50 protein-coding genes and 1 riboswitch (2 of these 51 cut by a window edge) are annotated in these 57,671 nt (G+C 45.7%); of the genes, 40 read left to right on the top strand and 10 right to left on the bottom strand.

Translation table 11 applies throughout. The annotated features are described in order from the left end of the window. On the top strand, positions 1 to 863 hold the 3' portion of the coding sequence (locus AC58QT_RS11870) for an AI-2E family transporter (protein ID WP_497409156.1). The gene continues 208 nt to the left of window position 1, outside the view; only the last 863 of its 1,071 coding nucleotides appear in the window; the start codon falls outside the window, past its left edge; it ends in the stop codon at positions 861 to 863. A gap of 275 nt (positions 864 to 1,138) precedes the next feature. On the opposite strand, the gene AC58QT_RS11865 is transcribed toward AC58QT_RS11870, so the two are convergent. Continuing rightward, positions 1,139 to 1,360 (bottom strand): DUF3951 domain-containing protein, encoded by a 222-nt coding sequence (locus tag AC58QT_RS11865; protein WP_497285644.1) that lies wholly within the window; start codon positions 1,358 to 1,360, stop codon positions 1,139 to 1,141. Between the two features lie 414 nt (positions 1,361 to 1,774). On the opposite strand from AC58QT_RS11865, the gene alaS reads away from it, so the two are divergent. The 11 genes from alaS to AC58QT_RS11810 all read left to right on the top strand — a co-directional run bounded on the left by alaS (position 1,775) and on the right by AC58QT_RS11810 (position 14,646). Next, complete coding sequence (gene alaS / locus AC58QT_RS11860) at positions 1,775 to 4,402, top strand: alanine--tRNA ligase (protein WP_497409155.1); 2,628 nt, start codon at positions 1,775 to 1,777, stop codon at positions 4,400 to 4,402. A gap of 111 nt (positions 4,403 to 4,513) precedes the next feature. Continuing rightward, positions 4,514 to 4,774 carry an IreB family regulatory phosphoprotein gene (locus AC58QT_RS11855; RefSeq protein WP_028555746.1) on the top strand — a complete coding sequence of 87 codons (261 nt, stop codon included), beginning with the start codon at positions 4,514 to 4,516 and terminating at the stop codon, positions 4,772 to 4,774. A 17-nt stretch (positions 4,775 to 4,791) separates the two neighbouring features. Beyond that, the gene (gene ruvX, locus AC58QT_RS11850; protein ID WP_068665576.1) at positions 4,792 to 5,208 is read left to right on the top strand and encodes a Holliday junction resolvase RuvX; all 417 of its coding nucleotides are present in this window, start codon (positions 4,792 to 4,794) and stop codon (positions 5,206 to 5,208) included. Between the two features lie 6 nt (positions 5,209 to 5,214). Beyond that, complete coding sequence (locus AC58QT_RS11845; RefSeq protein ID WP_056610485.1) at positions 5,215 to 5,523, top strand: DUF1292 domain-containing protein; 309 nt, start codon at positions 5,215 to 5,217, stop codon at positions 5,521 to 5,523. Beyond that, entirely contained in the window at positions 5,520 to 5,819 is a 300-nt protein-coding gene (locus AC58QT_RS11840) for a DUF1292 domain-containing protein (protein WP_310502734.1), read from the top strand. The genes AC58QT_RS11845 and AC58QT_RS11840 overlap by 4 nt, the downstream gene beginning before the upstream one ends. 126 nt (positions 5,820 to 5,945) lie before the next feature. Next, the gene (gene mltG / locus AC58QT_RS11835; protein WP_497409320.1) at positions 5,946 to 7,043 is read left to right on the top strand and encodes an endolytic transglycosylase MltG; all 1,098 of its coding nucleotides are present in this window, start codon (positions 5,946 to 5,948) and stop codon (positions 7,041 to 7,043) included. A gap of 26 nt (positions 7,044 to 7,069) precedes the next feature. Next, positions 7,070 to 7,996, top strand: a complete 927-nt coding sequence (locus tag AC58QT_RS11830; protein WP_497409154.1) for a peptidase U32 family protein — start codon at positions 7,070 to 7,072, stop codon at positions 7,994 to 7,996. A gap of 28 nt (positions 7,997 to 8,024) precedes the next feature. Then, complete coding sequence (locus AC58QT_RS11825; protein WP_497409153.1) at positions 8,025 to 9,308, top strand: peptidase U32 family protein; 1,284 nt, start codon at positions 8,025 to 8,027, stop codon at positions 9,306 to 9,308. Positions 9,309 to 9,609: 301 nt separating this feature from the next. Continuing rightward, positions 9,610 to 11,787 (top strand): methyl-accepting chemotaxis protein, encoded by a 2,178-nt coding sequence (locus tag AC58QT_RS11820; protein WP_497409152.1) that lies wholly within the window; start codon positions 9,610 to 9,612, stop codon positions 11,785 to 11,787. 138 nt (positions 11,788 to 11,925) lie between these two features. Next, positions 11,926 to 13,746 (top strand): peptidoglycan D,D-transpeptidase FtsI family protein, encoded by a 1,821-nt coding sequence (locus tag AC58QT_RS11815; protein WP_497409151.1) that lies wholly within the window; start codon positions 11,926 to 11,928, stop codon positions 13,744 to 13,746. Positions 13,747 to 13,824: 78 nt separating this feature from the next. Continuing rightward, complete coding sequence (locus tag AC58QT_RS11810) at positions 13,825 to 14,646, top strand: lipoate--protein ligase family protein (protein WP_497409150.1); 822 nt, start codon at positions 13,825 to 13,827, stop codon at positions 14,644 to 14,646. Here AC58QT_RS11810 and AC58QT_RS11805 read toward each other — a convergent pair. Beyond that, a complete protein-coding gene (locus AC58QT_RS11805) occupies positions 14,638 to 15,369 on the bottom strand; it encodes an alpha/beta hydrolase (protein WP_497409149.1) in 732 nt (243 codons plus the stop codon). The two genes, AC58QT_RS11810 and AC58QT_RS11805, sit on opposite strands and share 9 nt — an antisense overlap. 216 nt (positions 15,370 to 15,585) lie before the next feature. Here AC58QT_RS11805 and pdhA point away from each other — a divergent pair, with 216 nt between their 5' ends. The 6 genes from pdhA (at position 15,586) to AC58QT_RS11775 (ending at position 23,723) form a co-directional block, all read left to right on the top strand. Then, positions 15,586 to 16,668 carry a pyruvate dehydrogenase (acetyl-transferring) E1 component subunit alpha gene (gene pdhA / locus AC58QT_RS11800; protein WP_310502727.1) on the top strand — a complete coding sequence of 361 codons (1,083 nt, stop codon included), beginning with the start codon at positions 15,586 to 15,588 and terminating at the stop codon, positions 16,666 to 16,668. 56 nt (positions 16,669 to 16,724) lie between these two features. Continuing rightward, the gene (locus tag AC58QT_RS11795) at positions 16,725 to 17,705 is read left to right on the top strand and encodes an alpha-ketoacid dehydrogenase subunit beta (RefSeq protein WP_056610497.1); all 981 of its coding nucleotides are present in this window, start codon (positions 16,725 to 16,727) and stop codon (positions 17,703 to 17,705) included. Positions 17,706 to 17,738: 33 nt separating this feature from the next. Continuing rightward, positions 17,739 to 19,076: a dihydrolipoamide acetyltransferase family protein gene (locus tag AC58QT_RS11790; protein WP_497409148.1), complete on the top strand. Its 1,338-nt coding sequence runs from the start codon at positions 17,739 to 17,741 to the stop codon at positions 19,074 to 19,076. A 4-nt stretch (positions 19,077 to 19,080) separates the two neighbouring features. Beyond that, positions 19,081 to 20,496 (top strand): dihydrolipoyl dehydrogenase, encoded by a 1,416-nt coding sequence (gene lpdA, locus AC58QT_RS11785; RefSeq protein WP_310502724.1) that lies wholly within the window; start codon positions 19,081 to 19,083, stop codon positions 20,494 to 20,496. Between the two features lie 175 nt (positions 20,497 to 20,671). Continuing rightward, positions 20,672 to 21,406: a glycerophosphodiester phosphodiesterase gene (locus AC58QT_RS11780; protein ID WP_497409147.1), complete on the top strand. Its 735-nt coding sequence runs from the start codon at positions 20,672 to 20,674 to the stop codon at positions 21,404 to 21,406. A 130-nt stretch (positions 21,407 to 21,536) separates the two neighbouring features. Continuing rightward, positions 21,537 to 23,723 (top strand): AMP-binding protein, encoded by a 2,187-nt coding sequence (locus AC58QT_RS11775; RefSeq protein WP_497409146.1) that lies wholly within the window; start codon positions 21,537 to 21,539, stop codon positions 23,721 to 23,723. On the opposite strand, the gene AC58QT_RS11770 is transcribed toward AC58QT_RS11775, so the two are convergent. Beyond that, a complete protein-coding gene (locus AC58QT_RS11770; RefSeq protein WP_497409145.1) occupies positions 23,720 to 24,661 on the bottom strand; it encodes a diacylglycerol/lipid kinase family protein in 942 nt (313 codons plus the stop codon). The genes AC58QT_RS11775 and AC58QT_RS11770 overlap by 4 nt on opposite strands. A gap of 206 nt (positions 24,662 to 24,867) precedes the next feature. On the opposite strand from AC58QT_RS11770, the gene AC58QT_RS11765 reads away from it, so the two are divergent. From AC58QT_RS11765 to AC58QT_RS11725, 9 genes are all read left to right on the top strand, one after another. After that, positions 24,868 to 26,634, top strand: coding sequence for a methyl-accepting chemotaxis protein (locus AC58QT_RS11765; protein ID WP_497409144.1), 1,767 nt, complete (start codon positions 24,868 to 24,870; stop codon positions 26,632 to 26,634). Between the two features lie 1,830 nt (positions 26,635 to 28,464). Next, positions 28,465 to 28,902: an OsmC family protein gene (locus tag AC58QT_RS11760; protein ID WP_497409143.1), complete on the top strand. Its 438-nt coding sequence runs from the start codon at positions 28,465 to 28,467 to the stop codon at positions 28,900 to 28,902. 35 nt (positions 28,903 to 28,937) lie between these two features. Beyond that, positions 28,938 to 30,752, top strand: a complete 1,815-nt coding sequence (locus tag AC58QT_RS11755; RefSeq protein WP_497409142.1) for a cache domain-containing sensor histidine kinase — start codon at positions 28,938 to 28,940, stop codon at positions 30,750 to 30,752. Then, entirely contained in the window at positions 30,749 to 32,347 is a 1,599-nt protein-coding gene (locus tag AC58QT_RS11750; protein WP_497409141.1) for a response regulator, read from the top strand. The genes AC58QT_RS11755 and AC58QT_RS11750 overlap by 4 nt, the downstream gene beginning before the upstream one ends. 94 nt (positions 32,348 to 32,441) lie before the next feature. Beyond that, on the top strand, positions 32,442 to 33,788 hold the full coding sequence (locus AC58QT_RS11745) for an extracellular solute-binding protein (protein WP_497409140.1): 1,347 nt from the start codon (positions 32,442 to 32,444) through the stop codon (positions 33,786 to 33,788). 14 nt (positions 33,789 to 33,802) lie between these two features. Then, the gene (locus AC58QT_RS11740) at positions 33,803 to 34,687 is read left to right on the top strand and encodes a carbohydrate ABC transporter permease (protein ID WP_497409139.1); all 885 of its coding nucleotides are present in this window, start codon (positions 33,803 to 33,805) and stop codon (positions 34,685 to 34,687) included. Then, positions 34,684 to 35,499, top strand: coding sequence for a carbohydrate ABC transporter permease (locus tag AC58QT_RS11735; protein WP_497409138.1), 816 nt, complete (start codon positions 34,684 to 34,686; stop codon positions 35,497 to 35,499). Before AC58QT_RS11740 ends, AC58QT_RS11735 begins: the two co-directional genes overlap by 4 nt. Before the next feature lie 29 nt (positions 35,500 to 35,528). After that, positions 35,529 to 37,160 carry a beta-N-acetylhexosaminidase gene (gene nagZ / locus AC58QT_RS11730; RefSeq protein ID WP_497409137.1) on the top strand — a complete coding sequence of 544 codons (1,632 nt, stop codon included), beginning with the start codon at positions 35,529 to 35,531 and terminating at the stop codon, positions 37,158 to 37,160. Between the two features lie 159 nt (positions 37,161 to 37,319). After that, complete coding sequence (locus AC58QT_RS11725; RefSeq protein ID WP_497409136.1) at positions 37,320 to 38,582, top strand: MFS transporter; 1,263 nt, start codon at positions 37,320 to 37,322, stop codon at positions 38,580 to 38,582. Between the two features lie 54 nt (positions 38,583 to 38,636). On the opposite strand, the gene AC58QT_RS11720 is transcribed toward AC58QT_RS11725, so the two are convergent. The 4 genes from AC58QT_RS11720 to AC58QT_RS11705 form a co-directional block, all read right to left on the bottom strand. Then, positions 38,637 to 39,392 carry a DeoR/GlpR family DNA-binding transcription regulator gene (locus AC58QT_RS11720; RefSeq protein WP_310502840.1) on the bottom strand — a complete coding sequence of 252 codons (756 nt, stop codon included), beginning with the start codon at positions 39,390 to 39,392 and terminating at the stop codon, positions 38,637 to 38,639. A 251-nt stretch (positions 39,393 to 39,643) separates the two neighbouring features. Then, complete coding sequence (locus AC58QT_RS11715; RefSeq protein ID WP_497409135.1) at positions 39,644 to 40,210, bottom strand: c-type cytochrome; 567 nt, start codon at positions 40,208 to 40,210, stop codon at positions 39,644 to 39,646. A gap of 168 nt (positions 40,211 to 40,378) precedes the next feature. After that, a complete protein-coding gene (locus AC58QT_RS11710) occupies positions 40,379 to 41,317 on the bottom strand; it encodes an aldo/keto reductase (protein WP_497409134.1) in 939 nt (312 codons plus the stop codon). Positions 41,318 to 41,346: 29 nt separating this feature from the next. Continuing rightward, positions 41,347 to 42,342, bottom strand: coding sequence for a Gfo/Idh/MocA family protein (locus tag AC58QT_RS11705; protein ID WP_497409133.1), 996 nt, complete (start codon positions 42,340 to 42,342; stop codon positions 41,347 to 41,349). A 134-nt stretch (positions 42,343 to 42,476) separates the two neighbouring features. On the opposite strand from AC58QT_RS11705, the gene AC58QT_RS11700 reads away from it, so the two are divergent. The 6 genes from AC58QT_RS11700 (at position 42,477) to AC58QT_RS11675 (ending at position 47,794) form a co-directional block, all read left to right on the top strand. After that, positions 42,477 to 43,322, top strand: coding sequence for a helix-turn-helix transcriptional regulator (locus AC58QT_RS11700; protein WP_497409132.1), 846 nt, complete (start codon positions 42,477 to 42,479; stop codon positions 43,320 to 43,322). A gap of 102 nt (positions 43,323 to 43,424) precedes the next feature. Continuing rightward, the gene (locus AC58QT_RS11695; protein WP_497409131.1) at positions 43,425 to 44,084 is read left to right on the top strand and encodes a DUF2238 domain-containing protein; all 660 of its coding nucleotides are present in this window, start codon (positions 43,425 to 43,427) and stop codon (positions 44,082 to 44,084) included. Further along, positions 44,059 to 45,153 carry a lactonase family protein gene (locus tag AC58QT_RS11690; protein ID WP_497409130.1) on the top strand — a complete coding sequence of 365 codons (1,095 nt, stop codon included), beginning with the start codon at positions 44,059 to 44,061 and terminating at the stop codon, positions 45,151 to 45,153. Before AC58QT_RS11695 ends, AC58QT_RS11690 begins: the two co-directional genes overlap by 26 nt. Before the next feature lie 419 nt (positions 45,154 to 45,572). Beyond that, entirely contained in the window at positions 45,573 to 46,022 is a 450-nt protein-coding gene (locus AC58QT_RS11685) for a MarR family winged helix-turn-helix transcriptional regulator (RefSeq protein ID WP_497409129.1), read from the top strand. Beyond that, the gene (locus AC58QT_RS11680; RefSeq protein ID WP_497409128.1) at positions 46,019 to 47,284 is read left to right on the top strand and encodes an MFS transporter; all 1,266 of its coding nucleotides are present in this window, start codon (positions 46,019 to 46,021) and stop codon (positions 47,282 to 47,284) included. Before AC58QT_RS11685 ends, AC58QT_RS11680 begins: the two co-directional genes overlap by 4 nt. A gap of 111 nt (positions 47,285 to 47,395) precedes the next feature. Then, positions 47,396 to 47,794 carry a hypothetical protein gene (locus tag AC58QT_RS11675; RefSeq protein WP_497285697.1) on the top strand — a complete coding sequence of 133 codons (399 nt, stop codon included), beginning with the start codon at positions 47,396 to 47,398 and terminating at the stop codon, positions 47,792 to 47,794. 76 nt (positions 47,795 to 47,870) lie between these two features. Here the strand turns inward: AC58QT_RS11675 and AC58QT_RS11670 are convergent, their stop codons facing one another. Together AC58QT_RS11670 and AC58QT_RS11665 are read right to left on the bottom strand one after the other, a co-directional pair. After that, positions 47,871 to 48,212: a LytTR family transcriptional regulator DNA-binding domain-containing protein gene (locus tag AC58QT_RS11670; RefSeq protein WP_310502830.1), complete on the bottom strand. Its 342-nt coding sequence runs from the start codon at positions 48,210 to 48,212 to the stop codon at positions 47,871 to 47,873. A 188-nt stretch (positions 48,213 to 48,400) separates the two neighbouring features. Then, positions 48,401 to 49,825 (bottom strand): NAD(P)/FAD-dependent oxidoreductase, encoded by a 1,425-nt coding sequence (locus tag AC58QT_RS11665; protein WP_497409127.1) that lies wholly within the window; start codon positions 49,823 to 49,825, stop codon positions 48,401 to 48,403. 61 nt (positions 49,826 to 49,886) lie between these two features. Next, positions 49,887 to 49,985: riboswitch (purine riboswitch) on the bottom strand. A 182-nt stretch (positions 49,986 to 50,167) separates the two neighbouring features. On the opposite strand from AC58QT_RS11665, the gene AC58QT_RS11660 reads away from it, so the two are divergent. The 4 genes from AC58QT_RS11660 to AC58QT_RS11645 all read left to right on the top strand — a co-directional run bounded on the left by AC58QT_RS11660 (position 50,168) and on the right by AC58QT_RS11645 (position 53,239). Next, positions 50,168 to 51,181 (top strand): hypothetical protein, encoded by a 1,014-nt coding sequence (locus AC58QT_RS11660; RefSeq protein ID WP_497409126.1) that lies wholly within the window; start codon positions 50,168 to 50,170, stop codon positions 51,179 to 51,181. Positions 51,182 to 51,194: 13 nt separating this feature from the next. Beyond that, a complete protein-coding gene (locus tag AC58QT_RS11655; RefSeq protein WP_310502827.1) occupies positions 51,195 to 51,368 on the top strand; it encodes a hypothetical protein in 174 nt (57 codons plus the stop codon). A 418-nt stretch (positions 51,369 to 51,786) separates the two neighbouring features. Further along, positions 51,787 to 52,488: an RNA polymerase sporulation sigma factor SigK gene (gene sigK, locus AC58QT_RS11650; protein ID WP_310502826.1), complete on the top strand. Its 702-nt coding sequence runs from the start codon at positions 51,787 to 51,789 to the stop codon at positions 52,486 to 52,488. Positions 52,489 to 52,567: 79 nt separating this feature from the next. Next, positions 52,568 to 53,239, top strand: a complete 672-nt coding sequence (locus tag AC58QT_RS11645; RefSeq protein ID WP_497409125.1) for an ABC transporter ATP-binding protein — start codon at positions 52,568 to 52,570, stop codon at positions 53,237 to 53,239. Between the two features lie 110 nt (positions 53,240 to 53,349). Here AC58QT_RS11645 and AC58QT_RS11640 read toward each other — a convergent pair whose 3' ends face one another. Then, entirely contained in the window at positions 53,350 to 54,336 is a 987-nt protein-coding gene (locus AC58QT_RS11640; protein ID WP_497409124.1) for a zinc-binding dehydrogenase, read from the bottom strand. 165 nt (positions 54,337 to 54,501) lie between these two features. Here AC58QT_RS11640 and AC58QT_RS11635 point away from each other — a divergent pair, with 165 nt between their 5' ends. From AC58QT_RS11635 to AC58QT_RS11625, 3 genes are all read left to right on the top strand, one after another. After that, positions 54,502 to 55,395: a LysR family transcriptional regulator gene (locus tag AC58QT_RS11635; protein WP_497409123.1), complete on the top strand. Its 894-nt coding sequence runs from the start codon at positions 54,502 to 54,504 to the stop codon at positions 55,393 to 55,395. Positions 55,396 to 55,501: 106 nt separating this feature from the next. Beyond that, positions 55,502 to 55,879, top strand: coding sequence for a BlaI/MecI/CopY family transcriptional regulator (locus AC58QT_RS11630; RefSeq protein WP_497409122.1), 378 nt, complete (start codon positions 55,502 to 55,504; stop codon positions 55,877 to 55,879). 51 nt (positions 55,880 to 55,930) lie between these two features. Further along, positions 55,931 to 57,671, top strand: partial view of a M56 family metallopeptidase gene (locus tag AC58QT_RS11625; protein ID WP_497409319.1) — the 5' portion only. 29 nt of this gene lie beyond the right edge of the window; 1,741 of the gene's 1,770 nt are visible here — the first part of the coding sequence; its start codon is at positions 55,931 to 55,933; the stop codon falls past the right edge of the window.

Raw genomic sequence — 57,671 nt, 5'->3', positions numbered from 1 at the left:
CAAGAACAATTGCGGTTCTTTTGATTTATAGTGTGTTCATCACATCCGTGACAGTCATCATCATGAATATGACCCCGATGTTTATTGAGCAGGCTGCAGAATTGAATGAGCATATGCCACAAATGGCGATGCGCGCACAGTCGCTTGTTGACGGTTTTAATCAAAATCAACTACTGCCCGACAGTGTGCGAAATGGGTTTAATCACTCAATCGGTAAGCTGGAATCTAAGATTTCTATGGCTGTCGCCGATTACATGAATCAAATCGGGACGACGATCAATATGTTGTTCATTGCTTTTATCGTGCCATTCCTCGCTTTCTATATCTTGAAAGATTTCCAGATTATTGAGAAAACAGCGCTGGCTATCGTGCCAGTGAAACATCGAAAAAAAACCGTCTCTCTCCTGATGGACATAGATACGGCGTTGGGCAATTATATTCGCGGACAGCTCCTTGTATGTATCATTATTGGCATTCTGGCTTATATAGGCTACTGGCTCATAGGAATGCCATACCCGTTGCTTCTAGCCAGTGTGGTCGCCATCTTCAATATCATCCCCTATATGGGGCCTTTCTTTGGTGCAGCGCCTGCCATCATTATGGCTTCAACCGTCTCTTTGAAAATGGTACTGTTCGTCGCATTGGTCAATTTGACCGTGCAGATTCTCGAGGGGAATGTGATTTCTCCCCAGGTTGTTGGCAAAACCTTGCACATGCATCCCCTGTTTATCATCTTCGCCTTGCTAGTTGGGGGAGAAGTAGCGGGCGTAGTTGGTTTAATCTTGGCTGTACCGTTTTTCGCTGTGATGAAAGTCATTATCCAGCATGTGTTCATCCATTTTGTACATAAGCCGACTGCTTAATAGGGAATTGCCGTTACAGTCAGAAGACGCACAAAACCCCCTGAGCCATGACTTGCGGGATCATGGTCCAAGGGGTTTTGCACGAGGGTTGAGGAGTTAGAAAAGGTTGTGGCCCATACGTAAACCATGAAATGGACTACGGAATAAGTGAGTAATATGCAAGCTGTTAGTGTTTCGTGCGATAATGAAAATCATTATCAATAAACTTAGTATACTTCTATTGAGAATCATTGTCAATGGTGAATTTTTCTGTGTAAGGGATGGGATGCAAGTCCTTATTTTAGATGCTTATCTTTATCATCACCCTGGCTGTCGTCTTCCTCTTTTTGTTCTTTTTGTTCTTGAAACTCCACATGCGATTGACCTGTAATGTAGTCAAAGGGATTGTAACGACTGTCTGGAATTTGTTTTTTAATGAGTGTTTTCACCATGATATAAATGATTAATACGAAAATGGGGAAAATCAGACCGAGCAGTGTTAGGGTAGACATATCCATTTAAAGCACCTCCGTTGTTTCTATTGTAATATAGATGGCTGTCATATTGACAGGCAACATCCATAAAGTTATAATTTGCCTTATCTATATGTGAAATAAAACGTTGATGAAACTAAGTAAGTCATAGCCCATCGATCAGAGAGAAGGTTCCACTTGGCAGTTAGCGCTGCGAAGTCGGCTGGAAGAACCTTTCGGTGTTAGGATGGCCCAAAGCTCGTTTCGGAGTGTGGATGAACTCCACCGGTTGGACCCGTTACAAGTCCGCACAAGGAGATTGGATTCGCCCTTGCCTCTAAGGCAACGGGAGCACGGATACAATAACCAGGGTGGTACCGCGATGATTCGTCCCTGTTAGCTGCAGGGGCGTTTTTTGTTTGTTTGTAAACTTATCCTAAATATGGAGGCTTGACTTCGATGAAAGCAAGTGAGATTCGTTCAAAATGGTTACAGTTTTTCGCAAGTAAAGGGCATAAGGTTGAACCTAGCTCCTCTTTAGTCCCTCACAATGATCCATCCCTTTTGTGGATTAATGCGGGTATTGCTCCGTTGAAACCGTATCTAGACGGGCGTGAAATTCCTGAGAATCCGCGGATTACGAATGCTCAGAAGTGTATCCGTACGAATGATATTGAAAACGTAGGTAAAACACGTCGTCACCATACATTCTTTGAAATGCTGGGGAACTTCTCCATCGGGGACTATTTCAAAAAGGAAGTTATTCCATGGGCATGGGAGTTCCTAACAGATCCGCAATGGATCGGTTTTGATCCGAATCGGATCTCGGTTACGGTTCATGAAGATGACGAGGAAGCTTTCGACATTTGGAACAAGCAAATTGGCATTCCAGAAGAACGTATCTATAAGCTGAAAGAAGATAATTTCTGGGATATTGGTGAAGGGCCATGCGGTCCGTGTACGGAAATTTTCTACGATCGCGGCGATAAATACGGTGATTTGTCTGATCCAGAATGCTGGCCAGGCGGCGAGAATGAGCGATTCCTTGAGGTGTGGAACTTGGTGTTCACACAGTTCAACCACAATTCAGATGGCAGCTACACACCGCTTCCGAATAAGAACATTGATACAGGTGCTGGCTTAGAACGTTTTGCTTCCATTCTACAAGATGTGGATTCTAACTTCGACACCGACTTGTTCTTGCCGATTATTGAGAAAACATGTGAGCTAACAGGTGTTGCTTACCATGTCAATGAAGAGCATGATGTTGCGCTAAAAGTCATTGCTGACCATATTCGTACGGTTGCTTTTTCAGTAGGTGATGGTGTACTTCCTTCCAATGAAGGTCGCGGTTATATCATTCGTCGTTTGCTTCGTCGCGCAGTACGCTATGGAAAAGTGCTTGGGTTGGATAAACCGTTCTTGTTCAAGCTAGTGCCAACGGTTGGGGACATCATGGGAGTCTATTATCCTGAGGTTGTCGATAAGCGCGAGTTCATTGAGAAAGTTATTCGTACCGAAGAAGAGCGTTTCCATGAGACGCTGAGCGATGGCTTGATCATTCTTGCCGAAATGGTACAGAAAACGCAGCAAGCTGGCACGAATCAAATCAGCGGACCTGACGCATTCAAGCTTTATGATACGTATGGCTTCCCATTTGATTTGACGGAGGATTTCGCGTCAGAGAAAGGGCTAACTGTGGATCGTGCTGGTTTCGATGCTTCCATGCAAGAGCAGCGTGATCGCGCACGTGCAGCAAGTAACAAAGAGGGCGGTATGAAGGTTCAAGGCGGGCCGCTGTCGGAATTAACGATTAAAAGCGAATTTGTTGGATATAATGAATTGGTAGTTACTGCTAATATCGTAGCCATCGTGCATGAGAATGAGCTCGTAGAGCTTGTTGGTGTTGGTGAAACATGCCAAGTCGTTCTAGACCGTACGCCTTTCTATGCAGAGAGCGGTGGTCAAGTTAGCGACCATGGTACAATTCGCAACGATCAGGTAATTTTGCAGGTTGTTGATGTGATGAAAGCTCCACATGGTCAGCATGTCCACAAAGTCATCGTTGAGTCCGGTGTACTGCGCCAAGGTGAGGCTGTAGTCGCTACAGTTGCTTCTGCACCACGTACAGACATTATTAAGAACCATACGGCAACACACTTACTGCACAAAGCACTTAAGGAAGTGTTAGGGACGCATGTCAATCAAGCGGGTTCCCTTGTAGAGCCAGATCGCTTGCGTTTTGACTTCTCCCATTTCGGCTCCATCACGAGTGAAGAGCTGCAAGACGTGGAACACCGTGTGAATCAACAAATTTGGAATAGCACGAACGTAGATATTTCCCTCAAAGCAATCGCAGATGCGAAAGCAATGGGCGCTATGGCGTTATTCGGTGAGAAGTACGGCGATATCGTTCGTGTCGTACAAGTTGGCGACTATTCCTTAGAGCTTTGCGGTGGTTGCCACGTTCAAAATACAGGCCAAATCGGCTTGTTCAAAATTGTAAGTGAGTCGGGAATTGGTTCCGGCGTACGTCGAATTGAAGCTGTTTCTGGGCGCAGCGCGTATGAGTATTTGGATGGTCAACTGCAATTGTTAAAAGAAGCAGCTGGCTTACTGAAATCGAACATCACGGATGTTCCCAAACGTGTGGATGCTACTTTGCAGCAAATGAAAGAACTGGCACGTGAGAACGAGTCACTTCGTGGTAAGCTTGGTCGTATTGAGGCTGGTTCGCTTACGGATCAAGTGAAGCAAGTTGCTGGTGTTGCCGTTCTGGCTGCACAAGTCAATGCTGCGGATATGGATTCTCTTCGTAACATCGTTGATGAGATGAAAGGGAAACTGGGGTCGGCAGTCATCGTTCTTGGCGCTGCGACAGAAGATAAAGTGAATCTGGTAGCTGCTGTTACACCTGATCTCGTTTCTAAAGGCTTCCATGCGGGTAAAATTATTAAAGAGGTTGCACAGGCAGTCGGCGGAAGCGGCGGCGGTCGTCCAGATATGGCACAAGCTGGCGGTAAGGATGCATCGAAATTGCAAGCTGCTTTAGCTAGTGTCGAGGGGCTCCTTTCCCAATTTGTATAATTATTTTTCTAATGGACAGGAATTTTTAAAACCATAGAGAATATATCACATGTATAACGCAAGTTTTTTACCAAATATTTTACAAGGTCACAAGGAAGTGGGGTGCTCCTGATGAGTTCCATGGACAAAACAATGAAGTTCAATGTGAAGGCGGAAGAGATCGAAACTTCGCCGAAGGATGTGTTGCTGGCGGTGTATGATGCTCTTCAGGAAAAAGGGTATAATCCGATTAACCAGATTGTTGGTTACTTGCTTTCCGGGGATCCTGCCTACATTCCGCGTCATAATAATGCCAGAAGCCTCATTCGTAAACGGGAACGGGATGAACTAATTGAAGAATTAGTTCGTGCTTATCTGGGCCAACACAAATAGAAGAAAAGAGAACCAGCATGAGATGGATGGGCTTGGATTATGGGGATAAAACCATCGGTGTCGCATTAAGCGATGAGCTCGGGTGGACGGCTCAAGGACTTGAAGTCATTCGCCGTAATAAGCCGGGAGAAGACATTGAACGGCTTATACAGATTGTGAATGAATATGGCGTATCGCAGGTTGTTGTCGGGTTGCCGAAGAATATGAACAATACGATTGGGCCCCGCGGCGAGATTGCAATTGCTTTTTCAGAAGAATTAAAACAAAAGATTAGTGTACCTGTACACCTATGGGATGAGCGTTTAACTACGGTAGCCGCTACACGGACGCTTCTAGAAGCAGATGTAAGTCGGAAGAAACGGAAGTTAGTCATTGATAAAATGGCGGCACAGCTTATTCTACAAGGGTATATGGATGCCAATATGAAGAGGTGAATGAACATGTCCAAAGAAGAATTGCGTGAAGAAGAACCAGAAATCATTTACATCCCGGACGATGAAGGCAACGAAGAAGAGTTCGAGGTTATCATGAAATTCGAAGTGGACGGTTCAGATAAGAAATATATGATGGTTGTGCCTACGGATGGCGGAGATGAAGAATCCGATGAAGTGTATGCCTTCCGTTATGAAGAAGACGACGACGGCGAGGATTTGAAGCTTTTCACCATCGATGATGAAGAAGAGTGGAACATTGTTGAAGAAACGTTCAACACCTTAATGGCGGAGTTCGATGAGGAAGAAGAAGCATGAGTTTGACAACACCTTCTGATGTATTGCGCAAAACTTACGGGGATGATATCCTGTTGTCTGACGACCAAAGTGAGTCGACGGTGTATCATCTTCTAAAAGAATTCGTTTATGAGAACCAAACGTATGCCGTTATGCAGTCCGATGCACTGAAAAAGGATGAGGAAGTTGCTCTTTTTCGTGTTATCTCGAACGATGACGGAGAATACGAACTAGTGACCATTGACGATGACGATGAGTGGGAAACGGTTTCGGAGCTATACGACGAGATGGTTTTTCCTGAGCAAGACGACTTGTAAGAAGAAGATAACCGAGCGGAGATTATCCGCTCGGTTTTGTTGTGCATATGGTTAATACGAGTAAGGTAACCTACAGCCAAAGACTTAACGAGCGAAATTCTTAGGAGGAATCAAAGCGTTGTGAATATGGATGATGGACGAGAAGAATCAGTCAAGCCTAAGCGCAGTAAACTAAAGTGGGTATTGCTTATCATCAGTATCGTTGTGCTGCTAGCTCTGGGCACGGCAGCTGGCGTAGGATTGTTTATCGCAAGTGCATTGCAGCCAGTTGAAGCATCAGACCAGGAAGTCCGAGTTTCGATCCCACAGGGCTCCAGTTCCATACAGATTGCCAATGAATTAGAAACCAAAGGTCTCATTAAGAATTCTTCCATTTTCACGTACTATTTAAAGTACAAAAAGCAGGGATCCAAATTTCAGGCTGGTGAGTACGCGATGAAGCCTGGCATGACATTTGAAGATATGATTGATAAGCTCAACAAAGGTGAAGTTGTGAAGGAAGAAATGATTCGTATCACAATTCCAGAAGGATATACTATCGACCAAATTGCGGCCAAAATGAGTGAGCAGAGTACTTGGAAGAAAGAGACGTTTCTGCAAGTCGTTGATGATCCATCCCAATTCAAAGTGGATACGACAGCGTCGATTCCCGACAGTAAGAATTTAAGACATCGGTTAGAAGGCTATATTTTCCCTGAAACCTATGAATTCAAGAAAGGCTCTACGGAAAAGGAATTCGTCGAGCGTTCTTTAGAACAACTAGACAAGATGCTTGCGACGCTTCCTCCTGATTGGAAGGACAAGCTAAAGGCTCGTAATCTGTCCATACACCAAATGCTGACGATTGCTTCCTTAATCGAACGAGAGGTTGTTGTCGATACGGAACGTGCACTAGTATCAGGTGTCATCGTGAACAGAATGAAAATGAACATGCCGCTTCAAATTGATGCGACAGTCCAATATTTATTCGATAAGTCGAAGGAACGTTTACTTGAAAAAGATTTGCAAATTCAAAGTCCATACAATACGTATTTGAATACAGGATTGCCTCCTGGTCCCATTGCAAGTCCTAGTCTAGCCTCTATTAAAGCAGCGATTTATCCAGAAGAAACGAAATATGTATTCTATGTGACGAAGAAGGATGGAACCATGGGGCATTTGTTTGCGGAAACCTATGAGGAGCACAAGAAGAATATTGCCAATAGTAAGAAGACTGCAAATTAAGTTGACAGAAGGTAGGTTAGTATGACGTGAAAAGACCAGAATTAGTCATCAGCTGCGGTTCAATTGCTGAGTTGAAAAAAATGATCCTTGCAGGTGCAGATGCTGTTATTATAGGAGAAGATCGCTACGGGCTTCGGTTGCCTGGCGAAGTGAAGCTGAACGAGATTGGAGAAGCAGTTGCTTACGCACACGAACGGAATGCAAAAGTCTATGTCGCGGTTAACAATATTTTAGATAATCAAACGCTTGAAGGATTACAAGATTACTTAACTGCCCTTCAGTCACATGGCGTAGATGCTATCATTTTCGGTGACCCAGCGGTAGTCATGACGGTACGTCAACTGGCTGCACCATTGCCTCTGCACTGGAATGCCGAGATGACCTCTACGAATTATGCCACTGCGAACTATTGGGGGAAACAAGGCGCAGTACGCGTCGTATTAGCAAGAGAGCTGAATATGGAGCAAGTATTAGCTTTTAAAGAAAAGGCTGAGATTGCTGTTGAAGTACAAGTTCATGGGATTACGAATATTTATCATTCCAAGCGTGAGCTTGTCAAAAATTATATGGCCCATCAGGGGAAACAAGCCGAAGAAAATCGCTCGAAGGAGCGGGGGCTATTCCTTATTGAGCATGAACGCCGCGACCAACGTTATCCCGTCTATGAGGATCGCAATGGTACACACATTATGAGCTCGGAAGATTATTGTATGTTAGAAAATTTGCCTGAGTTCATCGATGGGAATATTGATAGCTTGAAAATTGAAGGATTGCTCAAATCCTCCCAATACAATGAAACGGTCGTGAGAAGCTATCGCGCCGCGATTGATGCGTATCTTGCGAATCCTGAAGGTTACGAATTTCAGCAAGAATGGCTGGATGCGATTGTAGCGCTGCAGGATCCAGAGCGTGAGTTGAGTTTCGGATTTTTCTATAAAGAACAGGTATATTGATTGAAAAAGAAAGAAGGTGCTCTCCCAGATGACGACAGCCGTAGAAGCACGAGCCAGGGGTAAGCGTGTAAGACTTGATAAGCCGGAGCTGTTAGCTCCAGCAGGTAATTTAGAGAAACTGAAATTTGCGATCCATTATGGCGCAGATGCGGTATATATTGGTGGACAGAAATATGGTTTACGCTCCAATGCGGATAATTTCTCCAAAGAAGAAATGCGTGAAGGCGTCGAATTTGCTAAGCAATATGGGGCTAAGGTATTCGTGGCAACGAATATCTACGCACATAATGAAGATATTGAAGGATTAGATGAGTACTTGCGTGGATTGCAGGAAGTGGGGATCTCGGCGATTATTGCTGCAGACCCTATCATCATGGAAACGTGCCGACGTGTTGCTCCTGACTTAGAAGTCCATGTGAGTACACAGCAGTCTGTCATGAACTGGCAAACGGTGCAGTTCTGGAAAGATCAAGGGATCGAACGGGTCGTATTGGCGCGTGAGGTTAGCATGCAAGAGATCGATGAAATTAAAGCGCATGTAGAAGTTGAAATTGAAGCCTTTATTCATGGGGCTATGTGCAGTTCTTACTCGGGGCGTTGTGTTTTGTCCAATCACTTTACGGATCGTGATTCGAACCGCGGCGGTTGCTCGCAATCGTGCCGTTGGAAATATGATTTATTCACAAAGGATCAGCCGCTGGATGCGCCACTCGCGACGGATTTCCCAATGTTTGCAGAAGATGACGATGCATTTACGATGGGCTCTAAGGATTTGAGTATGATTGATCACATTGCGGATATGATCGAATCGGGCGTAGACAGTTTCAAAATCGAAGGCAGAATGAAGAGTATTCATTATGTGGCTACAGTCGTGAACGCCTATCGCCAAGCGATTGATGCCTATTTCGAGGATCCAACGCATTTCGAGCTGAATCCGCTCTGGCAGGATGAAATCCATAAAGCAGCGAATCGCCCTTTAAATGATGGATTCTTTTATGAAGCGCCAGGTCATGAGGATCATATTTTTGAACCGGAAGATAAGGTTATCGGCTTCGATTTCGTAGGTTTGGTAATGGACTATAACGCAGAAACCGGAATTGCTCTTGTTCAGCAACGAAATCATTTCAAACCCGGTCAAGAAATTGAGTTCTTTGGCCCAGATGGTACACATTTCAAGCAATCCGTTGGTGTTATTCAAGATGAAACAGGCCAAGAATTAACAGCTGCAAGACACCCTTTGCAATTGATTCGACTAAAAACCGAGAATCCTGTAAAAAAGTGGGATATGATGCGGAAGAAAACAGGCAAATAGTACCATGGAAGCTTTCTCCAGTGTAGGTTATATTGGAGAAAGCTTCCTTTTTTATGCCTAACATGACGAAATAATTGTTGGTTTGTGTCGATAATTGTCGTATTGGTGGTAAAATTGCCTCAATATGCGATCACTCACCCCTGGGTAGCCGCGATGAAAGTTTTTCTCGTGCTTTTAGATCGTTTTATAGAGGATATTGGAAATACATGTCGAAATCAGTTTATGACGAAGCATGTAAACCTTTTCATGAAGAGCGTAAGAATTATAAAAGGTTAATTAGAAACTAATGGTGGTGAACGAAATGACAAAAAGACTTCAAGGTATCCGCGCTATTGTAAACAAAGTAGTTCAAGCAACTGGACAAGTTCGAAGGGGTCGAACTGATGAGACTACGAATGGTGGCTCAGCATCACCGAATGGTACATATGCATTCAAAGGTCCGAGCAACATTAAGCTCGAAAATCCAGTGAAATCAGTTGGGATGAAGTTATTTCTGATGTTTTTCGTAAGTATCCTGTTTTTCGTACTTACAGTAGGGATGATTTCCTATTCAGTCTCCAAAAGTGTCATTAAGAACAAGGTAGCAGAGTCCAGTTTACAAACGGTAACACAAGCAGGTCAGAAGTTAGATTTCCTATATCAAACTTTTGATGATGTCTCACTGCAAATTATGCTTAACAAAGAGCTGCAAGAACTGTTGGATAAGGTTCCCAAGTTAGAAGCATCCTCTTATGAAGCACTGGATGTTACACGTCAATTAACGGAAAAGTTAAACGTCGTTACGTTCTCTAACAAATCAATTAAAACTCTTCATTTGTACCGTCCAGATGGTAAATTGATCGTGATTACAGGCGCTGGCGGCGCTCCTGTGAATGACAATTCAGCATCAACGGATTGGTTTAAACGCACAGTTGAGAACGCAGGTAAAGTGACATGGTTAGATAGCCAAACCAAAGGTTACTCCAGCAGCTCTACGAATACATTTGCGATCAGCCGTCTGATGCGCAACACGTTAACGAACTCGTCAACTGCTGTACTGGTCATTGAGCTTAGTACGGATATTTTGACGAAAGAGTTAAGTGGCATGTCGTTAGGCGATGACAGTAATGTCATCATTACGAATGCGGCGAATAAGAATATTGCTGTTAAAGATTTGGCTGAAATTGCAAAAGACTCACCCGTACAACTCACGAAAGAGCAACTTGAAGAAGAGCATGGATCCTTTATTACGAAGGATGATCACTTAGTAGCTTTCTACAAATCAGCAATTTCGGGATGGAACTTGGTTGGTGATATTCCAGTTAGCGCACTTGTGAAAGATGCGAAGAAAATCTATAACTACACGCTCCTAATCGCCTTGTTGGCGGCTATTGCTGCGGTTATCATCGGTATTATCGTTGCTAGAATGATTGGAACTCCACTCATTAATCTGCGCAATCTGATGCAGCAAGGTGCCAAAGGGAAGTTAACCGTTCGCGCCAATTATAAGACGCAAGATGAGATTGGGCAGCTGGGTGCAAGCTTCGATGTGATGATGCAGCAGATTACGTCACTTGTACAACAAACAAGTTCGTCTGCTCAAGCGGTATTTGAGACAGCGCAAGAATTAACGAATTCCTCAAAGGTTACTGCTACAGCAGCTAGAGAAATTGCTGTTGCGACAGATGAGATTTCCAATGGCGCAGGCGGTTTGGCGACGGAGTCGGAGAAAGGCAACGAGCTAACGCACCATATCGGCATTCAAATGAAGCAAGTTATTGAAGCCAACCTTGAGATGGGAACTGCGGCAGCTGATGTACAAACGTCCAGTGAGCTTGGAACGAAGTATATGTCTGAGCTCATTGCCAAGACGAATCTGACGGAAGAAATGATTCGTTCTATGGTGGATAAAGTCGATCGTTTAAAAGAAAGTACACGTTCGATCCGTAAAATTTTGGATCTTTTGAATAACATTTCGAAACAAACGAATATCTTGTCTTTGAATGCTACAATTGAAGCCGCACGTGCGGGTTCAGCGGGTAAAGGCTTCATGGTCGTCGCGGATGAAATTCGTAAGCTTGCTGATCAGTCTAAACAATCCATCGATGTTGTTGGACAAATTACGGAAACGATTCAAGGCGAGATCGATGAAACGGTTAAGGTTCTTTCGACAGCAACCCCAATCTTCCAAGAGCAAATTATGGCTGTTAAAGAAGCAGATACGATTTTCAAACAAGTAACGAATCATATGGGCGGCTTTATTGTTCAGTTGAGCACAGTGAGTGATTCTATTTCTACGTTAGAACAATCACAAGTGGTTCTGTCAGATGCCATGACAAACGTCAGTGCAGTTGCCGAGGAATCACTGGCTACATCCGAGGAAGTTGCTTCCCTGAGCTCCGAACAGCTGAGCATTAGTGATGGCTTGGTGAAATTGTCGGACAAGCTAGATCAATTGTCGCAATCATTGACCGATACATTATCCAAATTCGAAGTGTAATAACGAATGGCATCCACTCTCCGTTAGGAGGGTGGATTTTTTTGTCTTTTCACAGCGTAGAAGCAGTTTGTTGTGATGCCAGAATGCCGATACTGGAAGGAGTGACGGTTATTTTGGAAGTTAAAAGGGGTTCATGCTATGAAGGATAATCAATTATCTGCGATGGAAAAAAGGCGTATGTTTTTGATGCTCTTTTTGATTCTACTCTTATTTCTTGGTATTTTAGGAAAGTTATTTTGGATACAAATCGTCGCATCAGAAAGCTACTCATCTCGGGGAATCAATCTGGTGAAAAATTCTGTGATCCAGCGACAACGTGCCCTTGTTCTAGAAAGTGGGCGAGGTGAAATTCTGGACCGGAATCTTCAACCTTTGACTGGGAAAATTGTGAAAGCATTGGTCGCGTTTCCTATTAACAGCGATTATGCGATGAATGGGCAGGAGGTAAGTAAGCTAGCTCGTATTTTACAGACGAGTACAGATAGGTGGGTTGCTTTTGCGCGTAATTTGAAAGAACCTCAAGTATGGGGAACGCAAGATGGGGGAGAAGCACTCTCACTCAGCGCACAGCAAGTAACAGAGATCGATGGGTTGGGGTTAGCGAACGTAAAAGTTGTTGAAATGGAGAATCGCTATCCAGCTGGAATGACCGCGCGACAACTAGTTGGCTTTATTGGACAAAATCCTGATCGTGTGATGCAAATCTACGGCTCGGACCTGGACAAAGGAAAAGTATCGCTGACAACGAAAATTGGAGGGTCTGGACTGGAGAAGTCATTCGACACTTGGCTTCGTGGTGTTGGTGAAACCTCCATCTCCTACTTTACAGATGCAGGCAAGAGGCCTCTGGCGGGATTAGACGCACGGATGATAGCCCCGGACAACTCCTTTTACCCTGTGAAGTTAATTACCACGTTAGACAGCCGTGTACAGCTGCAAATAGAAGCACTGATGGATAAGCTGGGGATTCGCGAAGGTGCTGCGGTCGTTCAAGAAGCTTCGGATGGCGATGTCATAGCGATGGCAAGCAGACCCAACTATAATCCCTTGCAAGTCGATCTTGCTAGTAAGAATTGGAGTAATTATACGCTCAAAGCGACGGCGCCTGGTTCTATTTTCAAGACCATTGTGGCAGCGGCAGCACTGGATGAGAAAGTGGTTACGCCAACAGAAACATTTGATTGTGAAGGGGCGCTTGGGAAGTATGGGTTCACTTGCTGGCGAAAAGAGGGGCACGGGCCTTTAACCTTAGAAGAGGGCTTTGCACAATCTTGTAATATTGTATTTGCGAACGTCATGCAGCGACTTACGGCTTCACAATTAGAGGCGTATGCGAATAAGCTTGGTGTTTTGAATGAAGTAGGTTGGACAGGGAAGACCGATACAAGAGCCGTGTTGGAACAATTCGATGCCGAGGAGGCAGGACAATTATTTGCTGCTCATACCCCTGAGAATGATGAAGGTGTTCTGATGCAAACCGCTATTGGACAACGGGATGTCCGAATGACACCGCTGCAAGCATCGAATATGGTCGTGACATTATTGAATGACGGGAAGGGCTTTATGCCTCGTATTGTGCAAGAAATTCGCTATCAAACGGGGCGTGAGATGGAATCATTTCCTGTGAAGTCATTAGTTGCAAAAGAAGGTAAAATATCTGCCGCAACGAGTCGTACACTTCTCAATTGGATGCGGGAGGTCGTTACGGAAGGAACGGGTCAAGGATTGCAAAATGCCAAGTGGAAGCTGGCAGGCAAGTCAGGGACTGCCCAAATTCAAAATGGGACTCAAGAGAAAGTGAACCAATGGTTTATCGGCTATGGCCCCGTGGAAAGCCCGAAGTATGCCGTTTCGGTTGTTATCAAAAATACAGACCCGACGGAAAGTAATAAGGCGATTCCGTTATTCAAGGGGATCATGGACATTTTGGCAAGCCAAGGGTTGTCAAACAGCAAATAACAGGTATGATGAAGGATAAGCCTATTTGGCTGCCTACGCTGGTGACACATATACTAAAACTCAGGAGACTTAAACCTTATGGCGATCCAACTGCCTTCATCCTTACGAATTCTTGATCGTTCCAATGACCAAGAACCTAAACCTATCTTATATGCTTTTGCTTTAGAAGAACTCTTGTGCCGTGCAATTGGGCAAGGAGCACCTCCCATCTTACATATATGGCGGCACCCGCGCGCCTTCGTTATGGGGCTAAGAGACAGCAGATTGCCCCATGCAGCGCTAGCGGACGAGTGGCTGCGAAGCCAAGGTTATGATACAGCTGTGCGCAACTCTGGTGGAGCTGCGGTGCCCCTAGATGCGGGAGTCGTGAATATTTCGTTACTGCTTCCGAAAGAAGCTGGAGGTATGGAACATCGCAAAGATTTTGATCTTATGGTCGAGTTGATTCGAGAGATCATGGTATCTGTTACGGATCGTATTGACCAAGGGGAGATTATCGGTTCTTTCTGTCCAGGGGAATTTGATTTGAGCATTGGAGGGCGCAAATTCTGTGGCATCGCACAGCGCAGACAGCAGCTCGCTATCTCTGTACAAGCTTTCCTAATCGTAGAGGGCCGCGGCGAGCAGAAGGCTGCCTTAGCTCGTGGGTTTTATGAGAGGGCTGCAGAAGCAGCTGCCAAACAAGATTATCCGATTGTCGTGCAGGAGAGCATGTCGAGCCTTACAGAGTGTTTAGACCTGCCATTAACAGCAGAGCAGTTTGTCGAGCAGTTACGTCAAGTGATGACTAGTCGCGGTATACAGCTCAGTCAAGCTGAGGATATCGCCGGTTATCCCGACGAATCCCAGATTGAAGCGATGATTACGCTGATGAAGGATCGCTATGCTATCTCATCCTAAGAAATAATGCAGTGTTTCAGGCAATTCAACTTGCCAAAACCCCCATATATGTTTGCCGGGCTTCTCTATATAGTGAAGCGTGGCTTTTTTGTCTTGGAGAAAGGTGTGTGTCAGTCTGTTTTCTCTAACAAAATCGAAAGTACCGCGCTCCGTAGTCACATCTGTTTCATCAGTTCCAATGAGCATATATATCTCAAGCCAAGACAAGTCGTCCTCTTGCTTGATGCGTTCACGCGTAATGTCGAAAAATGCGCCGGACAAGGATATAACTCGGCAAAAAAGGCTAGGATAATCTAAGGCGAGATGCAAGGAAACTGTTCCTCCAAGTGAATCCCCTGCCAGGATGCGTTCGGATCGCTCGGTTCGGACGGGATAACGACTTTCTACATAAGGGAGGAGCTCTTCTGCGAAGAATTGACAATAAGCATCGTGACGTTCGCCTTCAGGCGCATATTCGGATGTTCGATTCGCATTATTCACATCGACACCTACGACAATGGCAGGTTCCAAATCCTCATCAAGGATCAAACGTGTCATCGTGGTAGCAATCCGACCGAAATTAAAGAACTGTTCACCATCTTGACAGTAAATCACGGGATAGGAGAGCAGCTCGTTATAGCCAGGAGGAAGATAGATCCGCAGGGGACGATTTTCTCCGAGCAAGTTCGAGGTTACTTCATCTTTTACAATAGTACGCTTATACAAACGGGAGTCATCTGACATTGTGGATCTCCTTGTCTTAGGGAAAGTGTATTATAGCAGTTGTTAATTCTTTGTAAACTGTATTATATATTTTCGCGAACTGTACTATTCATGATCGTGAAAAAAGGTGAGATACCCCGCCATTGCTGGTGTACAATTCACCAAAACAGGATTATAATAATACTATAACAGAAGTCCAGATAGTAGGCACCAAAATCATATAAGAGGTGAAATGGTATGAGTAAGCCACTTGTCAGCCAAGCAAATTATGAAGTGACCACAGAAAAGGTTGAGCCATTGCAGGTTCTTGCTCCAGACGGCACAATCGTAAATCCCGATAAAATGCCTAAACTTAGCGATGAACAACTAAAAGAATTAATGAGAAGAATGGTCTTCACACGCGTGTGGGATGAAAGAGCAGTAAATCTAGGTCGTCAAGGACGCCTCGGTTTCTATGCTCCTGTTTCCGGTCAAGAAGCATCCATGATTGGTAGCGAATTTGCATTGAATAAAGATGATTTCATCTGCCCAGGATACCGCGATATGCCGCAGCTTGTATGGCACGGTCTTCCGCTGTATCAAGCATTCTTGTATTCCCGCGGTCATCAACACGGCGGACAAATTCCGGAAGATGTTCATGTACTTATGCCGCAGATTATTATCGGCGCACAAATTCTTCACGCAACTGGTGTTGCTATGGCGTTCAAGAAACGCAATCAACCGCGTGTAGCGATTACTTACACAGGTGACGGCGGAAGCTCTGAAGGTGACTTCTACGAAGGCATGAACTTTGCTGGAGCATTCAAGCTGCCTGTCATTTATTTTGTACAAAACAATGGTTACGCGATTACAACACCTTACTCGAAACAAACAGGAGCACTTTCTGTTGCACATAAATCCGTTGCTGCGGGTATCAAAGGCGTGCAAGTAGACGGTATGGACGTTCTAGCTGTTGTTCAAGCTGTTACAGAAGCTGCTGAAAGAGGACGCAGAGGTGAAGGCGCTACGTTGATCGAAGCGTTGACATACCGTTTCCGTCCACATTCCTTGGCCGACGATACAACGAAATACCGTACCAAAGACGAAGAGTCCGATTGGGAGCCAAGAGATCCGCTTACACGTATGCGTTTGTTCTTGACGAAAAAAGGTCTTTGGAGCGAAGAAGAAGAAGCTCAAGTGAAAGAAGAAGCGAAAGCTACTGTTGCTGAGCACATCAAAAAAGCAGAAGAGACAGAGAAAATGACAGTCGCTGGTTTGATCGACTCCATGTTCGAAGTAACGCCTTCTCATTTGGAAGAACAAAAAGAATTATACAAATAGAGTGAACGTTCGAAACAAGTTTTCTTACGAAAACATTTAGGAGGCACAGAGTAGTCATGGCACAAATGACAATGATTCAAGCGATAAAAGACGCGATGCGCGTAGAATTAGAAAGAGATCCTAATGTTATTTTGTTCGGTGAAGACGTTGGTAACGTTGGTGGCGTGTTCCGTGCAACAGAAGGCTTACAAAAAGAATTCGGCGAAGAGCGCGTATTCGATACGCCTCTTGCTGAGTCCGCAATCGGCGGACTTGCGGTTGGTTTAGGCGTTCAAGGTTTCCGCCCTATCGCTGAGATCCAATTCGTAGGTTTCATTTACGAAGCACTTGACCAAATCTGCGTACAAGCAGCTCGTATGCGTTACCGTTCCGGTGGTCGTTACAACTCACCAATCGTATTCCGTACGCCATTTGGCGGCGGTGTAAAAGCAGCTGAGCTTCACACAGATGCACTTGAAGGTCTTTTGGTTCAAACGCCAGGAATTAAAGTCGTTGTTCCTTCCAACCCTTACGATGCAAAAGGACTTCTAATCGCAGCAATTCGTGATAATGACCCTGTATTTTTCATGGAGCATTTGAACTTATACCGTGCTTTCCGCGGCGAAGTACCAGAAGGTGAATACACAGTCGAGCTTGGTAAAGCGAATGTGGTTAAAGAAGGTTCTGACGTTACGATCATTACTTACGGCGCTATGGTTCACACGTCCATGAAAGCCGCTGAAGAAATCGAAAAAACAGAAGGTGTGAAAGTCGAAGTTATCGATCTTCGTACACTTCTTCCATTGGATATTGATACAATTGTGGCATCCATTAAGAAAACAAATCGTGCCATCATCGTTCAAGAAGCGCAAAAAACTTCTGGAGTAGCTGCAGAGGTAATTGCTCAAATTAATGAAAAAGCAATTCTTCATTTGGAAGCGCCAGTTCTGCGTATTTCACCACCAGATACGGTATATCCTTTCGCACAAATCGAAGATGCTTGGTTGCCAAGTCCAGCTAGCGTAATCGCTGGAATTAAGAAAGTACTCGAATTTTAATTCACCCAGTCGAAGGTACAGGAGGTCGTACACGTGGCATTGTTTGAATACAAGTTCCCAGAGCTTGGTGAAGGCATACATGAAGGCGAGATCGTGAAAATGTTAGTTAAAGCGGGTGATACCGTAACTGACGAAACGATTCTTATGGAAGTACAGAATGATAAAGCAGTCGTTGAAGTTCCTTGTCCGGTTGAAGGCAAGATCGTCAGCGTTGCTGTCAAAGATGGACAAGTCTGCACAATCGGTGAGCTTGTGATGACGATTGAAGTGACTGGCGAGATGCCTGCAGCTTCGATGCATCACGGCTCCAGCCACGCGGCTCCAGCCGTGGCAACAGCTCCACCTGCTGCTGCACCAGCTCCAGCAGCAGTAGCGGTAGCAGCAGCGCCTGCGGTAGCTGCTCCAGCAGCACCAGCGCCGACATCAGTTGGCGCTGGCCGTGAAGTGCTTGCGACGCCTAGCGTCCGCAAGCTTGCAAGAGAAAAAGGCATCACACTCGCAGAGGTGACGCCTACAGGTAAGCACGGCCGCGTGACACGCGAGGACGTGGAAGGCTTTGGCGGAGCTGGCACAGCCGCAGCTCCAGCAGCAAGCGAAGCAGCTTCAGCTCCAGCTGCAGCTGGTGAAACAGCACCTGCTGCTGCAGCGCAGCAGGTAGTCGTAGGCGATCGCGTCGAAGAACGGATTCCGTTCAAAGGCATCCGTAAGATCATCGCGAACGCGATGGTTAAATCCGTGTACACGGCTCCGCACGTGACATTGATGGATGAGATCGACGTATCGGCACTAGTCGCTCTTCGTACACGTACGAAGCCACTGGCAGAGAAAAAAGGCGTGAAACTGACTTACCTTCCTTTCATCGTGAAAGCATTGGTAGCAGCTTGCCGTCAATTCCCGGTTATGAACGCCATGATCGACGAAGAGAAGCAAGAAATCGTCTACAAAAAGTACTACAACATCGGAATCGCTACAGATACAGACAACGGATTGCTCGTTCCTGTTATCCATGATGCTGACCGTAAAAACGTTTGGTCCGTCGCAGCAGCGATTAAAGACTTGGCTGTTCGCGGTCGCGAAGGCAAATTGTCTCCGAACGAAATGAAAGGCGGCACGATTTCCATCACGAACATCGGTTCTGTTGGCGGTATGTTCTTCACACCAGTTATCAACTTCCCAGAAGTTGCGATCTTGGGTGCAGGCCGTATCACAGAGAAACCAGTTGTGAAAAACGGAGAAATCGCTGTTGGACACGTTATGGCGCTTTCCTTGAGTTTCGATCACCGTATCGTAGACGGAGCGACAGCACAAAGCTTCTTGAACTACATCAAACAGCTTCTGGCTGATCCAGAGCTTCTCGTCTTGGAGGTGTAACAACATGGTAGTGGGAGATGCTTCTCTAGATATAGATTTGTTAGTCATCGGTGCAGGCCCTGGCGGTTACGTAGCTGCCATCCGGGCTGCACAACTTGGGCAAAGCGTTCTAATTGTTGATAAAGATGCTTGGGGCGGCGTATGTTTGAACCGCGGCTGTATCCCATCCAAGGCTTTGATCTCAGCAGCGCATACGTATGAGCACGCTCAGCATGCGGACAGCATCGGGATCTCCGTAGAGAATGTGAAAGTGGACTTTGCGAAGGTACAAGCTTGGAAAAACAGCATCGTTGCCAAACAAACTGGCGGCGTTAGTGCATTGCTGAAAGGCAACAAGATCCAAACGTTCCAAGGTGAAGCGATGTTTATCAATGAGCACGAAGCACGTGTGTTCAATGATGCAGAAGCACCGCGTTACCGTTTCAAAAACTGTATTATCGCAACAGGCTCCCGTCCGATTGAGTTGAAAGCTTTCCCTTACGGCGGAAGAATCATCTCCTCGACAGAAGCTTTGAACTTGCCAGAAATTCCGAAAAGCATGGTCGTTATCGGCGGTGGCTATATCGGAATCGAGCTTGGTCAAACGTACGCGAAATTCGGTACGAAAGTAACGGTGTTGGAAGGTTCTGATCACGTGCTTCCAGGTTTCGAGAAAGAATTGACGAAGCTGGTTGCTAAGAACTTGGAGAAAGTTGGCGTAGAGGTTCATACCGAAGCGTTAGCGCAATCCTGCACCAAAACAGACAACGATGTAACAGTTACATTTACTGTAAAAGGTGAAGAAAAACAAGTGACTGCAGATTACGTTCTTGTAACTGTAGGTCGTCGTCCGAACACTGACGGCGAGCTTGGTTTGGACCTCATTGGTTTGAAAATGACAGATCGCGGTTTGATCGAAGTTGACAACCAAGGTCGCACAAGCATTCCTCACATTTTTGCAATCGGTGATGTAGTCCCTGGTATGTCTCTGGCGCATAAAGCTTCGTATGAGGCAAAAGTGGCGGCTGAAGCGATTGCGGGTCAGACAAGTATCGTTGATTACAAAGCAATGCCTGCTGTTGTATTCTCCGATCCGGAGATTGCTGGTGTAGGTCTAAGCGAAACCGAAGCGAAAGCACAAGGTATCAATGTTACCATTGGTAAATTCCCTTACGCAGCTAACGGACGTGCGAACTCTTTGAACGCGGCCCAAGGCTTCGTGAAGCTTGTTGGCGACAAAGAAACAGGTCAATTGCTTGGTGGTCAGATCGTTGGTCCAGAAGCATCAAACTTGATCGGAGAGCTTGCTCTTGCGGTTGAGATGGGGGCTAATCTGGAGGACATCGCGCTTACCATTCATGCACATCCTACATTGACTGAAATGATCATGGATGCTGCTGAAGGCGCACTTGGACATCCCATTCACCAACTTGGCAAATAAGTTTTAGTTTCTTACGGTATTTATGCCTTTAGATAAAAGTCCCGAGAGTATGGCTGCAAAGCCACTCTACGGGACTATTTTTATGAATAGAGATACGTGGATTGACGCCCCGAATCGACTGCTTATATAATTTGTAGAGCAAGTCATGGAAGTTAAAACGTTGGGAGCGTTGAACATGCCTACATCGAAACCAATTATCATCGGTCACCGCGGCGCGGCGGGGGAAGCCCCAGAGAATACATTAGCTTCTTTTGCATTAGCCTTGGAGCAAGGGGCTCAGGCAATTGAACTGGATGTTCATCTCACGAGAGATGGGAAGATCGTCGTATGTCATGATTGGACGTTGAATCGAACTACGAATGGTTCAGGGCTTATTGCTCATCAATCGTGGGAAGACATTCAGAAACTAGACGCAGGGGCTTGGTTTTCGGAGAAGTTCATAGGGGAACGCATACCGCTGCTGAGTGAAGTATTTGATTTAGTGCCGAAGGGTACGCTGATTAATGTGGAAGTGAAGGATGCTTACGAAGGACGCATGGAGAGTGCACTTCTGGCGTTCTTGCGAGAGAGGGATGACCGGTACGAAGATGTCGTCGTTTCTTCTTTTGACCATAAAGTGATTCAGCGCTTAAAACGGGCAGAACCAGCGTTGAAGGTGGGCTTACTGTATGCAGCGAATCTCATTGACCATGCGGGCTATGCCAAATTGCTTGAGGTTGATGTCTACTCCTTGCATCCCCATTATCATTCGTTTGATGAAGCGGATATTGCCATGGCAACGACAGCGGGGTTGGCGGTCTATCCCTATACGGTGAATGAACTTTCCGACTATCAAACGATGATCACCGCCGGCGTCACGGGCATTATTACCGATTTTCCTGGCCGATTGAAAGCCTATTTGAATACATAAAAAGTGATTTCATACGACATAGCAAGAATAAATGGGACCGAAGCATACACATGCCGAGGTCTTATTTCTTTTTCCCGCATACAATGAACTATTGACAGACTCGCGAGAGATACCAATAGGGGGAATTCCCATGATCAAATGGATGTTCGTTGCGTTAGTAAGGCTTTTACTTCCGTGCTTGCGTCTGTTTGTGCTGCTTGCTTTTAAGGTGAAAGTAACAGGGATGGACAGTCTCGTGATGACGGGAAAAACTGTGCTTATTCCGAATCATGTGTCGTTGTTGGATGCGGTGCTTTTGGCCTTAATTTTGCCTAAAGATGTGGCCTTTGTTGTGAATACGACTATTGCGAAGCGATTTGCCTGGGTGCTCCATTTCAGGGCTCATATCACGGTGGATCCTTTGAATCCCTATTCCGTTCGTACAATGTTGAAAACAATCCAAAGTGAAACGCCGCTTGTTATTTTTCCAGAGGGACGTATTTCTACGACAGGTGGCTTGATGAAAATATATGGAGGTATCGGGTATCTTGCTCTCCGCTCTCAAGCGCGTATCGTACCGATTGCGATCGAAGGTTTGGAATATTCGAAGTTCTCTTATCTGCGTGGAAAAATAAAACAACACTGGTTTCCACAGGTGAGCATAACGTTTGGTGAAGCTTTTCAAGTTCCACTGGGGGATGACCGGTTCACACGTAAAGTTCAAAAGGAGCATGCGACGGAAGCGGTCCGCAACAAGTTATTGAGTCATTTGCTGGAAAGCCGACTTCAGCCAGAGGTTAACTTATTTAATGAACTGCTGTCGGCTGCGCATAAAAATGGTCAATCCACCGTCATTTGTGAAGACGTCTTGAGCCATTCTGTGTTAACTTATCGGAAGCTGCTGTTAACTAGCTATACACTTGCGGTTCCGTTAGGGAAGCTTCTGCAAGGACAGAAGCGTGTAGCCGTACTGCTGCCGAATGCCGCGGGGCATGTGGTGACGTTATTTGCGCTATTTCGATTAGGCATTACCCCCGCGATATTGAATTACTCTGCCGGCAGGCAGGCGATGCTGGATGCTTGTGAAACGGCTGAAGTGAGCATCGTGCTAACATCGAAGGCTTTCATTGAGAAGGCGGGTCTTTCGGATTTTATCCAGGCAGTAAGTAGTTGTGTTCAACTTGTTTATCTTGAAGAAGTGAAGGAAGCGCTCACTTTAGTTGACAAGCTGCATGGTTTGTTCGACTTTTTGCAACGGAAAAAAGGGCCTGTAAGTGCTGGTCAGAATGAAGTTGTTCTCTTCACTTCAGGTAGTGAAAGTAAACCGAAGGGTGTTGTGCTGACACATCGTAATATATGCGCGAATCTACAGCAGGCGAGGCTTGTTATCGCTTTTAATAGTTCCGATAGCGTGCTTGGCAGCATGCCGATGTTTCACTCATTTGGATTAACTGCGGGAACGATGCTCCCGATACTTTCGGGGGTTAAGTTGGTATTATACCCCAATCCTTTGCACTACAAAGTGATTCCTGAGCTCGTGTATGATCGGAATATTACGATACTATTCGGCACGTCAACGTTTCTAGGTGCGTACGCGAGAACCGCGCATCCTTATGATTTTGCCCATTCGCTACGCTATGTGGTAGCAGGTGCTGAGAAGCTGAAAGAGGAAGTGCGTCAAATTTGGCAGGATAAATTCGGAATTCGTATATTGGAGGGCTATGGTACAACGGAGACTACCCCTGTTATCTCTTTGAACACACCGATGTACACGAAGAAAGGATCCGTCGGTAAATTACTGCCAGGGATGGACGCTGTGGTGGAAGAAGTGGAAGGAATTGCGACAGGAGGCCATTTGCTCGTTAGAGGTCCGAATGTGATGAAGGGGTATTTGATTCATAGTAAAGGCTTCGTTCCTGCTTCTGAGTGGTATAGTACCGGGGATATTGTAACCTTGGATGATCAAGGGTACTTGTTCATTCAAGCACGTTTGCAGTCTTTTGCTAAAATTGGTGGTGAAAAAGTCTCGCTTCTTATGGTGGAAGAGCTGGTGTCGAAGGTTTTGATGTCACCTGCGGTTTGTGCTGCAGTACATGTGCCTGATCGACGAAAAGGTGAGCGAATCATTGTGTTTCATACCAGTAAGGTGAGTCCTCATGAAACGCTTCGTGAATTGATGAGACATGAAGGGCAACCGGCCATGTATATGCCTTCTGAGTTTCGTTATATCGAGAAGCTGCCATTATTGGGAAGCGGGAAGATTGACTATGTCACGTTAAAGCAATGGGCGCTGAAAAGCGGAGCTGCCCATATAGATGAGGATAAACCCACAGTTTAGGCTGTGGGTTTTGCACGGATGACGGTAATGGCTGCAGGAAGGAGTTCGATTTGAAGCGGTGTGGAGCCCGCGAATTCCCCGTCCGCCTGGACAAGCAGTGGCTTTTCTGTCTGAATGGAGATGGATTTTCCTTTATAAAAAGATACGGCTGGATGCTTGGTATGCTTTCCTTGATACACCGTGAAAAGAACAGGCAGGAGGCGGAAGCGGCCTTTGCTTTGAATCACAACAACATCCGCCATACCGTCGGTTGGACTAGCTGTTGGACAAATTTGAATCGCGCCTCCATAAAAAGGAATATTCGCTACCGCTGCCAGCCACATGTCAGGTAGTTCCGTTACGTTGCCGTCGACTTGTAGCCATGCTGTGGAAGGTCGATAGGTTGCGAACACTCGCAAAATAGAAATGAAATAAGACAGCTTGCCTAGCCCTAAGCGGTTAAGGAATTTTTTGTAGCTAGCTTCGTTCGTAATTTTGGCAACCATGCCGTCAAAGCCGGCGCCAATACTATTGACAGCCACTTGAGTAGGAAGGGCATGCAGCAGATCAATTTGCACCGTTGATGGTGTGGTTAATGCAATCTCAAGAGCTTCAAGCGAATGATTGGGTATGCCATAGGCCTTCGCGAAATCGTTCCCTGTCCCTGCTGGAATCACGGCGATAGAGCAGATTGGGTGGGGATTAAGGCTGTTTTGAAGCTGCCAAACACCGCCTGCTGCTTCATGAACGGTGCCATCCCCGCCAATAATGATAATCCGTTCTACATGATGTTCTTGGATCAAAGATATAGCATGCCGGGTCGCTTCGCCAGCTTTGGTTGTCAATTTTGCTACAAATGAGATTTGATGCGCTTGCAGGTAGGATTGGACTTCTCCCCAGATGTTAGCTCCTCTGCCATTGCCTGAAAGCGGGTTCACAATGATTCCGATGGATGACATGTGCATTTGCCCCTTGTCTTTTGAATGAAGTGGTAGGATTTGGTAGATGAAAGGTGTATTCTAGTAAGCTTTATACGAATTTTCCTTTACATAAGAGAGACTGTTTTGTAAAATAAACCATAGGTAAATTAATTTTTACTTATGTTAGGTTTAATGCCATGAGTAAGAAAGTTGTTGATTTACACTCGGGGGGAGAATGGGTAAACTTGAAATTCACATCGAAAATGAACAGCATGCATAACACAGGAAAGCTCAACGTCAACCTGTCCATCCTTCGTAATCTGAAACTACGTTTTAAATTGTTAGCCATGAACGCGATTGCAATCCTATTCTTATTAATTGTTGGGATTACCGGTTATCATTATATGGACAAGATGTCTAGTAATTCTACTAGAATGTACGAGGAAAGTCTGCTATCTGTCAAATGGATTAATCAATTAAAAACAAATTTCAATGAAACCGAGTCTAATTTGCTTGAAATGATGCTGTCAACGGATGTGAAATATAAAACGAAGTTGAAAGCGAAGCTTGATGAGAACACCGGTACCAATAAAGATTTGGTTTCGAAAATCGCGGGGATCGCCCTGAATGCGGAAGAGGCTGAAGCCTTCAAAAGCTTCGAAGAGCTGAATCTGAAATACCGTGAAGTCGTCACCAAGACCATAGAACAAGCTACGCTTAACAATCAAGTGGCGTATCAAGTATACAACAATGAAGTATCTCCACAAGGGGACAAGACTGTTGAAGCGCTAGATAAGCTCGTTGGGCTAAAGGAATCTGCTGCGGAACAATTCCAAAAATCGAGCAGCTCGGATTCGACGACTTCGCATTGGGTCATTATTTTAACGATTATCGTTGCGATTATTGTGATGACTTTGGGTGCGTTAACGTTGAATATGCTCATCTCGACACCTATTCGTAAACTTCAAGAAAGTATGGAAAAGGCAGCCAGTGGTGATTTATCGGTTAACATGGACTACCCTTATGGGGATGAGGTTGGTAAATTAACGAATTCCTTTAATGTCATGACGGGGAGCTTGCGCAGCTTAGTTATGCAAATCTCTGATAATGCGCTAACCTTGTCCGCGAGCTCAGAAGAGCTTCTGGCAAGCTCGGAACAAAGCTCATTGGCAGCGAGGCAGGTTGCAACGTCCAGTCAGCAGTTGTCGGAGGATTTCGATAAACAATTTGCGGGTGTGACGCAAGCGAATGAGGCTGTTGGTCTGATGCTAACGAGTACGAAGCAGATTGATGAGTCGGCGCAAGTGGTTGCCACGCTTGTGAATCAAGCGACGAGAGCCGCGAAGAACGGGAAGCAATCGGTCGTTTCGATCGCGGGGCAGATGTCGGAGATTTCAGACGCGGTTCGTGACGTAAATGTGGTAATTGAAGCTTTGGGCAAAAACGCACACAAAATCGGTGAAATCGTCAATGTGATTAATGAGATTTCGACACAGACGAATCTGCTTTCTTTGAATGCAGCGATTGAAGCGGCACGCGCGGGTGAGGCAGGACGGGGCTTCGCAGTCGTTGCGGGGGAAGTTCGTAAGCTTGCTGAGCAGTCATCGACTTCGGCGCGTAATATTACGGAGCTGGTATCCTCGATCCAACGGCAGATTAATCAAGCTGTAAGCTCCATGCATACAGGTGCTGGGAAAGTGCAAGAGGGTTTGACGATTTCGGAGGAAGCGCAAGAATCGTTTGTACATATTGAGACTTCGGTCGAGAAAGTAAATATGAAAGTGGAAGATGTGAATCGGAACATTCACCAGCTCGTGGATGCGAACCTGCGAATCGAGCAGGTGATGCGTATTGTGAGTTCCGTCTCGGAGACGGGAATCTCCGTTAGCCAAGAGACGTCTGCCGCGAGTCAGCAGCAAATGTCGACCACGGAGGAGATTGAAAATTCTGCGAAGTCGCTGGCAGGACTGGCGGAGGAATTGCAAATTTCGCTGCAGAAATTTAAGGTGTAAATGGGGAACCCGCGGGCATTGTGCTTGCGGGTTTTTGGTTTGTTGTTCTGAGACGTCGGAATACGACGTCTCGGAGGTGAATAAGCGGTGGAGTGAAGCTGAGCGGTAGATAATCGACGTCTGAGTAGGCGGAAGTGAGTAGGAGTAGGTAGTCGGTAGACTGAGACGTCGGAAAACGACATCTCGGAGGTGAATGAGCGTTGGAGTGAAGCTGAGCGGCAGATAATCGACGTCTGAGTAGGTGGAAGTGAGTAGGAGTAGCTAGTTGGTAGTCTGAGACGTAGGAATACGACGTCTCGGAGATAAGTGTGCGGTGAAGTTACGCTGAGCGGTAGATAATCGTCGTCTGAGTAGGTGGAAGTGTGTAGGAGTAGCTAGTTAGTAGTCTGAGACGTCGGAATACGACGTCTCAGAGATGAATGAGCGATGGAGTTACGCTGAGCGGTCGATAATCGACGTCTCGGTATGTAGAAGTGTGTTGGAGTAGCTAGTTGGTAGATTGAGACGTAGGAATACGACGTCTCGGAGGTGAATGTGCGGTGGAGTTACGCTGAGAGGTCGATAATCGTCGTCTCCGTAGGTGGAAGTGTGTTGGAGTAGCTAGTTGGTAGTCTGAGACGTAGGAATACGACGTCTCGGAGGTGAATGTGCGGTGGAGTTACGCTGAGCGGTAGATAATCGTCGTCTTAGTAGGTGGAAGTGAGTTGGAGTAGCTAGTTGGTAGTCTGAGAGGTCGGAATACGACGTCTCGGAGGTGAATGCGTGGTGGAGTTACGCTGAGCGGTTGATAATCGTCGTCTGAGTAGTTGGAAGTGTGTGGGAGTAGCTAGTTGGTAGACTGAGACGTCGGAATAAGACGTCTCGGAGGTGAATGTGCGGTGGAGTTACGCTGAGCGGTTGATAATCGTCGTCTGAGTAAGTGGAAGTGTGTTGGAGTAGCTAGTTGGTAGTCTGAGACGTCGGAATTGGACGTCTCGGAGGTGAATGAGCGGTGGAGTGAAGCTGAGCAGTCAATAATCGACGTCTGAGTAGGTGGAGGTGTGTTGGAGTAGCTAGTTGGTAGTCTGAGATGTCGAAATACGACGTCTTGGAGATGAATGAGCGGTGGAGTTACGCTGAGCAGTCAATAATCGTCGTCTGAGTAGGTGGAGGTGTGTTGGAGTAGCTAGTTGGTAGATCGAGACGTCGGAATTCGACGTCTCGGAGGTGAAGGTGTAATAGAGTGACGCTGAGCGATGAAGGAGCTATTACACACGTCGTATATCACCAGTGTATTGACATACTTGTACAACTGGTATATACTATTGGAATTGATTGAAATGAAACCATATAAACACTTCATATTTAGCCTCAATTTACCCCACACGAACGATTAGCGAGAAGAAAGTAACCCCCTCTCCTTGTTTGTTTTTCTCCCAATGCGCAGTCCATCAGCTCATTTATGGTAAACCCGAGGCAACGTAAGTGTTTCGGCAGTAAGTGTTTGTAACGCAATTCGCACTGGCGCGGTCATTGGAGCCGCAAGGATGGAAGAGAGGTAGGGCTTTCATTGTTTTGATTCCAACACATGAATTACGCAATTTCATAGAGATCAATTGATTGTAGATAATCGTTTTCGTGCTGATTTGGTGCGGGAACGATTTTTTTGTTGTTGATGTGCACAGGGGAACAACCAATTTGCAGCTTTTTGACAGAAATCATCAAACTGCTGGTGAAGCGTGCTCTCATCCTTTACAATAAAATCAAATCAACCAGAGATTTGCGAGAAGTATTGAGATTTATAAGTATTAAATTTTTGTAAGTATTGAATAGAAAGAGGCGTAGATAGCGATGTCAGAACAAAGCTTTATGCTAATGGCAACCTGGACAGGCGGCCTTGATGGCACAGGTCACATACAAGCGGATGGCCTCCAATCGCCCATTTCCGTACCTAGTCCATTTGACGGTCCTGGTGTGGGGACGAACCCCGAAGAACTGCTGCTCGGTGCCGCGGCAACCTGCTATGTCATTACACTAGGCATGCTCTTGCAACGAGAAGGCATCCAATCCCTAGAGCTCAACTCCCAGATCTACGTCCATAATCGGCCTACGATGAAAGTAAATGCAATCGTTCATCGTCCACTCATCACTGTCCCGTCGGATACGACAGAAGCGCAGTTGGATAAAATAAACAAAGCCGCATTCCGTGCTGAACAAACCTGTATGATTAGTAAAGCAATGCGCGGCAATGTCGCTATAAGCGTAGAGCCTGAGATCCGTTTTGCCTAAATGTCCAACCTATACAGAAAGAGAGCCGTGCAGCGATGAATTTGAACAAAAAAGTATTTATCGGTTTTTTGCTTTTTATCATCATCCCATTGTTCGTACTCGGGTCCGCGGTATACACGGTCTCTCAGCAGCTAATTGAGAAGAAGTACGGTGATTTAACAGAAGTAACGCTGCAAGCGATCTCACGAAATATTTATTACATGTTCAAGGAAGCGAACTATTTCTCTGATTTCTGGATGGTGAAAGATAGTATTCAAGGGATTTATCGCACGATAGATTCGGCAAAACCGAACACAGACCCTCTTTCCTCTTATGATTTAAATACGTTTGATACGCTGCTTCGCGGCTCGATCCTTACGTACTCCCCAGTACAGTCAGTTGTTATCTACAACAATGCAGGCAAATCTTTCAGTGCAGGGAGAACGAGTGGGAATGCGATTCCATGGGCGACGATTCAGCAAAGTGTGGCGTTCAAGCATATTCAAGAGCTGAACGGCAGTCCGATTTGGATAGGACCATCCGAATTCAAGGAGTTCGGTTCAGGCCGAGGTGAGTTTTATCAAGCGCGGATGGTGAAAGACTTTTGGACGATGGATAATCTCGGCTATATGTTGTTGAAATTTAAATTTAATGAGCTCGATCAAATTTTCAAATCCTTTAATACGAATGAACAAAGCTCCAAGCGTTATCTGTTGATAAACAAAAATGGACTCATTTTTTACGATAATAAGCAAAGTTTAGAAGGAGCCAATATCCTGCAATTAACCCAAGGTAAATTAGAACTTGGGATGAATAATTACAGTTTCCAAGCCAATTTTCAAAATGAAAAAAGCCTCATTTCCTTGTATCATTTGAATATTAATCAGATGGGTGTTCAGGACTGGAGTGTTGTATCCGTCACCTCGTGGAAATACGTCGCTGGGGAAATTGAGACGATTATGAAGCTGGTAGCAGGAATTACGTTTATTTGTTTATTCTTTGCGCTCGTTTATAACCTCGTCTTCGTAAGACGGATTATTCAATTGATTCTTCGCATGCTCAATTCTATGAAGAAAGTAGAGCGAGGGGATTTGACTACACGGATGGAAGTGAGCGGCAAGGACGAGACAACTGCGCTGGCAAGAGGTTTTAACAGTCTAGTCGTACGTGTCGAGGATCTACTCGACGAGGTGAAGCGACAGCAGGACCGGAAAAATAAGGCGGAACTCATGCTGCTGCAAGCGCAGATTAAACCTCATTTTTTATTTAACACACTCGAGTCGATCAATGTGCTGGCTATCCAAAACCAAGGGAAGAAAGTTAGTCAAATGGTCATTCGTCTTGGGAATTTGCTGCGGATCGGGATGGAAAACCGGGAAGAAATTACGCTGAAACAAGAGCTTGAGCATTTGCGCAGTTATTTGGAAATCCAAGAGTTCCGCTTTGAGGATCAGTTCCAATATACGATTGAAGCGCCGCCAGAGCTGCTCCATGAAGAGGTTTTGAAGCTGACGCTTCAGCCGCTTGTCGAGAATAGTTTGCAGCATGGTTTTGAACCTATTGATTATATGGGCTTGATTACGATAAAGGTCGTGGACGAAGGAGAGCGTATTGGGTTGTATGTAACGGATAACGGCATCGGCATAAGTAATGAGAAATTAACGAAATTCCATTATAAAACAGAGCTGGAGACGCCTTTTCATGAAATTCTGGAATCGAACGAAGAGCGTAGAGGGCTTGGGGTAAGCAATGTAGCGGATCGTGTTCGAATTCAATATGGGGAGCATTATGGCATGTTTATTTGTTCGCTCGAAGGTCATGGCACGACGATGAAGGTTGTCATTCCGAAAAGGAAGGGGGATATCACATGAGACTGAAAGCCATATTGGCAGATGATGAGCCGAATATTTTACGTAATTTGCAGGCGGTCATCCCTTGGGAAGAACTCGAAATTGATCTTGTAGGCACAGCCAAAAACGGTCTTGAGGCCCTAGAACTTTGCGTGCAGCATATCCCTGACATCGTGATGAGTGATATTCGGATGCCGCAAATGGACGGAATTGCTTTTATCCATAAGCTCCGGGAAATTAATGAAGATTGCACCGTGCTGATGGTGACGGGGTATCAGGACTTTGAATATGTGCGTTCACTTCTACGAGTGGGTGTCAGTGATTATATTCTGAAGCCGATCAATTACGAAGAGCTTGAGAACTCGATTCGTAGATTGGCTGTTGAAATTCGAGCTAAAAAACAGAACGAGCAAGAAGAACTCCTCAAATTGGGGAAGCTAAAGAGCTTGGCCTATGAGAAGATTTTGCAGGATATCCTGTTAGACTATACCGATATTACGGCGAGCACAAGGCTTCCCATTGATCAAGGTGATTTGGATACACTGCGCTATGTCTTTGCCATGATTGACGTCGATCATTACTCGCAGAAATCACTGCTTTGGACAGAGCAAGAACGGAAGTTGTGGAACTTTGCCGTGCGCAATGTCCTGCAAGATTCCTTGGCAGAGGAAGAATCACAGTTTACTGTTTTGCAAATGCGTGAAGGGGAATGGTCGCTGTTGATGGCGTGGGAGGGTGCTGAGCATGATTCTATGGCGTCGAAGCTGAGCGAAGTCGCAGCGAAACTGCAACACAATGTCCTTCAATCTGTGAAGCTAGGGATCAGCGTAGGCTATTTTCCTGGGCCTGTTGGCTTGCAACAACTTGCGGACACGTATCGAAAGCTGCAACGTTTCATGCAACTGAATTTAGATAAGCATCAATCTGTGCTGCCATACAAAGAGGTGAGAGAATCTGCTGATGCCAACAGCTCACTTTGGTTTTTGGTGGAGGAAATTGTAACCGGACTGAAGCAGTTGAACCGTCTCAAAACGGAAGATGCGCTGGATCGTCTCAAATTGCAGCTGGAAGGATTGTCAGAAGGATCAATCGCCAGAGTATATCAAATGCTGCACTATCTGATCTTGCATGTCCTGCGTGAGTTGCGCGAAATGAATGCCCTCGACAGCGGAGAGGAAGAGCAGATTTGGCGTGAACTGGATAAAAGCGAAAGCATCTCGCATCTCCTGCAGGTAATGGTACAGCTTGTATCAATCGGGCTGGAAGGGACGAACAAGAAAAAGAATAGTGAGCTGCTGATGGCTGCGGCCAAAGAGTATGTGCGTACAAATTATTCGACGGATTTTGGCATTGAGGATATTGCAGGCAGCCTAGGGATTAGTTCCAGCTATTTCAGTTTGTTATTTAAACAACATTTTGGGGAAACCTTTGTGGAGCATGTGACGAAGCATCGGATGGAGCAGGCGAAATCCTTGTTGCTGCATAGTGACAAAAGCATTACGGATATTGGGAAATGCGTAGGCTACATGGAAAGACGTTATTTTACGAAAGTATTTCAAAAGTTCACAGGCGAGATTCCTTCTGAGTATCGGGATAAGCGAAAGGAAGGGAACTAGAGGAATTTGCCCCTAGATTAGGAATTTATCTATCTTTAGTAAATATAAGGGTTCAATTATACTTAAATGGTAAGCGTAAAGGAGAACCTAGTTGATGAGAAAACGAACACTGATGTTTAGCGCTGGTGCCGTAGCTCTCACCCTCACATTGTCAGCTTGCAGTATGTTTAATGACAATTCGGATGCACAGAGTGATACGGCGGGCGGTAAAACGGGACAGAACGCACCCATTCTGCTAACCATCCGGCATACACAGGTGAAAGATACACAGAAGAAGCGTTTGGCCATGCTGCAGGAGGTTGTGAAAGCGACCGAAGCGAAGGTGCCTGGCTTGACGATTACACTGGACGGCGTTGAGGATAAGGTGAATCGTTTCGAAAAGCTGCGAGCAGAAATGGCTGCGGGCAATCCGCCAGAAGTTTTTGATCTGTTCGGTGGCACGGATACGAAGGATTATGTGAAGGCGAATCGGCTGCTCGACCTCACACCTATCTTACAAGAGCTAGGCTTAACGGATAAGTTTTATAGTTTTGATGAATTCACCGTCAATGGCAAAATTTATGGGATTCCCATGGCTGGTTATGTGGAAGGCTTATACTATAACAAAAAGATTTTGGCCGATCAGGGGATTCAAGCGCCTCAAACATGGGATGAACTTGTCGCGGCCGCGGCGAAGCTGAAAGCAGCCAAGATCACCCCTTTTGCCATGGCAGCCAAGGATTCATGGGTCATCAATATGATGATTAATACCATGTGGGTGCGTACAGCAGGAACAGATTCGATAGAGGGCTTCCTGAATGGAAGCAAGCATTGGACGGACCCCGATGTATTGAAAGCTTTTGAACAGTTTCAGTCGCTCATTCAGAAGGACTACTTCCAAGATGGCAGTCTAGCGCTTGCCTATGCGGAACAGCAGAATACATTCAGCAGCGGGGGCGCTGCCTTTATGTTTGATGGCAGCTGGGCGAACACGCCGCTCCTAGATCCAGAGAAATCTGTGATTGCTCAGAATGTTGGCTTCATGAACTTCCCTACCATGGGTGGACCAGGTGATGGATTTATTAATGGTGGATGGTCCAATGCCTATGGCTTCTCTCAGAAGGTCACGCCAGAGCAACTAATTGCGATCAAAGAATTTATTAAGCAAATGTACACCGAATCCATGCAGAAAAGGCAGCTCGTTGAGGAGGGAATGCCGCCTGCTATGAAGCTGCAAGATACGAATCAAGTAAATCCGTTGATTACTGAAATTTTGAATGTATTTGCGAAAAGTAAAGGAACCTTCCCTGCCTTCGATTCCCGCATTCAGACGAAGGTTCGTGAAAAGCTTGAGCGCGGAATGCAGGAGCTGCTTGGGGGAAGAACAGATCCGGCATCGTTGATGGCGGATTTGCAGAAGCAGCAGGAGGCTTCGAATAAAGAAGAAACCCATTCCAAATAGTAGTAGGATGACATATGAGCAAAATGGGAAGAAATGCATGGGCCTACACACTCTTTACTTTACCGACACTGTTCATGTTCGCGATATTTTTCATCTATCCCATGATCATGTCGCTGCGTTACGGTTTCACTTCGTGGAACGGCATCTCCCATGCAAAGTTTAATGGGCTGGACAATTTCATTGATGCTTTTCGAGATCCTTATTTTTGGATTGCTGTGCGTAATAATCTGTCTTTCATCGGTTTCTCCATCGGGATTCAAATTCCCATCATACTTGTCATTGCGCTGCTGGTGAGTCGCATAAAGCGCTGGATCGGGTTTTATAAAACGATGATTTTCCTGCCTACGATTCTGTCGACAGCGGTGATAGGTGTGCTCTGGGAATTTATTTATCATCCTCAGGCTGGACTCTTAAACCAAGCTTTGGAAGCGATCGATTTAAAAAGATGGCAGCATGCCTGGTTGGCTGACGGAGCGACGGCGATGCTCTCTATTTTAGTCACAAATGCATGGCAATGGATGGGGTTTTACGTGGTGCTTGTGGTATCGGCCATCTACGCCATCCCGAAACATTTGGTTGAAGCTGCCCAATTGGATGGAGCTGGCAGCATCAGACAAGCATGGTACGTAATTCTGCCCCTGCTAAGACCGGTTATTTTCGTGATGATGCTTCTATCTATTACGGGGGGCATGAAAGCGATGGATATCGTAGTGGTCATGACGGGTGGGAATCCCTATGGCATCACGGAAGTTATGGCTTCCTATATGATAAAAAAAGCGTATCGGATTGGCGAATATGGCTATGCAAACAGCATTGCAGTGTTGATCCTGCTTTTTACATCACTGTTAACGTCAATATTCAGCTGGCTTACTAGAAAACAGGAGGAGGTGCGATTGTGAGAGGAAGCCTCCTTCGTCGTGTGTTTCCGCATGTGATTCTGCTGATCTATATAGGATTGATTCTATTCCCACTCGGGTGGACGCTGAATTCGTCTTTTAAAACCAATAAAGAAATCATTACGGCCCCATGGTCCCTTCCGACTGAGTTCTTATTATCGAATTATTGGAACGCCTGGACGGGTGCGCATGTGGGACATTATTTTATGAATAGTGTGATCAATTCCACAGTATCAGCGGTTATTTCTCTCGCTTTAGGGACGGCAACGGCTTATGCATTAACACGCATGTCATTCCCAAGGCTAAGTCTTGTTCTGAAAAGGATTCTGATCTTGGCACTGCTTGTGCCCGCGGCTTCGCTATTAGTTCCCCTCTACATGCTGATGCGGAATTTGCACATATACAACACCCCGTTTGCACTCATTCTGCCCTATATCACACTTGCGTTGCCATGGACTGTGTTCATGGTGAGCAGCTTTCTTACCTCGATCCCAAATGAACTGGAAGAAGCGGGCATTATAGATGGTCTTTCCATTTACGGGCTTTTGTGGCGACTTATCGTACCGATATCTATGCCGTCCCTGTTTACCGTATTTATGCTGAACTTTCTAACAAGCTGGAATGAATTCATCATGGCTAATTTGTTCTTGACCAAAGAGAAGCTGCGGACGCTGCCCGTAAGTATGGTCGCTTTCTATGATCAATTGAATATGAACTATGGCTCACTTTGCGCGGCGATCATGATCAGCATAATTCCTGTGGTCGTGATGTATCTCCTTTTACAAAAAGGTATTATGGAAAATTTGAAAGCTTAATATAAATCACTCATGGAGCGTGAACACACATGTCAACAGCACGAACTACGAACCATAAACCACTTACGGTACGTCAAAAGGTAGGACAACTCTTCGCATGTGGTTTTGATGCCCTGACACCTAATTCACACATTAAGCAATTAATCGAGCAATATGGGATTGGCGGCGTTATTTATTTCCGTCGGAATGTGATGGATGCGCATCAGCTTGCTCAGTTGTCGTCAGACTTACAAGGGGTAAGTTTGAAGAGCGGCGGGCAACCGTTATTTATCTCTGTGGATCAAGAAGGCGGCATGGTATCACGAGTCGAAAAAGGAGCAACATTATTGCCGGGCAATATGGCATTGGGTGCAGCCTTTTCACCGTCTGGCGTGTACGCCAGCGCGAAGGTGATGGGGAAAGAGCTTCGTCAAATGGGTGTGAACATGAACTTGGCTCCTTGCTTAGACATTAATAATAATCCACTTAACCCTGTCATTGGCGTTCGCTCGTATGGTGAAACGGCGGCCATTGTGGGGGATATGGGAACTCATGCGGTCAAAGGCCTGCAAGACATGGGTGTTATTGCAACGGTGAAGCATTTCCCTGGACATGGGGATACAACTGCGGATTCTCATCATGATTTGCCCGTTGTACCTCATAGCATGGAGCGACTAATGGAGCTGGAATTAGCGCCATTCATCAAGGCGATAGAGGGTGGCGTAGATGCCATCATGTCCGCGCATGTCGTGTTTGAATCGTTGGAAGATAGCAGTGTGCCTTCAACGTTGTCCTATAAGATCCTGACAGAATTACTGCGCGGCGAGCTTGGATTCAAAGGGCTTATCGTGACGGATTGTTTAGAGATGAAGGCAATTTCGGAAGGCGTTGGCGTAGCGGAAGGGGCTGTACGTGCGTTTGAAGCGGGAGCAGATATTCTGCTCGTTAGTCATGAGTTGGAGCGTCAGATTACTGCAATCGAAGCGGTCATTGCCGCTGTGGAAAGTGGTCGTATTTCTGAGGCACGCCTTGATGAGTCTGTACTGCGTATTATGACGTATAAATATAAGCGTGACATTCGTTTTGATACACTTACCCCGATTCCGGAGGGGCCGATCTCGACACCTGAGCATCAGGAACTAGCGAAAGAATTGAGTCGTAAAAGCATTACCAAGGTTAAGGATGAAGTTGGCAAGAATCTGCAAATAAACGATAAAACGTGCGTGATTTGGACAGAAGTGCAATCGGGGACGGAAATCGATGAGGTTGTTGATCGCGAGGGAACTTTGGGCAGCGTGTTGTCTGAGTTGACTGGGGAGCCGGTTCGTGAAGTTTATTTAGGGCTCCAGCCGAGTTATGAGGATATTGCAGAGATGATCAAGCTTTGTGAAAACGTAGAGCAAGTCGTTATCGTTACCTACAATGCAACCTTCTCCTTGGGGCAAACAGCGCTGGTTAGAGCATTGGCCAAATTGGATGGGCTGCATCTCATTGTTGCAGCAGGGCGTAATCCATATGACTTGCTGGAATTCCCTGAAGTGAAAACGTACTATGCTTGTTATGAGAATCGCCCACTGGCGATGGTTTCTCTAGCTAATGTGCTGCTGGGACGCGAAGCAGCCGTTGGGCGGTTACCTGTGACTTTGTCTGAGCAATATCCGATTGGTTGGAGACAGGAATAGGGAAAGTTAGGTATAGCGAATTATTATCTAGCTAAATGAATCATCTTCTTGTAAAATCAGAAAGGCTTGTGTAACTTTTACGCTACTTTCACGTAGGAACTATGCACGCATTTCACGGTACACAGGCAACCTATTTTACAAAGGGGTGTATTCTTACTCATGAGTCTTGCAAATGCTCAATCTGAGCCAACGATGCGATCGTTTTTTAGCAATCGATTCGTTCAAACGATTATGCTTTCAGGCGTTCTCCTTCAAATCGGAATTTGGATTCGTAACTTCGCAATTCTGCTCTATGTGACAGATATGACGAATAATGATCCTTACTCATTATCTTTAATATCTGTTGCCGAATTCGCGCCAATCTTTATCTTCTCTTTTATCGGCGGGGCGTTCGCCGATCGGTGGCGGCCTAAGCTGACCATGGTCTGGTGCGATTTGCTTAGCGCAGCTTCTGTGTTTGTTATTTTGATTACCTTGTATATGGGATCTTGGAAGGCGATTTTCTTTGCTACTTTAGTATCCTCCATACTTTCGCAATTCTCGCAACCTTCCAATATGAAGCTATTTAAAGTACATGTCCCTGCTTCACAAATGCAAATGGGGATGTCCATGTTTCAGTCGATGATGGCGATATTCATGATTCTGGGACCTATGCTGGGCTCATTCATCTACTATCGCTTCGGAATCGAAGTGGCGGTTGCTATCATGGGAGCTTGCTTCTTGCTCTCAGCCTTCGTACTTACCTTCCTTCCTAAGGATCGCAAAGATGATGCGTCATCCGAGCCGCGGACAACGCATATTTTCACAGAAATGGGTCAAGGCTTCCGTTATGTGATGAAGAACAGAATGCTTGTCATCCTTGGTGGTTGTTTTGCAGCAGCAGGTTTGGCGGTTGGGTTAATAAGTCCTTTAGGTATCTTCCTTGTAACGGAGCATCTGGGCTTAGAAAAAGCGAACTTACAGTGGTTCATGGTAGCCAATGGGGCCGCTATGATCGTCGGTGGGGGCGTTACAATGGCTTTTGCCAAAAAAATAACCCCGCAAGCGATGCTCACGGTCGGTATGGCAGTTAGCGCACTGACTTTTGCCATGATTGGGATGACTCACCTAGTGTGGTTAGCTCTTCTCATGCAGTTCGTCTCAGGTCTTGTGATGCCAGCCATCCAGATCGGAATTAGTACGCTGATCCTTGGGAATACCGAGGAGTCTTTCGTCGGGCGCGTAAATGGTATACTTACACCGCTCTTTATGGGGTCCATGGTCATTACCATGAGTTTGGCTGGGACACTAAAAGCAGCATTCTCACTAGAATCGATTTACCTGACATCGGCGTTACTCTTTGTGATTGGTGTGCTTATTATGGTGCCGTCTCTGAAAATGAAGTCGGCTCCAATTCCACAGGCGAGCAGTGAAATGAAATAATCAACGAAAAAGCGATATCTCTTGGCCAGATGGCTAGGGATATCGCTTTTTGTTTTAAAGAAATGGCGCTCCTGATTCCTTGAAGGCCAGCTTCATTTCGGGCGTGATGGAGGAGTCGCTAATGATGCCGACGGCTTCTTGTACTTCGCCTATCACAAATAGGGAGCTTCGGCTAAACTTGGAGTGATCGGCTACGAGATACGTTTCCATGGATTGTTTCATCATCCGGCGATTCGTCTCGGCTTCTAATTCATTGTAGATCATCATGCCGCGAGAAAGAGAGATGCCGTCACAGCCCATGAACGTTTTGCGGATGCTTAGGTTCTCAAGTGTGGCATTGGCCAGCGGGCCGGATAATTCAAAGGTTTGTGTGCGAATCACACCACCTGTCAAAATCAGCTGCAACCCTGGTGTGCCGATGAGCTCGTAGGCAATATTCACGGCATTCGTAATGACGGTTAAGTTTTTGAATTGGTTCAGCTTTTTGGCGATAAAGGTTGTTGTCGTTCCGCCGGTTAGGCCGATAATATCGCCATCTTCGATGTATCGAAGAGCTTTGTCAGCGATTTCTTTCTTCTCGTCGGTATAGAGGTCCATTTTATTAAAGAAAGGGACTTCCACTTTCAAACTCTCCAGTACAGCCCCGCCAAAGGTGCGGATACAGCGCTTCTCTTGCTCAAGAATTTCTAAATCACGACGTGCTGTCGCTTCAGAGACATTGAATTGCTTCACAATATCGGTCAAGGCAATGGAGCCTTTATCTTTGATCGCATGCATGATGGCATCTCGGCGAACATCGGTCTTTCCCATGGTACCCCCTAACAGCTTTCGGTCTGGAAAGCTAAGTGACGATTCTATGTAATCATGCTTATTCTGCCAAAAATAATACTTCTTACATCTTATCATGGGAACGAATGGTCGTCCATCTGATCCTGCGTGTAACAGCCGTTTATGGCAGCGTTTTTGCTTGAAGTGAGCATTTCTAGTAAAGCAGTGAAAAACAGAGAAAAGCAAGCATCCGTTTTAAGGGGAATGCCTGCTTTCGTTCTTAGTGCGTATGCTCATTTTTTGGCTGCGAGCCAATTCGCTAATGCTTCGATATCCTCTGCTTTCAACTTGTCTTTGAAAGGCGGCATTTCGACTTTGCCGTTCATGATCTGCGCGGCGATTTGATCTTTCGTTCTGCGCGAACCGACTTTCGTCAGGTTGGGACCGTAGTCACCCGTAAGGCCTGCGCCATGGCAGGCTAAGCAGTTGTCTTTGTACAGCAGCTCGGCCTTCGCGCTGGTGCTAGGCGTGGTGCTTGCCGTCGCCTCCGGCTTGACGGTAGGCACAGGGGACGGCGATGGCGAAGGGGTTGCAGGGGCTGGCGTAGGCGATGGTGAAGGGGTTGCCGCCGCTTGCGGTTGCGGCGAAGTGCTGGCAGCAGGCGGCGGGGTTGCCGTCGCCGCAATTAGAGCCGACACTTGTGGAGTCGGCGTAGCAGATACAACCGCCGTCGTTACAGGTGACGGCGTGGTGGTGACAGCGGCTGGGGAGCTGGCCGCTGGTTCGGCAACTTTCTCGCTGCACCCTGTGGCAGCGAGTAGGATTATTCCACAAATGCTGATATGTATCCATTTGTTCAAAGCAATCCAACTCCTTATCGTAGATTCTACTTTAGGTAACGTTGGAAAATGGCTTTTGGTTTTCTCCTTATAGAATGTGTCAAAAAATGAGTGCAAAAAGCCCAGCAAAGCCCTAGGTACCACGGGCTTGCTGGGCTGTACTCGTTGCGCTGGAAGGGCAACCGCGAGCTACACTGTAGCTCCGGTCAAATCAAGCCAGGCCAGCTCCTGCGCCGAAAGCACAAGCTCTGCGCCATCGCGGCAGGAGACCATCTCGGCCTCTGTGCGCGCTCCGATCAGCGCGCACGCCGGGAACGGCTGGCTTAGCACGTAAGCGAGCGCGATTTGAATCGCGCTGACGCCTTTCTCCTGCGCCAGCTCTTTTGCGCGCTGCAGTCGTGTCCAGTTCGCGTCGCTGTAGAATACGCGAACCAGATCAGCGTTATCGCGGATTTCCGGCGTGAAGCGGCCCGTGAAGAAACCGCGCGCTTGTGAAGACCAGGACAGCAGTGGAAACTGCTGATCTTCGTGCCAGCGCAACGTTTCCTCGTCTGCGGATACACAGCCCGCCCAGAATGGCTCATTGGGCTTCGCGAGACTGAGGTTAGGCGAGCTGAAGCTAAAGCCGACAAGGCCATGCTTCGCGGCATAGTCATTAGCTTCTTGCAAACGCTGATGCGTCCAGTTAGAACCGCCGAAGGCACGAATACGGCCAGCTTCTAGATGCTCATTCAGCGCTTCAACAATGACACCGACAGGAGTTGCAGGGTCATCCCGATGTAAACCGTACAAATCGATATAGTCCGTGCGTATCCGATCTAGACTTGTCAGGAGGTCGTGGCGAATAGCTTCCGCATTCACACGTGGACCATGTTGATCATGGTGAGCGCCTTTCGTGAAGATCACCATTTCTTCTCTTTTACCCGTTTCTTCCAACCAAATGCCGATCGCTTGCTCGCTTTGACCACCGCAATACACGTGTGCAGTATCAATGGTGTTCCCGCCAATTGCGAGATAATGTTGAAGGATATCACTTACCTCTTGCTTGTTGTCCAATCTAAAAAAATCAGAGCCCATCACCAACGAAGATACCGGTTTATCTAATCCTTTAATTTGAATATGTTTCATGAGTTCCCCAGCCTCTCGATTAATTATTATTAAAGTTTCACGCGTGAACGCTCTGAAGCAGATTGCAAGCAGGCGTCGATGACTCGCATATTTAAAATAGCGTCTTGAGCAGGGAAACGCAGAGCTTTCTCACCCCATGCTGCATAAGCCATGTCGTCAGCTTGCAGGGAGTATTGGTTAAGGAATGGCACTTTTTCCTCGCGCTGCTCATTGCCAACATACACTTGGAAATGACCGGATTCTTCCGTTGGTGTTACAAAAGCCGAAGGAATAACGATGCGACCTTTTGAACCGAGAATTTCTAGCGTGTTACGGAACGAAGCCCACATCCCACAGTCAAATGTAAGAGCAACATTGCCGCTGAACTCCACAAGTCCGGACATCATCATGTCGACGTTATCATGTTCGGGGGAGAAGAAGGCATGCGTGGTAACAGCTTCAGGCTCACGCTCTAGCAGAAATCTAGCCGCACTTAACGGGTAGCAGCCAACATCATAAACCGAGCCGCCGCCCCACTCGCGGACGTAACGAACGTTTTTGCTATCATTGGGATTGCTGAACGTAAATGCGCCGTGAATACCACGAATATCTCCGATTTCGCCGGATTGGATGATGGCTTTCACACGCTCGTAGCGAGGGTGGTGGCGGTACATGAAAGCTTCGGCAAACAGCACGCCGGCTTCTTCACTGGCTGTTACCATTTCTTGAACTTCGGCTGTCGTTAAAGCGGCAGGCTTTTCGCAGAGCACATGCTTACCAGCCCCAGCTGCTCGGATTGTCCACTCTTTATGTAAATGGTTCGGGAGTGGAATATAGATAGCGTCGATCTCGGGATCGGCGATTAATTCTTCGTAGCTTCCATAAGCTTTCGGGATATCAAGACGAGTTGCAACCTCTTGTGATTTTTCCAAGTTGCGGCTTGCGATTGCGCTTACAACACCTGTTTGCGATTGCTGAATCCCTGGAATACAGGCACGGATGGCAATGCCCGCACAGCCCAAAATTCCCCAACGTAGTTTAGTCATGATCGTATTTCTCCTTTTTTGAAGCGGAATGTGTAACGTTATATTGCTATTATAAAATGAGTTATTTAAAATGAATATAACAATATATTGAATAGACTATCGTAATATTGTCATTAGAAAAGAGGCCTGATTAGATGCGTCGTCATGTCATGTTACCTACCTTACAGCAATCGGCTTACTTCCTATTCCCAGAATCCGTAGGTTGGTATCGCGAAGAATCCAATCATGAAGTGGAGCGCCCAGAGGGCTTGTGGTCGACGTATAGTTTGCATTTTGTCATCGCAGGGAAGGGATACGTGGAACTTGAAGGGCAGCTGTACACGTTGCAGAAGGGAGATGCCTTCTTATTTCCGCCCTATCAAGAGCAGCGTTATTACAGTTCGAAAGATGATCCGTGGGATATTCGCTGGGTGCATTTTTATGGGGATCAGATTAAGGAATTTCTGTTGGAGAAAGGTTTTTTGCGCAATCTGTGGACGTTAAAACGAAGTGCCGAGCTGGAGAAAGCGTTCAATGAACTGCTTTTAGAAGCCGAACATTACCAAATTCTTCGTCCGACACAATTGAGCACATTGAATTATATGATTTTATGTGAATTCATGAGCTATGCTACCCCGTTAACGGTCAATCGCGGAACGGAATCTGTGGATCGGATCCTTGCTTTGCTTCCAGAGATGCAGAGCAGAGCCTGTGAGCCTTTTAATCTGGAGGAGTGGGCGGAGCTAACAGGCGTGAGTACGTACTATTTTTGCAAAATATTCCGCAAAGCGACCTCGATGACACCCCTCTCGTTCATTACACTTTGTCGGATTCAATTCGCGAAGCAGCGGTTGATTGAGAAAGAAAATTGGCCGATCAAGGATATCGCGATGGAAGCGGGCTATACTTCAGCAAGCTATTTCAATCAGCGATTCCATGAGCATGAAGGGATGACACCTAGTGAGTTTCGCAGCCTCTATATGAAAGGTTTGTTCAATTAAAAGAGCGAACGGCTCTGTGCGGGTACTAGAAAAAGTTAGTACTTTTGGAAGTCAGTGATGCACGTTACCCTTAGTCTGTAGAGATCAAAAGGGGGGCGTAAGATGCAAAATAAAGCGATTAAGAAGCCTTTTAGAACGAATTGGATACTGCATGGGATGATGGTGATCTGGCTAGGTGCATGGGGATGGTTAGCCATTAGTCCTCATAGCCGAGGGGATTGGGTATTGGAAAATTTATTGATTTGGGCAGCATTACTTGGCATTGTGGCTACGTATAGGTTGTTTACTTTTTCCAATCTTACTTATGGATTACTTGCTAGCTTCTTGTTGCTGCACAGCATTGGAGCCCATTTTTCGTACAATGGAACTTGGTTCGATCCTTGGTTGCGAAGCCTATTCGGGTCTGAACGCGATCATTTCGATCGGCTGGTTCATCTGTGTTTTGGTTTACTATGCGCCTATCCGATTTATGAAGGTTTGGCAGCGTGGACGAAGCTGGGGAGAAGATGGATTTATGTAATAACGTGTGTTATCGTGTTGGCTATGGGCGCATTCTATGAGCTTATCGAAATGTGGGTAGCGAAGATTGTAGCTCCAGAAATCGGTACGTTATTTGTCGGTGCACAAGGGGATCCATGGGATGCCCAGCATGATATGGAGCTTGCCTTATACGGGGCAATCATCGCGATGTTGGTGACTGCTTGCAGTAAGCGATGGAAAGCGAAAACTAATCCTAGTGATATTGGGGAGGCAAAATTGTAAGATGACAAAATGGGTTTATATCGGTTCCTACACAAATGAAGAGCATCCGGAGGGCATTTCTTTATATAGCTTTAATGGTCAAAATGGAGAGATGACGCTGGTTGAAAGGTATAGCGATTTACCTAATGCTTCGTTCTTAGAGGTGAACAAAGAAGGAACGGTTCTATACGCTGTGAGTGAAACTGAAACGTACGAGGGTCGTTTTGGAGGCTCTGCTGCAGCGTACGCAATTGAAGCGGGCACAGGGAGATTGAGCCGAATTAATCAACAACCGGCAGATGGTTCTGCACCCTGCTATATCAGCTTGGATGCCACGAACCGCAAAGTGTATGTGGCCAATTATTTAAGCGGCGATGTGACTGTGTTCCCCGTAGAAGCGGGCGGCGGTTTGGGTGAACATACACAACTGATGAAGCATGAAGGTGAACTTGGACCGCAAGCGAATCGCCAAGAAGCGCCGCACGCACACTCGATTGTTCCGTCTCCGGACAATCGGTTTGCAGTTGCAGCCGATCTCGGCCTGGATCGGCTGATCGTGAGTCGCATTGACGCGGAGAGCGGCGATCTGCTGCCGCACGGCACAGCGGCTTTGAAGCCGGGCGCGGGCCCGCGGCATTTGGTGTTTAACGCGAACAGTACCTACGTGTACGCGATCAATGAGCTGGACAGCACCGTGACGGTGCTGTCTTATGAGGCGGCCGCGGGTAGTTTGGCCGCGGTCCAGACCTTATCGACGCTGCCGGAGGACTTCGGAGGCGTCAGCTATTGCGCGGACATCCACCTCTCCGAGGATGGCCGTTTCTTGTATGCCTCGAACCGCGGACACGATAGTATCGCGGTTTACGGGGTTGACCGAGACAGCGGCACGCTGTCGGTCGTGGGTTGGCAGTCGACGCGGGGGCGGACGCCGCGGAACTTCGCCCTTTCGCCGCAGGACGAGTTCCTGCTCGCGGCGAACCAGGATTCGAACAGCATCGTTGTCTTCCGCAGGGATGCGGAGACGGGGATGCTGCAAGAAACCGGGCACACGGCAGCGGTATCGCGGCCGGTTTGCGTGAGGTTTCTGTAGGTAATAGGAAGGTGCAGGTAGTTCCTGCACCTTCTTTTACATGAGAACTGCAATAATACATCTTTTTAAGGGAAATAGCCCATTTATTGAAGAATTGCTGCGAAAATACATCTTTTTTTACCGAAATTCCATAAAAAGCATAAATGCGGAGGGAAAGGATGCGTATTCGCATCTTTTTTAATAGAACGCGACCTCTCTAGTGGAAAAGGATGCATATTCGCATCTTTTTTAGATTCTGGCTACCCGAGGACGAAGCAGCCGTGCTTCTTAATATGCTCGCAAGCTGTTTAGGTTGGTTCACTGGAAGCTATTCAAATTTCCGCTAAAAATTAGTTGCAGATGCAACGTATTCGGCGTAAACTAAATTAGTGGCAAGTGCAACGATTCGGCAGGTTAGTTTGATTTTAGGAGGGGTTGCGATGATAGAAACGCGGAATTCGATACCGAGGTGGGTCTCGCTGATTTACCGGTACGGGCAGATGTACATCGGTGACCATTTAAAGGAGTTCGAGATCGGCAGAGGTCAACATATTTTCCTCAATGCGCTTTATAAAGAGGATGGCTTGACGCAAGAGGAGCTGTCCGACTATTTGAAAATCGATAAAGGAACGACGGCGAAAGCGCTTAAAAAGCTAGAAGAGCAGGGCTACATAACGCGCAAGGTGAGTGAAAAGGATAAGCGATGCAATGAAGTTTTTTTGACGGAAAAAGCTCGTGGCATTAAAGAGGATGTGCGGAAGGTACTAACCGATTGGCGGGAACGATTGACGTTCGGCATGTCGGATGAAGAGAAGCAGATGGCCCTTATTGTTTTAGAAAAAATGGGTCATAATGCGGCACACTTTGCTGAGGAAGAGGGAGACCTATGAATGTGAGGGCTGCGGGATCTGTATTTATTAATCGTCATTTCCATGCACTGACACACAAAAATTATCGGTATATGTGGTTAGGGCAGTGTGTATCGCTCATCGGTACTTGGATGCAAAATATCGGTCAATCTTGGCTGGTGCTGACGCTAACGGGATCGTCTCTCAAACTTGGGATTGTAGCGGCATGCCAATTTCTACCCATTCTATTATTCTCGCTGTTTGCCGGTATTATTGTTGATAAATTTCCCAAAAAGAAGATTCTTATCCTGACACAAACAGTTTCAATGACACTCGCTTTCGCGTTGGCTGCTTTGGTGCTTACGGATACAGTGAAATATGAATATATCCTTGTTCTGGCACTACTTCTGGGCTTAAATAATACCTTGGATATGCCAACAAGACAGTCGTTTAATGTGGAAATTGTAGGTAAAGATGATCTGATGAACGCGATTGCGCTCAACTCGACGACGTTTAACATGGCAAGAATTGTGGGACCTTCCATTGGCGCCGTGATGATGGCGTGGTTGGGGGCTGGCTGGTGCTTTTTGCTGAATGGGTTCAGCTTTCTGGCTGTTCTCTATGGATTAATTCATATTGAGGCAGCGCCTTATGTTCGTAAGATTAGAGCGAAGGAAGGCATTTTGAAGGAAATTAAGGATGGTATCGTTTATATTGCCAAAGATCCCATATTGTCGCCAACTGTCCTGCTTGTGACGGTTATTGGGACGCTTGCTTTTAATTTTAATATCCTCATTCCGGTGTTTACGAAAAATGTGCTGCACATGGGAGAGACGACTTATGGAACGCTGATGTCCTGTTTGGGGGTGGGATCGCTTGCGGGAGCACTCACGATGTCATTTCGCAGTAAGCGGGGTCCGAAGCTGAAGGTGAGCATGTTTGCGAGCTGTATGGTCGCTATTTGCTTAATTCTGAATGGGCTGAGCGGCTCGGTCTGGGTGTGTGGAGCACTACTTGCATGCACGGGATTCTTTAACATTTTATTCGCGACGAATAGTAACTCTGCACTGCAAATGTATGCGAAGGATGAGTATCGCGCACGTGTTATGAGTGTGTATGCGCTTGTATTTGCTGGATCTACGCCGATTGGCAGCTTGTTTTCTGGATTCATTGCAGATCGTTTTGGAGCAAATGGGGCATTCGTGGCCTGTGGGGTTCTGACGAGTCTTCTCTGTTTGTTCATTACGTGGAAATACAAGTCATCGCTCACTATGAAATCTCTTAACGAGCAGGAACTAGCTTGAAATACGAGTGTAATCAATATTTTATATTATAAAGATTCTATCATTTGGGTTGTCAATTTACTAGGGATTCGCTACAATATGAGCATAAGTTCATGTGTGAGGAGGGATCTTGTGCTGGGGATATTGAAGAAATGGATGCAGAAACCTATGCAGGAACCGAAGCACACTGTGGATTACAAAACGATGGAAATCGACGTTGTCATTAAATGTTTTGTTTCGGATAAGGAGAAACCGTTTCGCGTCATTTTTAAAGTGGAGAAACAGGGATCATTCTTTTCGAAAGATATTTTTGTGAAAAATGTGGATTCTAGAACATCTCATGAGCTCGTTCATAACTTTTCCACACTTGGCATGAACAATGAAGAGTTGAACAAGTATGAAAGCACTGATTATGCTGAATACGGTTTCGCTACGTTGGAAGAAGCCAAGAAAGTGAAAGATACAACCGTCGATTACATACGCTTTCTGATCCGCGAGCATCAGCAAGAGACACTTGCCAAAATTTCATAATAAGATACATGCAAAAAAAGGGGCCAGCGAACTTCATCGCTTAGCTCCTTTTTGCTGTTCTTCCGTATGAATGAACCTAGGCTTCGGCTTTTTGTTGAAGGACAAGTTCTTTCAGACGATATTGGCGAAGCTTAGTAACAGACGTGTATTTGGATTCAGATCCTCGAACTTCAAAAAATACTTTACCGTCTTGAATATGTTGGATTTTGCGTGTATTCACATAACAATCGGTGTTTACTTTGAAAAAGCTGCTGTCTGAGGTCATCTCTTGGATTTGCTCTGTATTCAGACGCTTCTTGATATGGTAGTTCTTCCCATGAAAGGAGACTAGGCCATGTTCACCAACGCGGAAATACATGATATCCTTTTCTAATATAAAATCCTCATACGTATTCTTTACTTCGAGCGCCACATTCATTTTATCTGCCCCCTTTTTAAAATGATAACGCTTACATTACTTAAGACGGTTTTATCTTACCATAATTTGTGAGGCATGGGAAGGCTTTTTGCATGGAAAAAAACCAACATATTTCGTCCTCCAAAGGTCGAATATGCTGGTTTTATGATGCTTTTTGACGGATGAACGAATATTTCCCCGGAAATGATTTACAGCGGAATGTTACGAGCTACCCATACGCCAGCAGCACCTGCTTGTGCTAATCCCCGCGTGATGCCTGCGCCATCGCCGCCACAGTAGAGGCCATTAATTTCCGTCTCGAAGCTCTCGCTCAGCTTAGGACGTGCGGAGTAAAACTTCGCTTCAACACCATAGAATAACGTGTGCTCGGATGCGATACCTGGGGTTACCTTTTCAAGAGCATGAATCATTTCAATTAAGCTTTTCATTGTATTGTAGGGAAGAACGAGGCCCAGATCCCCAGGAACTGCTTCAGATAACGTAGGTTCCAAGAAACCTTCGCGTATGCGTTCAGCTGTAGAGCGGCGTCCCCGCATAATATCTCCGAACTTCTGAACGATAACTCCGCCGCTGGATAGGTCATTCGCGTGCTTACAAATTTCTCTCGCGTACTCGTTCGGCTTATCGAATGGCTCTGTAAATTTGTGAGATACGAGCAGGGCAAAGTTCGTATTTTGTGATCCAAGTGCAGGATCCTTGTAAGAGTGACCATTAGCTGCCATAATGCCGCTGTGATTCTCAACAACAACGTGTCCAGAGGGGTTGCTACAGAATGTCCTCACGCGTGTTCCAACTGACGTGTTATACACGAATTTACCTTCATACAAATGTTGATTGATTTCACGCATGACGACATCCGAAGTTTCAACACGAACACCCACATCGACTTGATTGTTGGACATCTTGAGCCGGCGTTTCTTGAGAACCTGGGTTAACCAGGCAGAACCGTCTCTGCCAGGCGCCAGCATCACATAATTGCTGTGAAGCTCGGTGCCGTCCTTCAAACGAATACCTTGAACGACATTCTTATCTTCTTTCTTCGTTGTGAGGATATCATCGACTTCCGTTTTGAACTGCATATCGATGCGTGTTTTCAAATATTCATAGATGGACTTGAGAATCATGAGGTTTTGCTCCGTGCCCAAATGACGGACTTGAGCGCGCAGCAGCTTCAGACCAGCTGCATAAGAACGTTGTTCAATGTCTTTTACAGCTTCGGTAGTAGGATCGGTCATATTCTCCGTTGCGCCGTGCTGAAGATTAATGTGATCGACATAGCGGATCAGTTCCATGACTTTACTCGGAGCCAAATAATCGGTCATCCAGCCACCGAATTCGGTTGTAATGTTAAATTTCCCATCGCTATAAGCGCCTGCTCCGCCAAAACCAGAGGTAATGGAACAGGCAGGAAGACAACCGGAGAAGTCCTTCTTACCAGCTGGAGGTGGGCAAAGTTTGATTTTATTTTCAAGAATCGGACAACTGCGTTTATAAATATCGTGGCCTTTGTCAACGAGTAAAATGTTCGCATTAGGATGAAGTAAGGTCATTTCATAACAAGCAAAAATACCGGCAGGTCCTGCACCAACAACGATAAAATCATAAGCTTTCATATCAGTACTCTCCTTGGGAACAGTCATATTTGGACGCAAAAAAACCTAGCCACACGGGTATGCAAAAAAGAGCACCCGTCGTAGCTAGGAAGTTATGGCTTCCTCTAGAGACCCTCAAGCCAATTCTCGAGGATATACGAACGTTTCATAGTTATGTGGCTGATTGGTATCACCTTGACTATCATAATACGAACAATATTCAGTGTCAATGGGATAATGTTCGTTAATTATAATGGGATTTGTTTCCAAAGTTTTCTTTGACTCGTGCGCAGATTCAAAATATAATTACGTAGTTATCGCTTTTAATTTCGTACTCTTTGCACATGAGGGAGGTACTTTGAATTGAAATTTGGGTGGATACTTCTCAAATACATTGTTCCGCCTGCCTCGTTAGCCTTATTGCTATTTGCTATAGGGCTTTGGAGTAATTACTCCGAACAGGCAAAGACAGCTGGTGAAAAGTTTATTGCGCCTCTATTGGATTTTAAAGTGCCGATTATCTTCTCCTTTTTGATTTTGTACTATCTTTGTGTCGCATTTTATGACTACAGCAAGGGGATCGTGAACAAGAAGGATGAGGAGTTAGCTCAGAAAGATGAAGAAATGAAAGAGGAATTGAGTATCGCCATTAAGCTTAACAAAAAATATTCTGCTTATAGACGAAGTGAACTATTATTACATACCATACAAACATTTGTTAATGATCAACCCTATATTCAAGCCATTCAGGTTTATAATTACGAAATTAAACATATGGGTAATAAAACAAGAGTGAAAATAAAGTATCAGAATGGATTCATCGAAGAAGGCATAGATTTAAATGCAATGGACCAAGCCTATTATTTGCTGGATAAAAGAATGTTTACACACTTCCAGAGCGCGTATGATCGATTGAATGAAGGGGACTTTAATCCCATTGTGGATTTTATTCAAGAGCATGGTGAGCAGTTGCGTTTAGTAACCAATCCTACAGATGATGATGTCCTTACTTTTGCCTTTGTAGAACTGGCCCTTGGTCTGATTGAAACACGATACGATTTAAGACTTCATGAAAATTACTTAACCGCGGAACAAACCGTTGCTTTGGAAGAGCATAAACGGACTGGGGTCTTAAGGACGATTCTATTAAAAGATGATTTTTTCATTTTCAAGCATCTAGCAATTGGCTTTAAACAAGGTCGAGTGTATTCAGCTCGGCAATTCAATCTATGGGGGGATAATATGGTGTATCTGATTACCCTGCACCCAGATATCTTAGTTGACCGTGACTATTACCCGGTTATTCGAAGAATAGATGAAATGTTTATGGAAAGATTACGTGGATTGCTATATAATGGTGAGACCGACAGATTGTAAGGAGGTAGTGCTGATGACTAAGCTGAATAAGCAGAAGCAGCAATCCCAGTTCCAACAGCAGCAAAAAAGTATCATCGAGCGCCTCAGTAAATTGGGGATTAAAGCTGAAATCGGTCGTAAAGCGCCAAATGCTGAAACGGAGTACTTCTCTGTTGTTGGTAACAGACGAGACGAAGTTATCGTATAAGTTATAGATGTAGAAGGGGGGCCATGCGGTCCCTCTTTTCTATTTGAATAGAGCAAAGCTTAAATGTTAAAGATGAGAACACGATGAAAGAAGGAGTGTTTCAGACGAAAGAAGACATGCAACGAGATGAGATCATAAGGAAGTTAGAGGGGATTAACATTAAGATGAGTAAGGGGCATAGATTGAAAGACATACGTCCGCCTTATTTCTCCATCGTAATGGGAAAAGAGTTAGAACAAAAATGAAGCGTGTACCGAAGATAAAAACCTCCTCGAGAAGAGGAGGTTTTTAGTTAATTTGCCTAGAGAAAATCGTACAGGCACATCTAGGCTTACACCTACATAGACTAATACTACTCTAAATAGCGGAGGCTACCGAAGGCAATATGCTCCGCAATACGCGCAAGGGGGTAGCTGGAATGCCAGGATTGTTTGGTACGATTGCCATGTTGATAAAACAGCTTACATTACTTGTGTCCTACGTCAAGAACAACGCGTTTCCTCAACCACTTACCGAGGCAGAAGAAGAATTACATCTGAGGCTTATGGCAGAAGGCAATGATCATTCTAGGAACAAGTTAATTGAACACAATTTGAGACTTGTCGCCCATATAGTAAAAAAATTCGACAACACAGGGGAAGATTTGGAGGATTTGATCTCTATTGGGACGATCGGTCTGATCAAGGCAATCGAGTCTTTCTCTCCGAATAAGGGCACGAAGCTGGCGACTTTTGCTGCACGTTGTATCGAGAATGAGATCTTAATGCATCTGCGTTCCTTGAAGAAAACACGTAAAGATGTGTCATTGCATGATCCGATCGGAACGGATAAAGAGGGGAACGAGATTACTTTGATCGACATCCTCGGCAGCGAGGCGGACGATGTGGTGGATGCGGTGCAATTGAAGATTGAGAAGTCGAAAATTTACAGAAATCTGGAAATATTGGACGACCGGGAGAAAGAAGTCGTAGTCGGAAGGTTCGGGTTGGAGCTTGGCGGCGAGGAGCGGACGCAGCGGGAGATCGCGAAAGAGCTGGGCATTTCGCGTTCCTATGTGTCGCGGATTGAGAAGCGGGCGTTGATGAAGTTGTATCATGAGTTTTATAAGGCGAAGCGGTAAAAGCATGAAAGGCATTACAAGGTTAAGGGAATCGCATGTATCGCAGACTTCATTCATTTAGTAATGGGGGGCGAAAACAATGACAGCCTTAATTCAAATTGAGCATGTGAGTAAATTTTACCATATGGGCGGGGAAACCATACGGGCGTTGGATGACATTTCGTTAGATATCGCGCATGGTGAGTATGTTGCCATTATGGGGCCGTCTGGATCTGGGAAGTCTACGCTGATGAACATTATCGGGTGTTTGGATGTGTCGGATGAAGGCCAGTATGTTCTGGATGGAAAGCAGATTCACTCGTTAAAGGATTCACAATTAGCCGAGATTCGGAATCAGAAAATCGGGTTTGTTTTTCAGAACTTTAACCTGCTGCCGAGGTTGAGCGCGTATGAGAATGTGGAGCTTCCGCTGATTTATCGGGGCATGACGCGAAAGCAGAGGGAGCCGATGGTCATGCAAGCGTTGGAAGCAGTGGATCTGCTGGATCGAAGGAAACATATGCCCTCGGAATTATCCGGCGGGCAGCAGCAGCGTGTTGCGATTGCGCGCACGTTGGCAGGCGATCCGCCGATCATTCTGGCGGATGAGCCAACGGGAGCGCTGGATTCGAAGACGGGCGCGGAGATCATGGATCTTTTCACAAGGTTGAATGATCAGGGGCGGACGATTATTGTGATTACGCATGATCGGCAGGTTGCGGAGCAGGCGAAGCGGGTTGTGCGGTTTAGGGATGGGCAGTTGTTGCATTGAGTTCGAAATGAAGCAAATAAACCCGCGCAAATAGCGCGGGTTTATTTTACTTATAAAGGAGAATAAGTTCGTTAGTTGGTTAACATAAATAGCCGAATTAATAATGTCATTTACTTATTCGGTCTCGTAAAAATACGACCGCGTGTCTTCCCAGCCGTGAATTGCACTAACGCATCGTTCAATTCATCGAATGAAACTTCGGTCAGTTCGGGGGATATTTCACCTTGGGCTAACAACTCGTATACGCGAACTAGATCCTCGTGAACGCCGCCAAGTGAGCCTTTCAATTCCAGTCTACGAGCAACGATCATCATCGTATTCACTGTGGCTTCTGTTTTTCCTAATCCGACGACCACGACGCGTCCATTTCTGCCAGATACTTTTACGGCTTCAGCCGTCGTTGTACCCATGCCGGCAAAATCAATAATCACCGTCGGTTTTACTGTTTCTAGATCAGCAATAGCTGTGAAACATGCGGCTGCGCCATTCTTTTTAGCTTCTTCAAATAGATTTGGATTCAAATCTACCGCATATACGGTGGCCCCGGTAAGCGCCGCAATACGAAGTCCGTTCATGCCCAATCCGCCGAGTCCAATAACCCCAACAACATCATCGGACGTTACTTGGCCTGTAGTCATAACCGCATGATAAGCAGTAACAATCGCATCTGTAGCGACTGCTGCTAATTCGAAAGATACGCTATCTGGAATCGGAATCAAGCGAGAAGCTCGAATCGCCACTTGCTCTGCATAACCTCCGTTAATATGGATACCCGGCACACTGTCACCCATGAGGCCATTGCCTTCTAAGACAGTTTCATCCTCGCCAGCGCTTGTCGCGACACCGACTCGATCCCCGATTTGAAAACCAGTTACACCTTCACCGATTTCAGCGACTACTCCAGCAACTTCATGACCAAGCACGATTGGCATGCGAGACAACATATGCGTTAATGAACCATCCGTAAATCCTACGTCCGAATGACACATGCCTGCTGCCTTTACATCAATGACAACCCAACCGGGCTGTGCTTGTGGTTTAGGTAATTCGACTAATTTCATTGGTTCTCCGACTTTCTCAAATAACCATGCTTTCATAGCTAGTCTCCTTTAAAATAAAAATTATCATAATGATAAATCCCGGAATTAGTCATTATTCGTGAATGGAATCAAAGAATCGTGATCATTATAATATACAATTAGGATTAAGGTGGATTTAAACATTATGAAGAGCTATTAAGTATTTTTAAAGGGGAGTCCGTGATGAAATTAGAGCAACTGGAATGTGTGGTGGAGGTTGCGAAGGCAGGATCATTGTCCAAAGCTGCTAGCCGCTTAAATGTAACTTTATCTGCGGTAAGCCAATCCATTTCTAATTTAGAAGCTGAGTTAAACATAAAACTATTTCAACGAACCAATGTAGGGGCCGTTCCTACCGCAGAAGGGCAGGCTATTATTCGAAAGGCAATAGAAGCTTTGCATACATTCGACGAAGTAAAGAAGGAGGCAGCTCGGTTTGCAAGTCCACAGATCAGAGAGCTTCGCATATCTGGCATGGCGGGTCTGCTATTTCTAGCCATGAACACGTTTATTGGCATGAGAAAAGACTATCCTCAGATACAGCTTTCCATGACAGAGAAAACGAGAGCGGATATTTTAGAAGATATTCAAAATGGTGAGGTTGATATCGGATTAATCATTGTATCTGATCAAATGATGCTTAAGAATACTAAGTTAAAAGCCGGGCGACTATTAGAAGGCAAATTATCACTAATCGTTCATAACCAATCGCCTTACGCCGTCCGGAAATCCATTTCGATTGAAGAGTTGCTGCAAGTGCCACTCGTGATTCACAACGATGAAACGTTGGCTAAATTCCTCGATGATTTCAGTAATCAGTATGGCCCCTTGAATGTGCAACTCTATACGAATCATGTCGCTACTATGCTTAAAATGCTATCAGATGGTACCGTAGCAACGCTAGGGACGGATTTATCTTTCGTGAACAATGCCGCGCTTAAGGACGAGTTCGTATGTATCGATCTAACCATTCCATGTTGGAAGCCTTTTTATATCAGTTGGGTATGTGCGAAAGATAAATTGGGATTGGAGCCATTGAAATTGTTTTTGACGAGATTGGAGAGGGATTTGTTGTAACGACAAGACGACGGTGAAAGTTGACACTTTTGGATTACAGTTGTAATATATAAATGTGAGGACTACAATTGTAATCCAAAATCCATTTGATAAAGGTGGTATGTCAATGAAAGAAACACCTAAAATATCGGAAGCCGAGTGGCAAGTCATGCGTGTACTTTGGTCACGAGCTTCCAGTACGGCGAATGACATTATTGAAGAACTTGAATCATCAACGGATTGGAGCCCCAAGACGATACGGACGCTGCTAAATCGGTTAGTTCAGAAGCAAGTTATCGGCTATCAACAACATAATCGTAATTATGAATATTACCCGCTTGTCAGTCAGGATGAGTGTGTGATGCAGGAGACGCAGTCTTTTATGAAACGAATTGTCGGTATGGGACGGTCTCCGTGGCTTGTGAATTTTTTAAAAGATGAGAAGTTGACGACAGAAGACATTGAAGAGTTGAAGAAAATTTTGGATGAAAAGAAACCGATGTAACTTGTCTCATTCCACAAGCACCAGGTGCAAAGAGGGAGGTGTTTGACTTTGGTGATGCACGACCTTCAAGTAGTCTTTCAATGGGTAATATCCACCTCGATGATGGCTAGCGTTATCGTTACGTTGATTCTTTTGGCCAAATGGCTGCTGCGAGACCGACTTAAACCAAGATGGCAGTATGCCTTATGGATGTTAGTGATCATTAAGTTGGCTGTCCCTTGGGATCCTCCCTATATGTTAAGCATTTACAACTTGCCTCATATTGACCATGTGATTGCTTTTCAGACAGACACAATGGATCCTAACAAGAGGTTAGTCAATGAGCTTCAAACTACGACGGACACAGAGCCGGCTCCGGATTCACTACAAGGGCATATCGTTTTATCTGAATCCGAAACACAAATTAGCGAAACAACACCAAACTTTCATTTTAGCTTGATAAGCATCAGTGTTATCCTTTGGCTCTTCGGCATGCTGGTGCTGATGTTATACACCATTGGCATGAACCGACGTCAACATCAACGGATATGGAATGGAAAAATAAATCGGAACGAGACGCGAATGTTGGAAATTCTAGCGCGTACCAAGAATGTAATGTCGATCAGACAGAACGTCACCTTGGTCCAATCGACCGATGTACGGAGTCCCTCGTTGTACGGCATGATGAAACCAAAGTTGCTCTTACCTGTTAACGAGATCGATGCGATGAGTGATGAGCAATTGCAGCATATTTTCATGCATGAGTTAGCACATCTGAAACGCAAGGATATTGCAGTGAATTGGTTATTTTACATGCTGCTACTTATTCATTGGTTTAATCCATTTCTCTGGTACGCGTATTCGCGCATGAGAGAAGATCAAGAGTTAGCCTGTGATGCGCTTGTTTTAACTTACATGGAGCCCCAGCGGTCATTGGAGTATGGGCGAACGATTATTACATTAATGGAGAAACTCTCGCACACCTTACAAACGCCGGGATCCGCATCCTTCACGGGTAACAAGGCTCAACTGAAAAGGAGAATTCATATGATAAAATCATTCAAAAAAGGTTCTTATCGTTGGTCCATTCTGGGCCTTGCAACCATTGTAGTCATTGGTGGGATCGCGTTGACAACGGCACGAGGCACGCATGCGCAGACCTCATTAGCTGCCCCAATAAGTTCTGTTTCACCGATTGCAACGGCTTCGCCAGATACGAACGTGACCGAGCAAGATGCAGTGGATTCGAAGGAAGATAACAATCAACCTGCGGTCAAGGAACCGGCGCCTGTATCGGCAACGGCAACTGCAGCACCAACTGCGTCTACAACTGCAGCACCAACTGCAGCACCAATTGTGTCTACAACAACGAGCAGCTCCGCGTCACTTTTGAAGCAAATGAAGGACCTAGCGGCAAAAGGTGAAGCCAAGGGAGTGACTGGCATTATCGTAGGTAAGTCTTTGATTGATGATGTTCATAACGCATGGGGAACTCCTGATAAAGCTTCTTCAGCCGGAAACCCTTATGAGGCCTATGCGCCTGGCATGAACAAAGGGACGATTGAATTTGCCGCAGGGCATGGAGATGTCGTGTATGAAATTCGCTTAAGCGGCAGCGCGTTGGATGCGGTAAAGGAAGGCAATGTTGTGACTTATGGAGATGTTCTTCAAGTACTGGGTAAGCCGGCTCAAACGATTACCCAAGGTAAGCAGCAGCTTCTCATTTATCCAACAGGGAGTTATGAACTGAGAGTCGTACTTCCAGATCTTTCTGGCAATCAGAAAGCGAAAGTGGCCTCTATCTCGGTCTATT

Source organism: Paenibacillus sp. J31R109 (assembly GCF_059692055.1).
The sequence above is the reverse complement of the archived record's forward strand: the minus strand, read 5'-3'. Positions and strand labels throughout refer to the sequence as shown.

Coding starts and splice junctions, on each gene's coding strand:
- AC58QT_RS11865 (WP_497285644.1), bottom strand. CDS start 1,360: ATGGATATGTCTACCCTAACACTGCTCGGTCTGATTTTCCCCATTTTC.
- alaS (WP_497409155.1), top strand. CDS start 1,775: ATGAAAGCAAGTGAGATTCGTTCAAAATGGTTACAGTTTTTCGCAAGT.
- AC58QT_RS11855 (WP_028555746.1), top strand. CDS start 4,514: ATGAGTTCCATGGACAAAACAATGAAGTTCAATGTGAAGGCGGAAGAG.
- ruvX (WP_068665576.1), top strand. CDS start 4,792: ATGAGATGGATGGGCTTGGATTATGGGGATAAAACCATCGGTGTCGCA.
- AC58QT_RS11845 (WP_056610485.1), top strand. CDS start 5,215: ATGTCCAAAGAAGAATTGCGTGAAGAAGAACCAGAAATCATTTACATC.
- AC58QT_RS11840 (WP_310502734.1), top strand. CDS start 5,520: ATGAGTTTGACAACACCTTCTGATGTATTGCGCAAAACTTACGGGGAT.
- mltG (WP_497409320.1), top strand. CDS start 5,946: ATGGATGATGGACGAGAAGAATCAGTCAAGCCTAAGCGCAGTAAACTA.
- AC58QT_RS11825 (WP_497409153.1), top strand. CDS start 8,025: ATGACGACAGCCGTAGAAGCACGAGCCAGGGGTAAGCGTGTAAGACTT.
- AC58QT_RS11820 (WP_497409152.1), top strand. CDS start 9,610: ATGACAAAAAGACTTCAAGGTATCCGCGCTATTGTAAACAAAGTAGTT.
- AC58QT_RS11815 (WP_497409151.1), top strand. CDS start 11,926: ATGAAGGATAATCAATTATCTGCGATGGAAAAAAGGCGTATGTTTTTG.
- AC58QT_RS11810 (WP_497409150.1), top strand. CDS start 13,825: ATGGCGATCCAACTGCCTTCATCCTTACGAATTCTTGATCGTTCCAAT.
- AC58QT_RS11805 (WP_497409149.1), bottom strand. CDS start 15,369: ATGTCAGATGACTCCCGTTTGTATAAGCGTACTATTGTAAAAGATGAA.
- pdhA (WP_310502727.1), top strand. CDS start 15,586: ATGAGTAAGCCACTTGTCAGCCAAGCAAATTATGAAGTGACCACAGAA.
- AC58QT_RS11795 (WP_056610497.1), top strand. CDS start 16,725: ATGGCACAAATGACAATGATTCAAGCGATAAAAGACGCGATGCGCGTA.
- lpdA (WP_310502724.1), top strand. CDS start 19,081: ATGGTAGTGGGAGATGCTTCTCTAGATATAGATTTGTTAGTCATCGGT.
- AC58QT_RS11780 (WP_497409147.1), top strand. CDS start 20,672: ATGCCTACATCGAAACCAATTATCATCGGTCACCGCGGCGCGGCGGGG.
- AC58QT_RS11775 (WP_497409146.1), top strand. CDS start 21,537: ATGATCAAATGGATGTTCGTTGCGTTAGTAAGGCTTTTACTTCCGTGC.
- AC58QT_RS11770 (WP_497409145.1), bottom strand. CDS start 24,661: ATGTCATCCATCGGAATCATTGTGAACCCGCTTTCAGGCAATGGCAGA.
- AC58QT_RS11760 (WP_497409143.1), top strand. CDS start 28,465: ATGTCAGAACAAAGCTTTATGCTAATGGCAACCTGGACAGGCGGCCTT.
- AC58QT_RS11755 (WP_497409142.1), top strand. CDS start 28,938: ATGAATTTGAACAAAAAAGTATTTATCGGTTTTTTGCTTTTTATCATC.
- AC58QT_RS11750 (WP_497409141.1), top strand. CDS start 30,749: ATGAGACTGAAAGCCATATTGGCAGATGATGAGCCGAATATTTTACGT.
- AC58QT_RS11745 (WP_497409140.1), top strand. CDS start 32,442: ATGAGAAAACGAACACTGATGTTTAGCGCTGGTGCCGTAGCTCTCACC.
- AC58QT_RS11740 (WP_497409139.1), top strand. CDS start 33,803: ATGAGCAAAATGGGAAGAAATGCATGGGCCTACACACTCTTTACTTTA.
- nagZ (WP_497409137.1), top strand. CDS start 35,529: ATGTCAACAGCACGAACTACGAACCATAAACCACTTACGGTACGTCAA.
- AC58QT_RS11725 (WP_497409136.1), top strand. CDS start 37,320: ATGAGTCTTGCAAATGCTCAATCTGAGCCAACGATGCGATCGTTTTTT.
- AC58QT_RS11720 (WP_310502840.1), bottom strand. CDS start 39,392: ATGGGAAAGACCGATGTTCGCCGAGATGCCATCATGCATGCGATCAAA.
- AC58QT_RS11710 (WP_497409134.1), bottom strand. CDS start 41,317: ATGAAACATATTCAAATTAAAGGATTAGATAAACCGGTATCTTCGTTG.
- AC58QT_RS11705 (WP_497409133.1), bottom strand. CDS start 42,342: ATGACTAAACTACGTTGGGGAATTTTGGGCTGTGCGGGCATTGCCATC.
- AC58QT_RS11700 (WP_497409132.1), top strand. CDS start 42,477: ATGCGTCGTCATGTCATGTTACCTACCTTACAGCAATCGGCTTACTTC.
- AC58QT_RS11695 (WP_497409131.1), top strand. CDS start 43,425: ATGCAAAATAAAGCGATTAAGAAGCCTTTTAGAACGAATTGGATACTG.
- AC58QT_RS11685 (WP_497409129.1), top strand. CDS start 45,573: ATGATAGAAACGCGGAATTCGATACCGAGGTGGGTCTCGCTGATTTAC.
- AC58QT_RS11680 (WP_497409128.1), top strand. CDS start 46,019: ATGAATGTGAGGGCTGCGGGATCTGTATTTATTAATCGTCATTTCCAT.
- AC58QT_RS11670 (WP_310502830.1), bottom strand. CDS start 48,212: ATGAATGTGGCGCTCGAAGTAAAGAATACGTATGAGGATTTTATATTA.
- AC58QT_RS11665 (WP_497409127.1), bottom strand. CDS start 49,825: ATGAAAGCTTATGATTTTATCGTTGTTGGTGCAGGACCTGCCGGTATT.
- AC58QT_RS11655 (WP_310502827.1), top strand. CDS start 51,195: ATGACTAAGCTGAATAAGCAGAAGCAGCAATCCCAGTTCCAACAGCAG.
- sigK (WP_310502826.1), top strand. CDS start 51,787: ATGCCAGGATTGTTTGGTACGATTGCCATGTTGATAAAACAGCTTACA.
- AC58QT_RS11645 (WP_497409125.1), top strand. CDS start 52,568: ATGACAGCCTTAATTCAAATTGAGCATGTGAGTAAATTTTACCATATG.
- AC58QT_RS11640 (WP_497409124.1), bottom strand. CDS start 54,336: ATGAAAGCATGGTTATTTGAGAAAGTCGGAGAACCAATGAAATTAGTC.
- AC58QT_RS11635 (WP_497409123.1), top strand. CDS start 54,502: ATGAAATTAGAGCAACTGGAATGTGTGGTGGAGGTTGCGAAGGCAGGA.
- AC58QT_RS11630 (WP_497409122.1), top strand. CDS start 55,502: ATGAAAGAAACACCTAAAATATCGGAAGCCGAGTGGCAAGTCATGCGT.